Raw genomic sequence first — 57,671 nt, forward strand, 5'->3', positions numbered from 1 at the left:
CAACACCTTCCTCCCCGCTGAAAGTACTTTACAACCCGAAGGCCTTCTTCATACACGCGGCATGGCTGCATCAGGCTTGCGCCCATTGTGCAATATTCCCCACTGCTGCCTCCCGTAGGAGTCTGGACCGTGTCTCAGTTCCAGTGTGGCTGGTCATCCTCTCAGACCAGCTAGGGATCGTCGCCTTGGTGAGCCGTTACCTCACCAACCAGCTAATCCCATCTGGGCACATCTGATGGCAAGAGGCCCGAAGGTCCCCCTCTTTGGTCTTGCGACGTTATGCGGTATTAGCCACCGTTTCCAGTAGTTATCCCCCTCCATCAGGCAGTTTCCCAGACATTACTCACCCGTCCGCCACTCGTCAGCGAAGCAGCAAGCTGCTTCCTGTTACCGTTCGACTTGCATGTGTTAGGCCTGCCGCCAGCGTTCAATCTGAGCCATGATCAAACTCTTCAATTTAAAAGTTTGATGCTCATGAATTAAACTTCGTAATGAATTACGTGTTCACTCTTGAGACTTGGTATTCATTTTTCGTCCGAGGACGTTAAGAATCCGTATCTTCGAGTGCCCACACAGATTGTCTGATAAATTGTTAAAGAGCAGTGCCGCTTCGCTTTTTCTCAGCGGCGCGGGGTGTGCATATTACGCTTTCCCGCTTCAGAGTCAAGCGTTTATTTTCGCTTTTCTCCGTGAGGTTCTGGTCTGAACCCCACTGACCCGGCGGCCTGTGTGCCGTTGTTCCGTGTCAGTGGTGGCGCATTATAGGGAGTTATTTCTGCCTGACAAGAGGAAATTTAAAATAATTTTCTGAGTGCGCACTTTTTATTCTTTGCGTTTATTTTGCCGACGATTTGTTGGTTAAATGGGCTATTTCACGGGCAAAGTGCGCAACTTGCTCCCAGTCGGTGTACACCACTTCTTTACTGGTATCCGTTTCGCCGCCCGACATCTTCATAATAAGCTTGATCATCAGACGGTCATACCAGCGATAGCGGGGATAGCGAAGCGCGCCTGCAATGACGGCACAGTAGTCAGGTCGCCACGGAGAACTCATTAAAAACTTACGCGCGTAGCTGTTAGTCTGCGGCGTCCGTTTTTCAGCTTTACGCGCCACCAGGTTAACGGAATAAAAGGCGCTCGGCATTCCGTTCAACCGCGTGGCATATTTCTTAACAAACTCCTGAAAGGCGCTGTGGTAATGACCATAACGAATAGACGCGCCAATCACTACGCGATCATAGCTATCCCAGTCAGGCTCTTCTGCGCGATGCAGATTAACGACATCGGCCCAGATCCCCATCTCTTTGAGTTCAGAAGCCAGATAAGAGGCAATTTCGCGCGTTTGTCCGTCCCGGGTAGAGAAAAGAATCAATGTTTTCACGTGTTACTCCATTATTCACGCCAGAAAGTCGGGGTAAAAAGTACCAGCAAAGTGAATACTTCCAGACGACCAAATAGCATGTTGGCGATGAGTATCCATTTCGCAACCGGATTCATACTGGCGAAGTTATCAGCAACCACCCCCAGCCCCGGTCCCAGGTTATTAAGCGTAGCCACTACCGAGGCGAAAGCCGAGAAATCATCTACGCCTGTAGCGATAATGGCCAGCATACTGACGATAAATACCAGCGCGTAGGCAGAAAAGAATCCCCAGACGGCTTCCAGAATACGTTCTGGCAGCGCCCGGTTCCCCAGCTTAATACTGTAAACGGCATTCGGATGCACCAGACGTTTGAGTTCGCGGTTCCCCTGTTTAAATAACAACAGAATACGGATGACCTTTAACCCCCCGCCCGTTGACCCGGCGCAACCGCCAATAAACGCGGAACATAGCAGCAAGACAGGCAAAAACAGCGGCCAGCGCGCAATGCTGTCCGTGGTAAACCCTGCCGTTGTCGCCATCGACACAACCTGGAAGAATGCCTGATTTAGCGTTGTCAGCGCCGAGTCGTAGATATTATGGAACCACAGTACCAACGTGCAGATCACCACCAGCGTCAACTGTACGCCGATGAACATGCGGAATTCCGGATCGCGCCAGTATACTTTCAGGCTACGCCCGCTTAGTAAAGAGAAATGCAGGCCATAGTTACAACCGGAGATCAGCAGGAAAATAGCGATGATGGTATTAATAGTGGGACTATCAAAATAGCCTACGCTGGCGTCATGCGTTGAGAAGCCGCCGATAGCGATAGTGGAGAAGCTGTGTCCGATAGCGTCAAACGCGGGCATCCCTGCAAACCATAGCGCCAGCGCGCAGGCTACCGTTAGCAAGACATAGATAAGCCACAGCGTTTTCGCCGTCTCGGCAATACGCGGGCGCATTTTGTTATCTTTGAGCGGCCCCGGCATTTCTGCCCGATAGAGCTGCATCCCCCCGACGCCGAGGATAGGGAGAATCGCCACCGCCAGCACAATGATCCCCATACCGCCAAACCATTGCAGCATCTGACGATAAAAGAGAATGGCGTGCGGTAATGAATCCAGCCCCACCAGCGTAGTGGCGCCCGTGGTGGTTAACCCGGAGAACGATTCAAAAAAAGCATCTGTAATGGTGAGGTTTGGGCTTTCCGAGAAAATAAACGGTAGCGCACCCACGCTGCCCAGCACGGTCCAGAACAGCACCACGATAAGAAATCCTTCGCGGGATTTCAGCTCGCCCTTTTCCCTACGATTTGGCCACCACAGTATGGAACCGATCGCCAGCGCGACAAAAAAGGTCTGCGTGAACGCTCTTCCTGCGCCATCACGATATATTAGCGCTACCAGTCCCGGGAGAATCATTGTCCCCGAAAATAAGATAACCAGTAGTCCAACGATTCGGGTAATGGCGCGAAAATGCATCTCTGCCGCTTCCTTTATTCTTAAAAATGAGGTGGGGATTATTCTTCAATCGCTAACAATTGCAATGAACCACGGCTAAAATCCGCCAGTTTTGTGGAAAATGCATTCACATGAGCAAAAGGAAGCGCCACCCTGAGCCGAACAGACGCCTGATAATCGCTGGAAACGATCTTCCCGGCAAACTGTCCTAATAATGCTTCGATTCCGGCCAACTGACCGTACTCACACTGCAAAGTATATTCGGTTAATGGCGTCTTGCGTTGTGTGGCAAGCTGACGTAATGCCTGATTCACACCGCCGCCATAGGCTTTTACCAGCCCGCCCGTACCCAGCAGAATACCACCATAGTAGCGCACGACGACGGCAGTAATCTCTCCGACGCCGCTGCCCATCAATTGCGCAAGCATCGGCTTGCCTGCCGTTCCCGCCGGTTCGCCGTCGTCTGAAAAGCCCAGTTGCTGTGAGTCGTCCGGCGCACCCGCCACCCACGCCACACAATGGTGGCGCGCATCAGGGTGCTCAGCTCTGACTGACTCAACAAACGCTTTCGCCGCGTCTACGCCATCGGTATGCGCCAATAGCGTAATAAAGCGGCTTTTTTTGATCTCTTCAACAACGGTGACCGGCGCTGCAGGGATTAACCAACTGTCCATTACGCCAGTTTTAAATCCCGCGTCATGTTTTCCACGCCGTTTTCGTGGATGACCACGTTATCTTCAATGCGAATACCGCCGAAAGGCTTGAGCGCTTCAATTTTCTGCCAGTTGAAGTGCTTGCTGAACGGCCCTTCGCGCCACGGCGCTAACAGCGATTCGATGAAGTAAATCCCCGGTTCGATGGTCAACACCATTCGCGGCTGTAACACACGCGTGCAGCGCAGATACGGGTATTTGGACGGCGCGGCGAGATGCGTACCGGAATCATCCTGCATAAACCCGGCCACATCGTGTACCTGCAGACCCAACGGATGACCAATACCGTGCGGCATAAACGGCCCGGTGAGATCATTTTCCACCATCGCCTCTTCACTCATGTCGGTAATGATTTGATGTTTACGCAGCAGCTTCGCGATGCGCTGATGGAACTGAATATGATAATCCACATAGCTGACGCCCGCCTTCATGGTAGCGATCAGCGCCAACTGTTCGTCGTTAACATCTTTCACCAGGTGGGCGTAGTCGTTATCGCTTTTCGCCGACCAGGTTCGCGTCAGATCCGCCGCGTAGCCGTTGTATTCCGCGCCCGCATCCAGCAGGAAACTGCGCATTTCAGACGGTGCCTGATGATCCAGTTTCGTGTAATGCAGCACGGCGGCATGTTCGTTCAGCGCCACAATGTTGCTGTATGGAACATCGGTATCGCGATGTCCCGTGGCGGTCAGGTACGCCAGGTTGATGTCGAACTCGCTCATGCCGGAACGGAAGGCCTCTTCCGCCGCACGATGACCGCTCACCGCCATTTTCTGCGCTTCGCGCATACAGGCCAGTTCATAATCCGTTTTATAGGCGCGGTAGTAATGCAGATAGTCGATAACACCTTTCGGGTTGATGTTGCTGGCGGCGATATCCAATTGTAGCGCGCGCTCAGGAACCGGGCCGATATAGCCGATATTGCCACGCGCGGCAGGCAGTTGGCTGCCGATGCCATCCGCTTTCGGTAAGGCGACGACCTCGACTTCTTCTGTCCAGAAGGACGTTGGCAGCGGTTCAACGTTATGCCAGTAATCGACCGGCAGATAAAACCACAATTTGGGTTTGTTGACGCCATCGACCAACAGCCAGCAATTTGGAACCTGAGTTACCGGCACCCAGGCTTTAAACTGCGGATTGACCTTAAACGGATAAGGGTGATCGTCGAGAAAGACGTTGAAAAGCTCGCCGGAATGAATAAGTAACGCATCCAGCTTAAAGCGCGCCAGAACATCGCGCGTCCGTTCTTGTAAGGTAACAATATGATTTTTATAGAGCGCGGCCAGTGATTCCATTTTTTACCCTTCTGTTTTTTTGACCTCAAGTTTCCGCATCTTAGCACATCGCCCCACGAGAGCGTGATCTCTGCCGAGCGTGATCACATCGGCATTTCTTTAATCATTTATTTGCATTTTTTTAACACAAAATACACACTTCGCTTCATCTGGTACGACCAGATCACCTTGTGGATTCAGGAGACTGACATGCTTTATAAAGGCGACACCCTGTACCTCGACTGGCTGGAAGATGGCATCGCCGAACTGGTGTTCGATGCTCCAGGCTCGGTCAATAAACTCGACACCGCAACCGTCGCCAGCCTCGGCCAGGCGCTTGAGGTGTTGGAAAAGCAACACGATTTAAAAGGGCTGCTGCTGCGCTCTAATAAAGCGGCCTTTATTGTCGGCGCGGACATCACCGAATTTCTTTCACTGTTCCTCGTCCCCGAAGAGCAGTTAAGCCAATGGCTGCATTTCGCTAACAGCGTCTTTAACCGTCTGGAAGATTTACCCGTACCGACCCTTGCCGCCGTAAACGGCTATGCGCTGGGCGGCGGGTGCGAATGCGTGCTGGCCACCGATTACCGTCTGGCGACGCCAGACCTCCGTATCGGCCTGCCGGAAACTAAACTGGGCATCATGCCGGGTTTCGGCGGCTCCGTTCGTCTGCCGCGTATGCTGGGCGCAGACAGCGCGCTGGAGATTATCGCGGCAGGTAAGGATGTCGGTGCTGAACACGCGCTGAAAATCGGCCTTGTGGACGGCGTGGTCAAACAAGAGAAGCTAATTGAAGGCGCGATAGCGGTATTACGTCAGGCGATTAACGGCGACCTCGACTGGAAGGCCAAACGTCAGCCGAAGCTGGAGCCGTTGAAACTCAGCAAAATTGAAGCAGCGATGAGCTTTACCATCGCTAAAGGCATGGTCGCACAAACGGCCGGTAAACATTATCCGGCGCCGATGACCGCAGTGAAAACCATTGAAGCCGCCGCGCGTTTTGGTCGTGAAGAAGCGCTGAATCTGGAAAATAAAAGCTTTGTTCCGCTGGCGCATACCAATGAGGCTCGTGCGCTGGTCGGTATCTTCCTCAACGATCAATATGTAAAAGGTAAAGCCAAAAAGCTGACCAAAGATATTGAGACGCCGAAACAGGCAGCCGTACTGGGCGCGGGCATTATGGGCGGCGGTATCGCTTACCAGTCGGCCTGGAAAGGCGTACCGGTCATCATGAAAGATATCAACGATAAATCGTTGAACCTCGGCATGACCGAAGCGGCCAAGCTACTGAACAAACAGCTGGAGCGCGGCAAGATCGACGGTCTGAAGCTGGCGGGCGTCATTTCGACCATCCACCCGACTCTCGATTATGCCGGTTTCGATCGCGTAGATGTTGTTGTCGAAGCGGTAGTCGAAAATCCGAAAGTCAAAAAAGCGGTACTGGCGGAAACCGAGCAGAAAGTGCGCCCGGAAACCGTGCTGGCCTCAAATACCTCCACCATCCCGATTGGCGAACTGGCAAGCGCCCTGGAACGTCCGGAAAACTTTTGCGGTATGCACTTCTTTAACCCGGTACACCGGATGCCGCTGGTTGAAATCATTCGCGGCGAGAAGAGTTCAGACGAAACTATTGCCAAAGTCGTCGCCTGGGCAAGCAAAATGGGCAAGACGCCGATTGTAGTCAACGACTGCCCCGGCTTCTTTGTTAACCGCGTGCTGTTCCCCTATTTCGCCGGTTTCAGTCAACTGCTGCGCGACGGCGCGGATTTCCGCAAAGTCGATAAAGTGATGGAAAAACAGTTCGGCTGGCCGATGGGCCCGGCCTATTTGCTGGATGTTGTCGGCATTGATACCGCGCATCACGCGCAGGCGGTAATGGCGGCAGGCTTCCCGCAACGGATGCAGAAAGAGTATCGCGACGCTATCGACGCGCTGTTTGAAGCAAGCCGCTACGGTCAGAAGAACGGTCTGGGCTTCTGGTGCTATAAAGAAGACAGCAAGGGTAAGCCGAAGAAAGCAGAAGATGCCGCGGTGGATGACCTGCTGGCAAGCGTCAGTCAGCCGAAACGCGACTTCAGCGACGACGAGATAATCGCCCGTATGATGATCCCGATGATTAACGAAGTGGTTCGCTGTCTGGAAGAAGGCATTATCGCCAGCCCGGCGGAAGCCGATATGGCGCTGGTCTACGGCCTGGGCTTCCCTCCGTTCCACGGCGGCGCATTCCGCTGGCTGGATACACAGGGCAGCGCGAAGTATCTCGATATGGCCCAGCAGTATCAGCACCTCGGCCCGCTGTATGAGGTGCCGGAAGGGCTGCGTAATAAAGCGCGCCATAACGAACCGTATTATCCCCCGGTTGAACCAGCCCGTCCGGTTGGTTCTCTGAAAACGGCTTAAGGAGTCACAATGGAACAGGTTGTCATTGTCGATGCTATTCGCACCCCGATGGGCCGTTCGAAGGGCGGCGCGTTTCGCAACGTGCGGGCAGAAGATCTCTCCGCCCACTTAATGCGTAGCCTGCTGGCGCGTAATCCGTCGCTTACAGCGGCGGCCCTCGATGATATTTACTGGGGCTGCGTACAACAAACGCTGGAGCAAGGCTTCAATATTGCCCGTAACGCCGCGCTGCTGGCAGAAATTCCCCATTCGGTACCGGCGGTCACCGTCAACCGTCTGTGTGGTTCCTCGATGCAGGCGTTACACGATGCAGCGCGAATGATCATGACCGGCGATGCGCAGGTTTGTCTGGTTGGCGGCGTGGAGCATATGGGGCACGTGCCGATGAGTCACGGCGTGGATTTTCACCCGGGTCTGAGTCGCAACGTCGCCAAAGCGGCAGGGATGATGGGGCTAACGGCGGAAATGCTCTCCCGCCTGCACGGCATTAGCCGGGAAATGCAGGACCAGTTCGCCGCGCGTTCTCACGCTCGCGCCTGGGCCGCCACCCAGTCTGGCGCATTCAAAACGGAGATTATCCCGACTGGCGGTCATGATGCAGACGGCGTGTTGAAGCAGTTTAACTACGATGAAGTGATCCGCCCGGAAACCACGGTCGAAGCGCTATCAACGCTGCGTCCGGCATTTGATCCGGTTAGTGGCACGGTCACGGCGGGCACCTCATCCGCGCTTTCTGATGGCGCAGCCGCCATGCTGGTAATGAGCGAAAGTCGTGCCCGTGAGCTGGGTCTGAAACCTCGCGCCCGTATTCGTTCAATGGCAGTGGTTGGTTGTGATCCGTCAATTATGGGTTACGGGCCGGTTCCGGCGTCAAAACTGGCGTTGAAAAAAGCGGGACTGTCGGCCAGCGATATCGATGTGTTTGAGATGAACGAAGCGTTTGCCGCACAGATCCTGCCATGCATTAAGGATCTGGGATTGATGGAGCAGATAGACGAGAAGATCAACCTCAACGGCGGCGCGATCGCGCTTGGTCATCCGCTCGGCTGCTCCGGAGCACGTATCAGCACCACGCTTATCAACCTGATGGAGCGCAAAGACGCGCAGTTTGGTCTGGCGACGATGTGTATTGGTCTGGGTCAGGGCATCGCCACGGTGTTTGAGCGGGTTTAATCAAAGATAATATCCCCTAAATAACTCGCATTGCAGCGCAGCGGCAACTGAGCGAATCCCCGGGAACATAGATAACTATGTGCCCGGGGTGAGCAAAGGCAGCCAACAAAGAGGCTGCGCGAATTATGACGGGAAACAGTTTAGTTGCCGTTTTTCCCGCCCGTCAGGGGCGGGTTTTTTCACCGTATGGCCCGCTCTACTCAGTAAGCGCTTTGGTCAGGCTAAATGGCATAGCCTGATATCCACGCGCACCATGTATTTGCATTTCGACCACAGGCTCTTTTTCTCCCCATTTGAACTCTTCCAGATACGGATTAGGCAAGCTGGTAAATGCGCCTACCGACAAATCAAACGCACCACCTGCTGTTGCGGAATACACGAACACAGAATTCTTGTCAGTCTGGTACTCGGTGATAGAGGTTACCGGGCTAAACCACTCGTTCCCGCGCTCTTTACCGTATTGCCAGATCTGTTGGACTGTCTTGTTTTTCTGGTCGATTTTGTAAATCACGGAGCGACTGTATTTCATACTCTGCATAGCAGGCTGTTCTAAGCCGCGGCCATCGCCATTGTCGAAAGCGGAAAGGTATAAGATATCGCCTTTACTCTTACTATCAATTTTAAAGGCCGTATGTTGCGTCCATGTCCAGTCGAAGTCACCCTCGCAGCCACTGTCCTGGCAAGCAATTTTTTGGCCTTTGCTATCCACTGGCGTCAGAATTGCGGCATTAAATGGCGCTTTCCAGCCAGCAGGCGTACCCAGTATCCACTTCACTTTCTTATCGCGGCCGATTTTGATAATCGCACTCTGGTGGCGGGAGCTGATGATGATGGAATCATCTTCACTGTCATAGTCGACGCTGTTGACATGCGCCCAGTTGCGGCCAGCCCCACTACCCACGATATCCCCGAATTTGTCGGAGGAGTCCAGCGCCGCCAGATCTTCTTCGCTCAACGTATGGCCGGACTGGCTGGCGTCGATATTCAGGCACACAGCGCCCTGATCGAGGGTTTTCATTATCACATCACGATAAGGATCGAGGATATCAAACAGACGCCATTCATCCACTACCACGCCGTTCTGATCAACTTCGGCAATCACATCACGCACGGTACGAACATTTTTTCCATCAGGACGTTTATAGTTAGAGCTGGCTACACGCAGGAAGTAGTGACCGTTGGCCGCGTTATCCATTGAGTGTGAAAAATCGTTATAATTATCCGGCAGGCGGCGGTTAAAGATTTCACGCCCCATGATATCGTATTTCACATAACGCTGACCGTAGCCCCACGATAATGCGCCATCCTGGTTTTGTTTAAAGCCCATCATAACGCCAGCACGATAAATTGACTTTAAATCATAAATTGAACTTGGATTCATAAACCAACGAATATCACCGGAGGTGTCGATAATAGCGTTAGCTGTAGTGAAGTTCCATTCTAATGCACCACCAGTAGGGTTGTTCCAGACAGTACGCGTTCCATTTCCAGACTTATCTTTCGTATTATTCAAAAGATACAAGCGATCTTTAAATTCTGGCGAAACCTTTTTAACATCGATAGTAAAGAGTGCTGATTGTTCTTCTTTTGTACCCGCTGATTCAATATAGGCAGGCGGTGCATACATTTTATAGCTTTCTTTGATATTTTCGGTTTTACTACCCTGGATTCTTGTATATTCAACTTCAACGGTATTGACATAATCTGGGTAAAGACCAAAGACGGGAATACCGCCATACGTTAAAAGGTATTTATTATTAACTTTATACGCGATCTCCTGGCCATTTTCTTTAGGTACAATCCGTACATGCACGTCACGTAACTGGTAACCGCCATTACGAATAACGGCGGTTAGCGGCGCGATATCATAGGGGTTCATAACAACTTCGCCAATTTTTCCCTGGACCTGATAGTCCACTTTAGCGCCGCTGGCGCCGCCGATGGCGAAAGCAGTAGAAGGTACTGATGACAAAATTGCAACAGATAATGCGAGAGAAGTTAAAGCATATTTAAATTTCATAACACTCTCCATTTTATAAATAAATAACTAATTTTCCTTTTTATGTTTCTTTTATAAGAATAAAAGAAGCATATATAATTAACTGTTTTTATTGATAGCCTCAGGACATAATATTACTTAATTTATTACACGCAATAAAAAGCCTGTAGATATTCAATATCATAACGTTTTATAGTTGACGATTAATTAATATTTAAGAAGGCTTTTAGGTAGGCTAACGTAAAAAGGGACGCTACTGCGTCCCATAAAATAGTTAAATAAATGCGAATGCATCGCCAAACAGACGATCTTCCCGCGCGTTACGCTCATGACAGAACAGATCGCGGGCGATTTTCGCCATCTCAAATCGTCCGGCAATATAAATATCGTGCCCCGCCAGCGTACCATAATCCTGCAATACCGCCGTAAGTACCGTTCCTGTACGTCCACGCCAGCCTTCTTCCGGCTGCTCGACAACAGGTTCAATACGCAAATTCGGATGGTTAACAGAGAGTGCTTCCAGCTCAGAAAGATCATAGAGGTGCTTTTCTTCGCGACCGCCCCAGTAAATGGTAACATCGCGGTTCGGGTTGCGCGCTAACGCCGTCAACAGGATGGAGTGCACATAAGAAAAGCCCGTACCGCCCGCGATCAGAATCAACGGACGCTCTTCATCATCACGTAGCCAGGCGTCGCCATGCGGAATATCGACGACGATTTCCCGGTCTTTCAGAATCCGATCCATGACCGCCATCGCATACAGATTGAGCTCGGAAGCGCCAATGTGTAATTCAATAAACCCTTTCTCGTCCGGCGTTGAGGCCATCGAAAACGGGCGTTTGTCACGCTCGTCCATGACGACCATCAAATACTGACCAGCGCGGAATGTAAACGCCGCGTCCGGCACTAAACGAACCCGATATACGGTATCGGTGATAGCTTCTACCGAGGTCACTTTACAGCTTAAGGTTGTCATGCGCTCCCTCTGTCGGGTGTCGGGTCAATACCGACATTTTTCAAGCCGAGTCGCCGCAGCCTGAAATGTCGATGTCCGCTTTCAGTTATTTAAAGATAGCCAGCTCATCCCAAATCGCATCAATGCGCGCGGTAACTTCAGGATCTTTAACAATAGGACGACCCCACTCGCGTTGGGTTTCGCCCGGCCATTTGTTTGTGGCATCCAGCCCCATTTTTGAACCCAGCCCGGAGACCGGCGAGGCAAAATCCAGGTAATCAATCGGCGTATTTTCAACCAGCACCGTATCCCGCGCAGGGTCCATACGGGTGGTAATCGCCCAGATCACATCATTCCAGTCGCGTGCGTTAACGTCATCATCGCAAACGATAACAAATTTCGTATACATAAACTGGCGCAAAAACGACCAAACGCCCATCATGACGCGTTTCGCATGACCAGCGTACTGCTTTTTCATCGTCACTACCGCCAGGCGATAAGAACACCCTTCCGGCGGCAGATAAAAGTCGACAATTTCCGGAAACTGTTTTTGCAGAATAGGCACGAAGACTTCATTGAGCGCCACCCCTAATACCGCAGGCTCATCGGGCGGACGCCCGGTATAGGTGGAGTGATAGATGGCATCCTCACGCTGCGTAATATGCGTGACGGTAAAGACCGGAAAGTTATCCACTTCATTATAATAGCCCGTATGATCGCCATACGGTCCTTCCGGCGCCATCTCTCCCGGCTCAATGTAACCTTCAAGGATAATCTCGGCGCTGGCAGGCACTTCCAGATCGTTAGAAAGGCATTTAACCACTTCAGTTTTCGTGCCGCGCAGCAAGCCCGCAAAGGCATACTCCGACAGAGTATCGGGAACTGGAGTCACGGCGCCAAGTATCGTCGCCGGATCGGCACCCAATGCGACGGAGACCGGGAAACGTTCACCCGGACGCGCGGCTAACCACTCCTGAAAATCCAGCGCGCCGCCGCGGTGAGACAACCAGCGCATAATCAGCTTATTTTTACCTATCAACTGCTGACGATAAATGCCCAGGTTTTGCCGTTCTTTGTGCGGGCCACGCGTTACCGTCAGTCCCCAGGTAATCAGCGGCGCGGCGTCGTCCGGCCAACAGGTCATGACTGGAAGACGCGTTAAATCGACATCATCGCCAGACGCGATTTTCTGCTGGCAAGGCGCGCCGCGTAACCGTTTCGTCGGCATATTCAGCACTTGCTTAAACTGCGGCAGCTTGTCAAACAGATCGCGAAAGCCTTTCGGCGGCTCAGGTTCTTTCAGAAACGCTAATAATTTACCCACTTCCCGTAATGCGGAAACATCATCCTGCCCCATGCCCATCGCCACGCGTTTTGGCGTGCCAAAAAGGTTGCACAGCACCGGCATGGCGTAGCCTTTAGGATTTTCAAACAGCAACGCAGGTCCACCGGCACGCAGCGTGCGGTCAGCGATTTCCGTGATTTCCAGATGAGGATCCACAGGTAACGTGATGCGTTTTAGTTCCCCCTGCTGCTCAAGTAGCGTCAGGAAGTCGCGTAAATCGTGATATTTCATGGCGTCCATTGTAGCCTCTTGGTAAGCGCATCATTATACGGCGTTCATCATCGGGATGCTGTATTTTTGTTAAATTAGCGTGAACTCTGGCAACCAACGCTAATCCAGATACGGCTTAAAGGATGAAGTGTATAATTAACTTCGCGCATGGCTTTTGCTATGCTTGCGCCCCGAACAAGCGGATAAGAGTCATTATGCAATCCTGGTATTTACTGTACTGCAAACGCGGGCAACTTCAGCGTGCTCAGGAACACCTCGAAAGACAAGCGGTAAGTTGCCTGACACCGATGATCACCCTGGAAAAAATGGTACGCGGAAAACGTACCTCCGTCAGCGAACCGCTCTTTCCTAATTATCTGTTCGTTGAATTTGATCCGGAAGTGATACATACCACTACAATCAACGCCACGCGCGGCGTCAGCCATTTTGTGCGCTTTGGTGCGCATCCTGCGATCGTGCCTTCCAGCGTTATTCATCAGCTTTCTATCTACAAGCCCGAAGGCGTTGTCGATCCTGAAACCCCCTATCCCGGCGATAGCGTCATCATCACGGAAGGCGCATTTGAAGGGCTGAAAGCGATTTTTACCGAACCGGATGGCGAAACGCGTTCGATGTTACTGCTTAATTTACTCAATAAAGAAGTGAAGCAGAGCGTAAAAAACACCGGTTTTCGCAAGATTTAGCGATCGTTCAGAATACGACCTCAAATAAGGTTCTGGCGTTGGCATCTGTCATCGCCGCTAACCATTGCGGATCTTCACCACGCCATAGCGCAATGCGCTCCAGGATGTGAGGCAGATACGCGGGCTCGTTGCGTCGTGACGTTGGTTTCGGCGTAAGATCGCGAGGCAACAGATACGGCGCGTCGGTTTCTATCAGTAGCTTTTCCGCTGAAATAAACGGTAAGAGTTCACGTAGCTCAAGCCCGCGTCGTTCGTCGCAAACCCACCCGGTAATACCGATATAGAGCCCTCTGTCCACACAGGCCTGCATTTGCTGGCGTGAACCGGTAAAGCAGTGCAGTATTGCACCAGGAAGACTATCCAGCCAGGGATCAAGCAATGCCAGAAATCGCTCATGCGCGTCCCGGCAGTGCATAAAGATTGGCATCTGTAATTCGGCGGCAATTTGTAGCTGCGCCTGAAAGGCACGCTCCTGTTCCTGCGGCGTGGAAAAATTGCGATTGAAATCCAGCCCGCACTCACCGATAGCGACGACTTCCGGCTGGTTCGCCAGCGCAATAATGGCGTCTTCAGACGCGGATGACCACTGACTGCTGTCATGGGGATGGACGCCAGCCGTCGACCAACAATGGGGGTAGCGCCGCGCCAGTTTTAACGCCTGCTGACTTTCATGGATGTTCGTTCCGGTCAGTAGCATACCTTTTACTCCCGCCGCAAACGCACGGGCGACCACATCATCACGATCTTTTGCAAACTGGCTACTGGTTAAATTAACGCCAATATCAAACATGCTTGCCCCCATATGACAACCGCCCTGACGGGCGGTTGTGTTTAGTCTTCAGTGTGCTCGGCCTTTTCGGTTTCGGCCTCGTTATCTTCGTCGCGCGTCCGTCGCTTACCGACATAAAAGCGTGAGCAGAAAACGCCAATTTCAAACAGGCAGTACATCGGTATCGCCAGCAACGTTTGCGAGAAAACATCTGGCGGCGTAAGCAGCATTCCCACAATGAATGCCCCGACCAGGATATAAGGCCGTTTTTTACGCAAATCTTCTGGCGTGGTGATGCCCATCCAGCACAGCAACACAATCGCCACCGGCACTTCAAAGGCTACGCCAAAGGCCATAAAAAGCGCCATGACAAAGCTAAGATAGCTGGCGATATCTGTCGAAACCTGTACCCCTTCCGGCGCCGTATGCGTCAGGAAACCAAAGGCCAAAGGGAATACGACAAAATAGGCGAAGGCCATACCAATGTAGAAAAGCAGCGAGCTGGATACCAGCAGCGGTACGACCAGACGACGCTCATGCTTATACAGCGCCGGGGCGATAAAGGCCCAAACCTGGTACAAAATGACAGGCGCGGATAAGATCAAAGACACCATGAAGGTGAGTTTGATAGGCGTAAAAAACGGCGACGCCACATCCGTCGCAATCATTGTCGCCCCTTGCGGCATCTGTTTAATCAGCGGTGCGGCGACTAAATGATAAATATCATTGGCGAAATAAATTAACGCCAAAAAAATCAGAAGTACTGCGACGATGCAGTTTAGCAGGCGCTTACGCAACTCGATCAGATGCGTGATAAGCGGTTGAGTATCTTCTACAGCCATGTTTACGGTTTATCACTCGACGAGGGGGAAGATTCGACAACAGGCGCAGCGGATTTCTTCTCGGCGTCTATCGTGGCTACGGAAGCGGTTTCCGTCGACTCAGGCACGTTAGCTTTAACGGGCTCCGGCTTTTGTTCCGGCGCGCTCGCCTGTGTTTCAGCGGCGGCAGGGGTGACGCCCTCATGCTGCGTTTCGTTCCCTTTTACCACCGGATTATGGATGGTATGCGCTTCATCGCTCGCTTGTTCGGGATCGTTAGCGCTGTAGGTGCGTTTCATCGACTCCGCGGCCTGACGCAGTTCATCCATAGATGCTTTCAGTTCGGGAGTCAGATTTTCCAGGCTCGCCTTTTCGACTTTTTTCAGACTGTCCTGGAACTCCTGAAGTTTCAGTTCCTGAGTCAGTTCATTCTGAACCGTTGTCGCAAGGGACCGCAACGCGCGAATCCAGCCCGCTACCGTTTTTACCGCTACTGGCAATCGTTGCGGCCCCAACACAATGAGGCCGATAACGAACACTAACAGCAGTTCGCTAAAACCGATATCAAACACGGATTATACCTGCTCTTTATCTTGGCTTTTAGCGTCTTCCTTTTTCGCTTCGCCTTGCTTATCCGCGATAGATTTAGCGGTAAAATCAGCGTCCTGACTGGTTTTATCCTGTTTGGCATCATCATCGCTCATGGCCTTTTTAAAGCCTTTGATAGACGCGCCAAGATCGGAACCGATGGAACCGAGTTTTTTGGTGCCGAACAGCAGTACGACGATGACGGCAACAATCAACAACTGCCAAATACTGATACCACCCATACATGTTCCTCTGTGATAGATGATGAATTATTAGGGCCGCATTATACACATTATCCTTCGCGCTGCCTCTTTGTTAGCCGCTTTCGCCCGCCCTATTCACATATTTTTACATACGACCGGGACGACATTGACTTGCGGCCTGAGTACTGCCTCGAGTGATAATATGTACCTGCGTGACACAACCGATGTTGAGCGATAAAAAAATCTCAACGAGTTTTACGCCAGCCAACCAGCCAAACAACTACGCCGCCGACCATGAGCCAGCCAGGCATCAATCCCCATTCAGGGCGGTTGACGAGTAAGAATGACCCGCTCAGTAACAGCGTTGCGCCAATTCCCAATAAATAACGAGACTGACTTTGGCGCACATGGTTTACCTGTAACTCGCGCGCAATCTTATCAACACTGTGCTGTAAATATTTGCCCTGGCGCAAACTGTCGTACACCAGTTCAGGTATTTCTGGCATTTTTTCGACCCAGAACGGCGCTTTTTCTTTAAGAGCCCGCGTGAGAGCCGGAATACCCACCTGATCTTTGATCCAGGACTCAAGAAACGGCTTCGCCGTTTTCCACAAATCAAGCTGAGGATAAAGTTGCCGCCCAACACCTTCAACATACAATAATGTTTTCTGCAACAACACCAGTTGCGGCTGGACTTCCATGTTAAATCGACGCGCTGTATTGAAAAGGTTTAACAACACATGACCAAACGAGATTTCCGCGAGCGGCTTTTCAAAGATAGGTTCACAGACGGTGCGGATGGCAAACTCAAAATCTTCAACGTTGGTATCTGGCGGAACCCAGCCTGAATCGACATGCAGCTCCGCCACCTTTCGGTAATCGCGGTTAAAAAACGCGATAAAGTTTTCTGCCAGATAGCGCTTATCTTCTTTGTTTAGCGACCCGACGATACCGCAGTCAATGCCGATATATTGCGGGTTTTCAGGGTGTTCATGGCTGACAAAAATATTTCCCGGATGCATGTCCGCATGGAAAAAGCTGTCGCGGAAAACCTGGGTGAAGAAAACTTTAACCCCGCGTTCCGCCAGCAGTTTCATGTTGGTGCCGTTCTTTTCCAGCGCCGCCACATCCGAAACCGGAATGCCGTATATCCGCTCCATCACCATCATGTTCTGGCTACAGTAATCGGAGTACACCTCCGGGATATACAGCATGGGACTATTTTCAAAATTGCGGCGTAACTGAATCGCGTTGGCTGATTCCCGCAGCAGATTCAGCTCATCGATCAGCGTTTTCTCATACTCACGCACCACTTCCGTCGGGCGCAGACGACGCCCATCCGGCAACAGGCGTGGTACCCAGCGAGCAAGGCGATAAATCAGTTTCAGGTCTGCCTGAATTACCGGCAAAATATCCGGGCGAATGACCTTAATAACCACTTCTTTACCGTTTGATTTCAATCGCGCGGTATGTACCTGGGCGATTGACGCCGACGCTAAAGGCTGGATATCAAAGTCGTCAAACCAGGCTTCGACAGGTAGCCCTCCCATCGCCTCTTCAATCTGGGCTTTCGCCAACCGACCATCGAATGGCGCGACTTTATCCTGGAGCAAAGCGAGCTGATCGGCGATTTGCGGCGGGAACAGGTCACGGCGTGTGGAGAGCATCTGACCAAATTTGATCCAGACCGGTCCCAGCTCTTGCAACGCCAGTCTTAATCGTTCACCCAGCAATTTATCTTTATGCCGGTTTGGCATCCAGAACAGCGAATAGCGCCATAATCGGAGTGGCAGTGTAAGACGCATTCGGGGGATAAGTTCATCAAGGCCGTAGCTTAAAAACGTGCGGATGATGAAATATAGGCGCCGTACTTCACCTGGCGTCATTTGGCCTCCAGTTTTTCCAGCCGTGTGGTCAGAGCATCTACGGCGCGCTCAACAGCCGCGGTTTCTTCGGCAAACCATGCGACTTCCAGCGGGCCAGGCGCCATACGCCACTCTTCAGTGATCGCTTCAGCGGCATAACGCTGCTGACGTTGAAACCCGTGGCGCAGGAATTTAGCCCCGCCACGCACGACCTTACCGATACTTTCCGCCGCAATATCACCCGTGTATGGCGCCAACAGCTCCGCAGGATCGAATTCGGCAAGATCGGCGAGCGCCACAAAATTTTGCACGACCTGAATATCGCCCTGCACTTCCAGTTCGCCGCTGCGAATAAGCGCGGCCAACTGCTGACGATCGCGTAGTTTTGGCAAAACGCTAGCTTGAGTGATTACCGTACAGTCCGCTTCGCCTTCCCATGCCCCCAGCACATCAATCTGGCGTTCACTGAATACCAGGACTAATGGCGTCGAAAATCCCTTTAGTTTCACACACAGTACTTTTCCCTGTAAGCGCGTTCTGGCTGATTTCAGCGCTGGCGAACGATACAGAAACGTATTGAGGAGACCTTCAATTCCTGCGGTCACTAAGGGTTTAAAAGGCATTCCACCCTCCTAAAATTTATAACCACGGTGCAATGCCACAACGCCCGCCGTCAGATTGTAATAATCCACGCTCTCAAATCCGGCGTCCTGCATCATGGCTTTTAAGGTATCCTGATCGGGATGCATACGGATGGATTCCGCGAGATACCGATAGCTATCCGCATCGTTCGCGACCATCGAGCCAATACGCGGTAAAATATGGAAAGAATAGGCGTCATACGCTTTACTCAGCGGCTCAATAATAGGCTTGGAAAATTCAAGCACCAGTAAACGTCCGCCGGGTTTCAACACACGGAACATTGACCGCAGCGCTTTTTCTTTCTCCGTTACATTGCGCAAACCAAACGAAATGGTAATGCAATCAAACGTGTTATCAGGGAAAGGCAGAGCTTCGGCATTCGCCTGCACATACTCTACGTTGCCGATCACGCCGATATTACGCAGCTTCTCACGCCCCATTTTGAGCATAGAATCATTAATATCCGCCAGGATAACTTTGCCAGTTTCCCCGACCATACGTGAAAATTTCGCGGTAAGATCGCCCGTACCGCCCGCTAAATCGAGAACGGTTTGTCCACGACGCACGCCACTGCAATCAATGGTGAAGCGCTTCCACAAACGATGAATGCCAAATGACATTAAGTCATTCATCACATCGTACTTTGACGCCACAGAATGAAAAACGTGGGCCACCATGTCAGCTTTCTGCTCTTTAGCGACGGTCTGAAAGCCAAAGTGCGTCGTTTCTTGTGAATCTTCCACCATCTCAGTGCCTGCTTATCGATAAAAATGTTCAAGAAGTGTAACAGATTGGGCCAATTTGCCCTACTCTGCGCCAGGACTAAACTACTCCGTATGGGTTAACTTAACTGCTGCTTCACCCGTTCATCATTGGGATAATGTTCATCCTGCCGCCCTTCAGGGATCGATCGTAAACGATATTCTTCATCTTGCGTAACGGCCTGTTCCGCTAAATCCGGATTAATCTCGCGTTTGATTTCCACGCCTAGCCCCCGGAAGGCCTCCGCCTGCGCCAAAACGTTGCCACGCCCCGACGCAAGTTTTTTCATCGCCTGGCGGTAGTTATCCTGCGCTTTATCCAGACTCTGACCGATCGCTGACATATCATCAACGAACAACCGCATTTTATCGTAGAGCTTACTGGCTCTGTCCGCGATGTGCTGCGCATTGCGGCTCTGGTGTTCATAGCGCCACAGGTTGGCGATCGTCCGTAATGCCACCAGTAGCGTCGTGGGGCTTACCAGCATAATGTTATTTTTCAGCGCCTCGGTTATCAGTTCGGGCTGTTTATCTAACGCCAGCAGGAAAGCGGGTTCTACGGGGATAAACATCAGAACATAGTCCAGCGAGCGGAGGCCGGGAAGCTGCTGGTAGTCTTTACGCCCCAGTAAGCGAATATGATTGCGCACCGAGGCGATGTGCTCTTGTAAAGCGGCCTCGCGCGTGTAGTCATCTTCAGCGTTAAAGTAACGCTCGTAGGCGACCAACGTCATTTTAGCGTCGATGACCACATCTTTGCCCTGCGGCAAGCGGACGATGACATCCGGCTGCATCCGCGAGCGCGCATCGTTCTCAATACTAACCTGGGTTTCGTATTCGTAGCCTTCACGCAGTCCGGATGCCTCCAGCACCCGCGCCAGCACAACTTCGCCCCAGTTTCCTTGCGCCTTATTGTCCCCTTTCAGGGCGCGCGTCAGGTTGATCGCTTCCTGCGCCATTTGCGCGTTAAGCTGCTGCAAATTACGAATTTCGTGCGCCAGCGTATGCCGCTCCTGCGCTTCTTTGCCAAAACTCTCCTGAACCTGGCGGCGAAAACCGTCCAGTTGCTCACGCAGCGGCGTCAGCAGGCTATTCAGGCTTTGTCGGTTTTGTTCGTCTACGCGACGATTACTGTGTTCAAAGATACGGTTCGCCAGATTTTCAAACTGCTCGCTTAAACGCTGTTCGCTGTTGATCATCTGACGGATTTTGTCTTCCGCGTGTTGTTGAGTCGCTTCCAGACGGGTCGTGACTTCACGCAGATCGGCTTCCAGAGAGGTATTAATACTGTGCAGGCTGCGCAGTTCGTTATTAAGTAACTCGCATTCACTGCGCCAGTGCGCTTCTTGCGCTAATTGCTGCCGGGCCGCGCTAAGTTCGATATCCAGCTCACGCCGTTCTTCGATAAGATCGGCGCGGATTTGATCGGCGTGCGCTTTCGTCGCCAGCCAGCCAATCACCGCCCCAGCCGCCAGCGCCACGACGGCGCTTATCATAAGAGTAATAACCACAACACCTCTCCTGGAACCACACTGTCCTGCACAAAATAGAATTGTGCTGTATAAACGTCCAGTTTAAAAGGGATTTCCTGCGAGGCGCCACGCAAAAAGAAAAGGCCGAACGCGTCGGCCTTTGCAAAAGAGAGGAGAATTACAGCAGACGACGGGCCGCTTCCACGACGATTTTCACCGCGTGGCTTTCAGTTTGTTTCATCGTTTCCGCATTCGGAATCTCTTGTTGGGTACGGTTGACGATAACGCCCGCCACCATACCTGCGCGTAACCCCTGGCTTGCGCACATGGTTAACAGCGTAGCGGATTCCATTTCGTAGTTCATCACGCCCATCGCCTGCCACTCTTCCATAGAACCTTTGAAGCGGCGAACAACGCGGCCAGAATAGGTGTCGTAACGTTCCTGACCCGGATAGAAAGTGTCGGAAGAGGCGGTTACGCCAACGTGAGTCGTGGCGCCAATCGATTTCGCGGCTTCAACCAGCGCAGTGGTGCAGGCAAAGTCGGCAACCGCCGGGAATTCCATCGGCGCAAAATGCAGGCTCGCCCCATCCAGACGTACGGATGCGGTCGTGACCAGAACGTCGCCGACGTTGATGTGCGGCTGAATAGCCCCCGTGGTGCCGATACGCAAGAAGGTACGAATACCCAGTTGCGCCAGTTCTTCCACGGCAATAGAGGTAGACGGGCCGCCGATACCGGTAGAGCAAACGATAACTGCTTTGCCATCCAGCTCAGCGCGCCAGGAGGTGAATTCGCGGTGAGATGCCAGCTTAACCGGCTTATCCATCAGCGCGGCGATCTTTTCCACACGCTCAGGATCGCCAGGGACGATGGCGAGCTGGGCCCCTTGTAAATCGTTTTTGGTGAGGCCGAGATGAAAAACATCAGACTTGGACATATAAAACTCCTCTGTGAATCGGGTTTGTCAGAAGAAGCAAAAAGACACTTTACCTAAGACATAAAGATATTTTCGTGACAACCATCACTATGGCGTAAAACAATTGCACTCGATTACCATTAAAGAGTGATGCTCATCACAATAAATAATCAATATCGCCAGGCATTGCACAAAAGATAGCCGCTTTAAGGCAATGTGGTTTGTTACACACTGTCTATAGTTAAGATTGCGCTATTTTTTAAGGGTACGGAGAATACCATGACAACGACACATCCATCCGGCTTTGCACCTGCAGCCTCCCCGCTTGCCCCTACGATGATTCATACGCCTGATGGGGCCATTAGCGCGGGGATAACGTCGATCCCCTCTCAGGGCGACGATATGCCAGCCTATTACGCCAGACCAAAAGCGAGCGACGGCGCGCTGCCTGTGGTCATTGTGGTACAGGAAATTTTTGGCGTACATGAACACATTCGCGATATTTGCCGACGACTGGCGCTGGAAGGCTATCTCGCTATCGCGCCTGAGCTCTATTTCCGCGAAGGCGACCCCAATAATTTCGCCGATATACCCACATTATTGAGCGGGCTGGTGGCTAAAGTACCGGATTCGCAAGTCCTTGCCGACCTGGATCACGTCGCCAGTTGGGCTTCGCGCAACGGCGGGGATGCGCATCGGCTGATGATCACCGGTTTTTGTTGGGGAGGCCGGATTACCTGGCTATACGCCGCGCACAACCCACAGTTAAAAGCGGCGGTAGCCTGGTACGGCAAGCTGGTGGGCGACACGTCACTCAATTCGCCGAAGCATCCCGTTGACATCACCACCGATCTTAACGCGCCGGTACTGGGTTTATACGGCGGGCAGGATACCAGTATTCCACAGGAGAGCGTGGAAACCATGCGTCAGGCGCTACGCGCCGCTAATGCGAAGGCGGAAATCGTGGTCTATCCCGATGCCGGGCACGCGTTTAATGCCGATTATCGTCCGGGCTACCACGAAGCCTCAGCGAAAGACGGCTGGCAAAGAATGCTGGAATGGTTCGCGCAATACGGTGGCAAAAAAGGTTAACCACAGCGCATTACGATATTTGTTGGGCCTACCAGACCGGAGTCGGTGTAGGCTCAACAAATCGTCATCGCCACGTTAGCTATGCTTTACCACAGCATTTTTTATATTTTTTGCCGCTGCCGCAGGGACAGGGATGGTTACGACTGACGGCTCCTGTGTCTTTACGCGCGTCCTGCGCCAGCCAGCGCATGATCGATGCCATCGGATAGCCTTGCGCCAGCAGCTCCCGCCAGACATTCATATACGGCGTAACATGCTGGAAAAAATGCTTATAGCCCGCACACAAGTAATTATGCGCAGGATGACCGGACGGCGAGACGGCAAAGCGATGCTTCGGACAGCCGCCATGACACGCGAAGCGGTAGTCACAGCGACGACAATCGGCGGTCAGGGTCTCCCGCTTGGCCTCGCCAAAGGCAATAGCCCGCTCGCTATTATTTAAGGCTTTGATGCTGTGCTGGTGGATATTTCCCAGCAGATGCTCCGGGTAGACAAAGTGGTCGCAGTTGTAGAGATCGCCGTTCGACTCCAGCGCGAAGGCATGTCCACAAGTCTCGGAATGTACACACAGTACCGGCTGCTGCGCCGTCCAGGCGGCTAACGCCACGTCAAACATCTGCACATAGACGCGGTCTACGTCGCGACGAACCCAGATATCAAAGATCTGGTTGAGAAATTCGCCATATTGCCACGACGGTACCGTCCATGGCGCCAGCTTTGCCGCGCTTTCGCCGGGCATCACCAGATTAAGTACCGATGAGTTATCGGTGCTCATTCGCTCTACCAGCGGGATAAACTGCATGTATCGCGAGCCTGCCGCCAGCAGAAAATCATACACTTCGCGGGCATGCCCAACGTTGTGCTTGCCCACCACGGTAAGCGTGTTGAACTCGACGTGGTAGGCCTTCAGCAGTGCAATCGCCTCCATCACTTTCTCGTGCGTACCTTTACCAGCGCGATTAACGCGATACTGGTTATGCAGATGGGCCGGGCCGTCAATCGAGACGCCAATCAGAAAGCGGTGCTCGGCAAAAAAGCGCGCCCATTCTTCATCGATCAGGATGCCATTGGTTTGCAGAGCATGTTTTATCTTTTTCCCATGGCCGTATTGTGCGCACAGTTCCACCACTCGGCGGAAAAAGGCAACCCCCATCATCGTGGGTTCACCGCCTTGCCAGGCAAAGGTGACGGCATCCCCGGACTGTGCTTCAATATGCTGGCGAATATAGCTTTCGAGCGTCTCATCCGACATGCGCCAGTTTTTATTACGCTCCGGGTACAGCGCCTCTTTTTCCAGGTAGAAACAGTAGGAACAATCAATATTGCACACCGAACCCGTGGGTTTCGCCATGACGTGACAGCTGGCTAATGCCATCTCAACATACTCCTTCGGGTAAAAGACTTAGCGCGGCTGGCAGTATCAGCGAGACGGCCTCCAGCCCGAGAATAATGCTCAGCAACCGCTTAGTCAGGACGGAGGCCGGGGTGGTTAATTCACCGTCAGCAATGACCTGCTGCTGACGATAATGGGTAACAATCATCAGCACGATCGCCAGCCCAACAGCAAGGCTACCCACCCAGCCGGAGGCTAAAGAGCCACGGGCAAAACCAACGCGCGCAGTGACCAGCGCCAGGACGAATACGGAGAACGTCGTGCGGAGCCAGGCCAGCGCGGTACGCTGAGGCTGCAGGCCGGGATCACAAGGGCGGAGATCAACGATCATCGCAGTAGTAAAACGGCTAACGTTGTGATGATGACGACCATCAGACCTGCGCTGAGCCAGATCAGAAGCTGGGGATAAGTCAACGCAGCATCGTGGCGCATCGCGCGTTCATTACCGGACCAGCGTCGATAAGCGTACCAAGCGAGAGCGGCCGCGGTGATCCCCAGCACGCATACCAGCAACGCGCGCACGCCGGAGGACGCCAGATTTTCCGCCAGTTGATCAATTCCGATTGCGGCGGCCATAAAGGCCAGCGCCGTACGAATCCAAGCCAGGTAAGTTCGTTCATTGGCCAGCGAAAAACGGTAGTCGGGAGCCTTTCCCTGAGTCAGCCAGCTCATCGACTATTCTCAACAATATACTGATAACAGCTGGCGATGTGTTTGGCAATGCTGAATTCCACCAGCTCCCCGCGGTCATTATAGCCTTTACGCGTTTTCACCAGCAGCGGTTCCAACGAGGGAATTTGCAAAATGTGGCAGTCTTCTTCTGTCGGCAACTCGGCGGTAATCACGTCCTGGAAGCTATCGATATTTTCGTCATTCTCCTCCAGCATTCTGTACAGGCCGCCGCTCAGCGTATCAAGAGTGAGCTGATGTAGACGCGGCGTCAGCCAGATATAGTTCACCTGGGCGGGCTGCTCGTTTTGCCGGTAAATGGTGCGGGTTAATAGCGACAGCGCCGTTTTGCCATCAACCTCAAACGCCTGGGCCACGGCTTCAGGGGGTTGCAGTTGCTCAAGCTTCAGATTATTACGTTCAATCGGATGTTGCTGCTGCCCATCCACCAGCCGCACGCGGGCTTTGACTTCCTGTTTCTCGGAAGTGCTGATCACCATCGTGCCAATCCCCGCCTGGCGTTTTACCAGCCCTTTCGCGGCCAGTTCCGCCAGCGCGCGGCGGGCCGTAATGCGGCTGACGCCGAAGATCTCTTCAAACTCCGCTTCGGTAGGCAGTACGTCATTCTTTTTGTATTCGCCGGTTTTCAACTTCTCCAGCAGAATGTCGTGTAGCTGGGCATATAATGGTTTAGCGCCGCGTGAATAGTCCAGTTCTTCTTTCATTAACTCCGTACTCCTTTTCCCCGGCCAAAGCCGGGGAGACTACTTAATCAAGTCGCATTTCTAACGCCATCTTATAATACACGCTCTGATGCTGCTCCTCGGGAACCTCATTCTGTACGAATGCCCACAAATTTTCTTTCGTCCAGTCTGCCCGGCAGGCGGACTGAAGCCGAGTAGCCAACTCAACCTGCCCGCTTCCTTCGAGGTGCTGCAGCAGTGCAAAGAGGCCATAGCGAACCTGTGGCGTGAAGGCCGCCAGCTCCGGCAGAAGGTGCGGGTCCAGCCCCAGTAACGGCGCGTGGGCATCGTTTAGCGCATAGCGCGGATAGAGCTCGGCAGGCGCGTCGCTTTGCACCATCATCGCCTTCATGCGCTCGCACAGCTTCCGCGCGACGTTTTCATCGTGACACTGCGTTTGCTGCGTCGGGTCGTCGGTCAGATCGTATAAGCGGTGACCAAAACGGTCGGCATCACGTGTCATCACCGACTCGGCGGGCACCTGCAGCACCTGGCAGCCTTTGGTAAAACTGAACGGCGGATGCAGCATCATGCCCTGAAGCTCCTGCGGCGTGAAGCGGCGGTTAATGCGCGTCGGCATTAGCGTATATTCATACAGGCCGTCAACGCCCTGCTCAACCGGCGCGCGCATATAAACATAGCGGCCATCGGTAATGTTGATATGGCAGCCATGATAGCCAAACAGCACATGGTCGCGTACTGGCGTATCGTCACGCAGCACCGGCAGCAGCGATACACCCTGCATATCTTGCGGCTTGTCGAGACCAAAGCTGTCGAGCAGCGTTGCCGGGATATCGATCGTCTGCGCCAGCGCCTGGCGCGATTCGCCCGCACAGCCATACTGCGGATGCCAGATAAAGCAGGGAGTATTCGCCACTTCGTTATACAGCGGCATAATATTTTTGCCCCACCATTCGTGCTCGCCGAGCAGAAAACCGTGATCCGTATTGACAATAAGCATCGTGTCGCGCCACAGATCGTAGCGATCCATGTAATCAAGCACCTTGCCCACGTAGGCATCCACCATGGTCAGCAGCGCCATGTAGTACTTCTGGATCACGCTCTTGCGCTCCGCGCTTTCAGTCACGAAGTAGTACGGCGGCCAGCCATCAAACTGCGACGGGTCGTCGATACCGTACATTTTCAGGTACTTTTCCGGCACAAAAAACGGTTCATGCGGATCAAAGCACTCCAGTTGTAGGAACCAGTTATCGCTGGCGTAGTTAATATCAATAAATTCCAGACCTTTGTTGATCGTCCGCGCCAGATGGTGATCGTCCTCATTTTGCATAAACTGCACGTTGATCTGGTGCTGCACCCGACTGGCGATCCGCCGCTGTTTGATCTCCTCCGGTTCGCCGGATTCATAGCGATATTCCGGCTTATCGACCACGCCTTTCCACGCGTCACCTTCCTGCCCACGAATAAACTCATAGGTGCTATAACGCGAGTGGTAGGTCGCGCCACCGTCACGCCAATAGTGTTTATGGTCAGTCACCAGATGCGTATGAATTCCGTTTTTCTTGAGGATTTCCGGCACGGAGTCATCGAACGGCTCCAGCGGCGACCAGCCGCGATGGAGAAAGTTATAGCGTCCGGTATGCAACTCACGGCGGGCGGGCATGCAGGGCATACTGCCGACATAAAAATTATCGAACCGTACGGTGCGCTCCTTTAAGCGCTGGAAATTCGGCGTAATGGCGCGATCGCTCCCGTAAGCTGACAACAGACGTTTGTTGAGAGAATCAAACATCAACATAATTGCTTTCATGTGCTATTCCTTTTATTCACGCCATTTCTTTATCGTAACCACGGACCTTGCCGACCACATACGTCAGCGCAAAGGCCGCCGCACAGCCCACCAGCCATGCCAGGATGTATTGCAGATATTTGCCGTCGGCAATCAGCGGTAGCGCCGAAAGCCCCGCCGCGCCGACGCCGTTGGTGGAGACCCCCAGCAGTACCACCATCACGCCGCCAAACCCCGCGCCGATCGACCCCGTGATGAAGGCAAACCCCGCCGGAATATTGACGCCGAAAATCGTCGGTTCCCCCACCGCCAGAATCGACGTTGGGATCGCACCCTTGGCGATTTTTTTCATCACCGGGTCGCGGGTCAGCAGCAGTACCGCCGTCGCCGCTCCTACCATGCCAGCGTTAGACATAATCTGGATAGCAAATAGCGGCGCGTGACCGGTGGCGTTGATCATCTCAAGGTGAATCGGGAACAGACCGTGATGCAGGCCCAGCGAAATCAGGAACGGGAATAGCGCCGAAAGCACAAAACCTGCCGCAATGCCGCCGTGTTCCAGTAAGCCGTTAAGTGCGTGCAGAATACCGTTGGAGACCACACCCGCCGCGGGCATGATGATAAACAGCTGCGCAGCAGCCATCACCAGCAGCACGACCGTTGGCGTCACCACCACGTCGACGATATCCGGCACGAATCGGCGCACCTGTTTTTCCAGCAGACACATCAACCAGACGGCAAAAATCACGCCGATCAGCCCGCCCTGCCCGGGGATCAGCCCCAGCGTCGTCACCTGCGGCATAATGGTAATCGCGCCGAGCAGACCGCCCAGAATCAGATTACCTTCAAATTCACGCGCCGAGGTGATGCCCGCATAAATAGCCAGAAAGCCAAACAGCGCTTTCGAGACGATGTCCAGGAACTGGCTGACGCCGAGCAGATGCCGCTGGTCGAGCACCACCTGGGTGGGCGAAAGGTCGCCGACGGCGGCAATATGATGGCTCATTGCCCATGAAGCCGCCGAGTTGACCACCACGTTGTTCAGCCCCATCAGAATCCCGGCCGCAATGAGCGCTGGCAGAATGGGGACAAAGATGTTCGCAATATGTTTGAGAATAGCTTTGGTACGCGTCTGCTTCTTCGCTTTTTCGCGCGCCAGTTTCGCCTTTTGCTCGACACCGCTCAATGTGGTATCCACAGCAGGCGCGCCTTTTAGCCGTTCGTTGATCACCGTCGCCACCTTCGATGATTTTCCCGGCCCGACTATCACCTGCAGCGTGTCATCTTCCACCACGCCCAGTACGCCTTCGATACCTTTGAGCGCGGGCATGTCGACCAACGACGGATCGGCAATGGTCATCCGCACGCGGGTCATACAGTTGGTCACATGAATAAAATTCTCCAGCCCGCCACAATGCTTAACGATGGCGTCACCCACCATGTTGTAGTTCATACAGAGGTCCTTTTTTTGTTTTCATCCCCATTTGTTATAACAATATAATGTTATTATGTTTGTGATGGTCATCATAAAGATCGCTTTTCAACCACCAGGCGCGAGCGCAAAAAAAAGAGGAGGCCGAAGCCTCCTCTGGTGCCTATGTTTTCTTACGCCTGACGCAGATTGTGCGCCGCTTTGACCATGTTCGCTAACGCCGCGCGGGTTTCCGGCCAACCGCGAGTTTTCAGACCGCAGTCCGGATTCACCCACAGGCGTTGTGCCGGAATACGCTGTGCCGCCTTCTTCAGCAGGGCTTCAATCCACTCGACGCTCGGCACGTTCGGCGAGTGAATATCGTACACGCCCGGCCCGATTTCGTTCGGGTAGTCGAACGCTTCGAACGACTCCAGCAACTCCATATCCGAGCGGGAGGTCTCAATGGTGATCACATCCGCGTCCAGCGCGGCGATCGAATCCATAATGTCGTTGAACTCGCAGTAACACATGTGGGTGTGGATCTGGGTTTCATCCTTCGCCACCGCCGCGTTGATGCGGAAGGCTTCCACACCCCATTCCAGATAGGCGTCCCAGTCGCTGCGACGCAGCGGTAGACCTTCGCGCAGCGCCGGTTCATCAATCTGAATAATCCCGATCCCCGCCGCCTCCAGATCCGCGACTTCATCACGCAGCGCCAGCGCAATCTGTTTCGCAATCGTTTCGCGGGTCACGTCTTCGCGGGGGAATGACCAGCAAAGAATAGTCACCGGGCCGGTCAACATCCCTTTTACCGGTTTGTCGGTCAGCGACTGGGCATATTTCGCCCACTCCACGGTAATCGGTGCCGGACGGCTGATATCGCCAATCACTACCGGCGGTTTCACACAGCGGGAGCCATAGCTTTGCACCCAACCATTCTGGGTAAAGACGAAGCCGTCCAGATGCTCGCCGAAGTATTCCACCATGTCGTTTCGCTCGGCTTCGCCGTGTACCAGCACATCCAGCCCTAAACGCTCCTGCTCGATGATAGCCTGCCTGATGTGTTCGGCGATGCCGGTGCGGTAGTTATTCGCGTCGAGATTGCCCTTTTTGAAGTCCAGACGCAGGCCGCGAATTTCCGTGGTTTGCGGAAACGAACCGATAGTCGTCGTCGGCCAGGCGGGAAGTTTAAAGCGGGCGCGTTGCGCCTCAGCACGCACCTCATACGGGTTCTCACGCTGGCTGTCCTGCGCGGTGATCGCCGCCAGGCGTTTTTCTACCGCGGCATTATGTACGCGGCGGGAGTGACGACGAGCCTGAATCGGTGCGCTCCATTTCTCAAGCGCCGCCGTTTCGCCGCTGTTCAGCGCATCGCGCAGCAACGCCAGTTCACCGCATTTTTGCAGCGCAAAGGCAAACCAGCTTTTTACTTCCGTATCCAGACGCGTTTCGACGCTAAGATCGATCGGGCTGTGCAGCAAAGAGCAGGAGGATGCTACCCACAGCGCGCGTTTGCCCACAATGGCATTAATCTGCGCGTATTTTTCGGTCAAATCGGCGCGCCAGACATTACGCCCGTTAATCAAGCCTGCGGAGAGCAGCCAGTCGACCGGCAGACGTTGATGCAGTTCCGCTACATCATCTTTGCCATGAATGAGGTCAACATGTAGCCCCTGTACCGGTAGCGCGATAATAGTGTCCAGGTTTGGCGTCACGCCTTCAAAATAGGTCGTCAGCAACAGCTTCACCTGGCCGGCGAGCGCGTCGTAAGCCGGTTTGAAGGCATCCAGCCACGCCTGCGGCAGTTCCAGCACCAGCGCTGGCTCATCAATTTGGACCCACTCAATACCACGTTTTGCCAGTTCAGCCAGTACGTGCTGATACACCGGCAAAATGTCTTTCAGCAACGTCAGGCGGTCAAACGGCTCGCCTTTCACTTTACCCAGCCACAGATACGTGACAGGCCCCAGCAGGACGGGTTTGATCTTATGCCCCAGCGCCAGCGCTTCGTCCACTTCCTCCAGCAACTGTGTCCAGGTGAGTCTGAACTGCTGGCCTTTGCTGAACTCCGGTACTATGTAGTGATAGTTAGTATTAAACCATTTGGTCATTTCCGCTGCCGCCGCCGGTTCGCCGGTTGGCGCGCGACCGCGGCCAATGCGGAACAGAGTGTCGATGTCCACGGAACCGTCGTTGTTCTGATGACGAGCCGGCACATTGCCTAACAGCAGGCTGGTGGTCAGAACATGGTCGTACCAGGCAAAGTCGCCTACCGGTAACAGGTCAATACCCGCTTGTTTCTGCTGCTCCCAGTGACGCGCGCGCAGTTCGCGGCCCACCGCCAGTAACGCTTCACGCGTTGAGTTCCCCGCCCAGTAACTCTCTTGCGCTTTTTTCAACTCGCGACGCAGGCCAACGCGAGGAAAACCGAGGGTATGAGTCAATATTGTCATTTTACTTCCTCTAATTATATGTAAATCCTAAGTATTTTAAATTCAGGGAAGGCGGCAAATTTGCTCATCCCCGGGAGCTTACATCAGTAAGTGACCGGGGTGAGGAAACGCAGCCAACGCACCATCAATTTAAAAGACGACGGATTTTAGACGTCTGGATGTTTACACATCCATAATGTAAAGGTACTGTATATTCCTCAAGCGCAATTTGTTCATGGCGAAGTGAAGGACTTTCATGATCGAAATTAAACATCTGAAAACACTCCAGGCATTGCGGAATAGTGGATCGCTGGCTGCCGCGGCGGCGGTGCTGCACCAGACCCAATCCGCTCTGTCTCATCAGTTCAGCGATCTGGAACAACGCCTTGGTTTCCGCCTGTTCGTGCGTAAAAGCCAGCCGCTGCGCTTTACGCCGCAGGGGGAAGTTCTGCTGCAACTGGCAAACCAGGTGCTGCCGCAAATCAGCCGTGCGCTGCAGGCGTGCAACGAACCGCAGCAAACTCGTCTGCGCATCGCTATTGAATGTCATAGTTGTATTCAGTGGCTGACCCCGGCGCTGGAAAACTTCCGTGCAAACTGGCCGCAGGTAGAAATGGATTTCACATCCGGCGTCACTTTTGATCCGCAACCGGCCTTGCAACAAGGCGAGCTGGATTTGGTGATGACGTCGGATATTTTGCCGCGCAGCGGGCTGCATTATTCGCCGATGTTTGATTTTGAAGTCCGACTGGTGCTGGCGCCCGACCATCCGCTAGCCAGCAAAACGCAGATTACGCCGGAAGATTTAGCCAGCGAAACGCTGTTGATTTACCCGGTGCAGCGCAGCCGACTGGATGTCTGGCGACATTTCCTGCAACCGGCGGGTATCAGTCCGCTGCTGAAAAGCGTGGATAATACGCTACTGCTGATTCAGATGGTGGCGGCCAGAATGGGTATTGCCGCCCTGCCGCACTGGGTGGTGGAAAGTGTTGAGCGCCAGGGTCTGGTGGTGACCAAAACCCTGGGCGATGGTCTGTGGAGCCGCCTGTATGCCGCCGTGCGCGACGGCGACCAGCGTCAGGCGGTGATCGAGGCGTTTATTCGCTCGACGCGGGATCACGCCTGCGATCATCTGCCGTTTGTGCGGAGCGCGGAGCGACCCATTTTCGATGCACCCACAGCGAAGCCAGGATCACAGCCGCGCCTGTAATAAAGCTTGGCCAGTGGGGCTGCTGATGCCAGATGGCAAGATTAACCAGCAGTCCTGCGGGAACATGCATATTATTCATGATACCCAGCGTCCCGGCGTCTACCTGGGTAGCGCCATAGTTCCACATAAAGTAGCCAATGCCGGACGCCACCACGCCGAGAAACACCAGAATGCTCCATTGCAGCGTGGTTTCCGGCAGCTTTTGCGCGTTCCCCAACAGCGACCACGCCACCGCCGCCACCAAAAACGCCCCCAGATAGAACCACGCAAAGGCGTTGTGCTGCGGCATGGGACGGGTCTCCATCAGACGTTTATACCCCACCATTCCGATAGCGAAACTGATATTAGAAAGCTGCACCAGGAGCAAACCGACCCAAAAATGGTCGGTCACGCGATCGTAGCGAATAATCCCGGCGCCAATCACCGCCAGCAACGCGCTAAATGCATAGCCCCAGCGCAAACGACGCTGACTCATCACATCGTAAATCAGCGTGATATAGAGCGGCGTCAGAACGGTAAACAGCAGCAGTTCGGATACGGTCAGGTAGAGGTAAGCATGGAAGCTCAACATATACATGATGCCAAGCTGCATCGCCCCCACCAGCATATACAGGCTGATGGTTTTTAAGTTGTGCCCGCGAGTACGCAAAAACGGCAGAAAAACGAGCGCCGCCAGCCCAACGCGTATCAGCACCGCGAAATAGCTATCGACATGCCCGGCAAGATACTCGCCAAATAGACTAAAGGAGAAAGCCCACAGGATAGTGGTAATGATGAGTAGCGCCACAATGGATGTCTCTTAAAACAGGGAACACCCATTGTAGCGGAGAGTGAAGTTGACAACTGGTCAACTAACAAACAATTACATCAGCGTAAGAAAAGATCGCGCAGGTAATGCGGCACGGCGTTATCCGCGTTGATGCCGATCACCTCAAGTTCGGGATACAGGTCTTTCAGACGCTGGTGCGCATTGCCCATGATGCAGCCTTTGCCCGCCATCGTGAGCATTTCAGCGTCGTTCATTCCGTCGCCAAAGGCGATACACTCTTTCAGGCTGTACCCCATCGCCTGAGCGACCGCTTCCAGCGCATGACCTTTCGACACTCCGCCCGCCATCACTTCCAGACAGGTTAGCGTAGAGAAGCTCACGTTTACCCGATCGCCCCAGCGCGCGTTAATCGCCTGCTCCAGCGGCAACAACTTTTCATGAGTGTCGCTGGTGAAAAACACTTTGCTGACGCCCTCCGGCTCCAGCAGCGCAGGCTCAAACAGCGAATAGTTAAATACCGCCTCTTTGAAAAAACGCATTTCATCGGGGCGATGACGATTCATAAACCATTCGTCGTCGCGATAAACGTTAGTCACGATATCCGGGTTCGCATTCACCACCCCGAACAGGTCGCTGGCAATGTCGCTGTCCAGATTATGCGTAAAAACCAAATTCCCGTCGGTATCGTGCACTCGCGCGCCGTTGGAGGTGATCATGTAAGACTTGATTTCAAGATTATCGCGGATTTGCCCTACATCGACATGATGACGACCAGTGGCAAAGACAAAATGGATGCCGCGTGCGGTCAACAGCTTCAGAGTCTCTTTGGCATAAGGGGACAACGTATGGTCGGGGGAGAGCAGCGTGCCATCTAAATCAGACGCAACAACCTGATACATAATAAAATTTAACCTCTAAGCAAAGCGATTTCCGCTGGATAAATTAGGCTTGTTGAAAAATTCAACAATGGCGTTAAGCGCGACTGAGCGCATGGCGTCCTTTTCAAAAAGGATCTCATGGTACGCGCCTTTGATAACCAGCGGTTTTCCCCCTTCACAAGGGTATCCCGCCGCGGCGCGAATTTCACAAAAACGATCGTGGGTGCGGTTATCCACTACCCGCTCTTCTTCCGCCTGAATCAGTAGCGTAGGCGTCGTGTCATCGCTCGCCCCAGCCAGAACCTGCTCACCCGCCAGAATGCCTTCGCGTACCCAATGCCAGGTGGGGCCGCCAACGCGCAGCTGCGGCTCGTCGGCATAAAATCGTAAGTTGCGCTGATAACGCTGGCGGCTGTGGGTCAGCGCATTCATCCCAAACGGCAACGCCCGCCACTGACCGGTACCAATAGCGTAATCTTCACGGATACGCTGGTGCCCTTCGGCCCAGTCGAGAATATGGCGCACCATAAAGGAAGGCAAGCGTATCACAATACCAAACATCGGCGCGGTGAGCGCAATAGCGTCGCACCGCACACGATGGCGTTGCAGGAACAGAGTGGCTATCGCGCCCCCCATTGAGTGCGCCAGGATATAACGCTTACGCCACGGCCCCGGCTCAATTTCCTGCTGCCAGAACGCCGCTAAGTCCTCAACATAATCGTTAAAATGATCAACATGACCCCGATGCGGGTCCGATAACATCCGCCCGGAGCGCCCTTGACCACGGTGGTCGATGATGAAGATATCAAAACCGAGATGAAAAAGGTCATACGCCAGTTCAGCGTATTTTACATAACTCTCAATGCGGCCAGGACAAATGACGATCGTCCGATCGTTGGAATCATTCCGAAAACGGACAAAGCGCACCGGAATGTTACCCACGCCGATAAACTCCGCCTCTTCCCGCTGACGCCAGAAATCGGTCAGCGGCCCCATAGCAAAAGCGGCAAACGCATTTTCTCTTGTTTCCCAGTCATTTTGCTGCTGAAACATCGGGTTTTCGGCCTCGTTTACCAGGTAAAATCGTTTTTTGCGTCGTGCCTGACACAACACAGCGGCAGTAGCGTATTGTGGCACAAAAACAGACAACCAGGGAGTTTCGCATGACCTTTGAATGGTGGTTCGCCTATCTACTGACCTCAACTCTGCTGAGTCTTTCTCCGGGTTCAGGCGCCATCAATACCATGACGACGTCTATCAACCATGGATATCGTGGCGCAGCGGCTTCTATCGCCGGACTCCAGACCGGACTGGGGATACATATCGTACTGGTGGGCGTCGGACTGGGTACGCTCTTTTCGCGCTCTCTCCTCGCTTTTGAAATCCTGAAATGGGCTGGCGCGGCTTATCTTATCTGGCTGGGTATCCAGCAGTGGCGCGCCGCAGGCGCTATCGATCTGCATACTCTCGCCCAGACGCAATCACGGGGTCGGCTGTTCAAACGGGCGATATTTGTCAATCTAACCAATCCCAAAAGCATTGTCTTTCTTGCCGCCCTGTTTCCGCAATTCATCATGCCGCAGCAACCGCAACTGGCGCAGTACCTCATTCTCGGCGTCACCACGATTGTGGTGGATATGATTGTGATGACCGGTTACGCCACGCTGGCGCAACGCATTGCCGCCTGGATTAAAGGACCAAAGCAGATGAAGGCGCTAAATAAAGCGTTTGGTTCGTTGTTTATGCTGGTAGGCGCGCTTCTGGCGTCGGCAAGACACGCGTGATAGTCGTGCCGGATGATGTTTATCCGGCCCGGAGGTAAATTAGCGCGAAATAATCAGGTGAATACCAAAGCCCGCAAACAGAGCGCCGGCAAAGCCATCAATCCATTTCGCCAGACGCTGATAGCCGCGGCGCATTTTCGGCAGCGCGAACAGGCTGGCGACTACGGTAAACCAGGCCAGCGTTTCCAGGGTAATTAACGCGAAAATACCCCAGCGCGCCGCAGCGCCGACGTTATCGCCGACAAACAGTGAAAAAACGGAACCAAAATAGATAATCGCTTTCGGATTCGACAGATTGGTCAGCAGCCCTTTGAGAAAACTGCGCCCGCTCTGCGCCAGTTCAATGTGCGGAGAAGACGCCGCCGCATCCTGTTTTTTCAGCGCGCCGCGCAGCATCTGATAGCCCATCCAGCACAGGTACAGGCCGCCGCCTACCATAATGATCGTATGCAGCCAGGCCATTTTTTCGATGATGAGATGCAGGCCAAGCAGCGCCACGCCCGCCCATACCATCACGCCGCAGGTAATGCCCAGTACGCCCATCATCGCTTCTTTACGCGAACGGCTGACAGCAGTTTGAGACACGAAGAAAAAGTCGGGGCCGGGGCTCATTAGCGCAACGATGTGCACCATTGCCACGGTGAAAAATAGCATCATCATAAAAATGGCTCGCGGGGAAATAGTTCAGTGAGTCACCATCCTGGCACTTTTTTGCCGGGCTGACTACTCTTCGTCATCACCATCGACATGCGCGCGGATGAGCGCCATGAATTCTTTCCCGAAGCGCTCCAGTTTGCGCATCCCAACCCCGTTAACGCTTAACATCTCGCTGGCGGAAACCGGCATCTGTTCCGCCATCTCTATCAGCGTGGCGTCGTTAAAGACCACATACGGCGGGATATTCTCTTCATCAGCGATAGCTTTACGCAGCTTGCGCAACTTAGCGAACAATTTGCGATCGTAATTACCGCCGAACGATTTCTGCATCACGCGGGGTTTGAGGGCGACGATGCGCGGCACCGCAAGCTTTAGCGGAACGTCTCCACGGAGTACCGGACGCGCGGCATCCGTCAACTGTAATGCGGAGTGCTGCGCAATATTTTGCATTACCAGCCCCAGATGAATGAGCTGGCGAATCACGCTCACCCAGTGCTCATGGCTCTTTTCGCGTCCCATGCCATAAACCTTGAGTTTGTCATGACCGAAATCGCGGATGCGTTGGTTATTCGCGCCGCGGATCACCTCGACAACGTAGCCCATGCCAAAACGCTGGTTAACCCGACCAATGGTAGAAAGCGCAATCTGGGCATCGTTTAAGCCATCATATTGTTTGGGCGGATCGAGACAGATATCGCAGTTGCCGCACGGTTCTTGTCGGCCTTCGCCAAAGTAATTAAGCAATACCAGGCGACGGCAGGTTTGCGCTTCGGCAAAAGCGCCCATCGCATTCAGTTTATGCCGTTCAATATCCTGAAGCTGTCCGGCTGGTTTCTCTTCCAGACAACGACGTAGCCAGGCCATGTCAGCCGGATCGTAAAATAGCATGGCTTCCGCAGGCAGTCCGTCGCGCCCGGCGCGGCCCGTTTCCTGATAGTAGGATTCAATATTGCGCGGGATATCGAAATGCACGACGAAACGTACGTTAGGTTTGTTTATGCCCATTCCAAAAGCGACGGTCGCCACCACGATTTGCAGATCGTCGCGCTGAAATTTTTCCTGCACATCGGCGCGAATAGCGTTTTCCAGCCCCGCATGATAGGCCGCCGCGCTAATGCCGCGACTTTGCAAGCGCGCGGCGGTATCTTCCACTTTCGCCCGGCTGTTGCAGTAGATGATACCCGATTTGCCGCGTTGCTCCTGAACATAGCGCATTAGCTGGTCGAGCGGCTTAAACTTCTCCATCAGCATGTAGCGGATATTCGGTCGGTCAAAGCTACTGATCTGGATTAACGGATCGTTAAGCCCAAGCAGACGAATAATATCCTGGCGCGTGGTGTCGTCGGCGGTGGCGGTCAATGCCATGAACGGCAAAGCGGGAAAACGCTGGCGAAGCTGACCGAGAGCCGCATATTCCGGACGGAAATCATGCCCCCATTGCGAGATACAGTGCGCCTCATCCACCGCCAGCAATACCGGATTCCAGTGCGCCAGATGATCAAGAAAGTTGTCCAGCATCAGGCGTTCCGGCGCAATATACAGCAGACGAATCTGTCCGGTACGGCACCCCGCCATCACCTCAAGCTGCTGCTCGCGGCTTTGAGTGGAGTTCAGACAGGCCGCCGCCACACCGTTCGCCAGTAGCTGATCGACCTGGTCTTTCATCAACGAGATCAGAGGCGAAACGACGACGGTCAATCCATCCAGCAACAACGCGGGGATTTGATAGCACAGAGATTTGCCGCCGCCGGTGGGCATGACGACCAGACAGTCGCGACCGGAGAGCGCAGTATCAATAATCGCTTCCTGGCCCGGGCGAAACTGTTGGTAGCCAAAGGTTTCCTGCAAAACCTGTTTGGCCCCTGATTCCAGATTCAACACTTCCGCCTGCGCCACATTAACCCCGTTCACCATAAATCAAAACAGGCGCTATTTTCAGCGCCTGCGAGAGAAACTGCAATGTTTAAAACACAATCCAATCAGAAGATATCGTTAAGCATCACGCCGACGCCGACACGTGTCTGATTAAAATTATAGTCGATCAGCGATTCGCCATAGCCGCTGTACACCTGGGTATAAAGCCGGACATGTTTGGTGACCGGATAGCTTAACCCAACTTCCGCGCCGCCGTAGCCTGTATTCCAGTTGTACTGGCCTTTGGCGCTTAATACCGCCTCGCCCAGGTGATAACCGATTTTAAGCTGGTAATAACCCATATATTTGGTGATGTCCGGATTATCGTCGGTACTGCCAATCACGTACCACGGTTTGACCTCTACCAGCCAGTTACCGTTTTCGGCCATCAGACGGGTATACAGACGGTTCCAGCTACGCGAGGTGGGGTCCGAACGTCCGTTAGAGTCATGGTTGTAGCCCATCTCTACGTCGCGCAGCGTCCAGCCGGCAAAGCGATAATCGGTAGCAAAACCAAGAAAAAGCTGCGGTTCGTAGTTGGTTTCGCGAAACGGCGAAGACTCTTTACTGTTGGAAAGCTGCCACCAGGATTTCTGCGTATAGGAAGCACCCAGTACCGAGTTCGGCCCCAGTATTCCGCGCCACAGCGGAAACGCCAGACTCAACTGAAATTTCACTTCATCTTTACGTGCGTTTTCAGACCAGTTGTAGGTACTTATGGCCTCTTTGTTCAGATCGCTGGTGTTCGTGTAGATCAAGTAGTTGGTGTCATAAGGGTAAAGCGTAAAAGGGTTATCATGCTCCTGTAGCATGTTAGCGATGATACTTCCCCGTACTGCAGGCGCATCATGAACCTCTTTTATCGTAGCTTCTTGTGCATATGCCGCTAATGGCAGTAGCGTGGCTGGCAACAACCCTCTCAAAATTGCCCGCATTCTTGACGTTCTCCTGACGAAGTATTTTCAGCTTGAATCATTCTCTGCCAACCATTTTTACATATTTACACACATAGCCGTTAGTTATCCCTTCTTAAAGTAGAAAACAACAATTAAGAAGCATAATATCAACATTTCATTAACCAATGAGGTATCAGGAATCTATGTCCGCTGTACTTACCGCTGAACAAGCTCTGAAATTAGTGGGTGAAATGTTTGTCTACCACATGCCGTTTAATCGGGCGTTAGGGCTGGAGCTGGAACGCTATGAAAAAGCGTTCGCCCAACTGGCCTTTAACAACCAGCCGATGATGGTCGGCAACTGGGCGCAAAGCATTTTACACGGCGGCGTGATCGCCTCTGCGCTGGATGTCGCCGCCGGACTGGTATGCGTCGGCAGCACGCTAACTCGCCACGAAACCATCAGCGAAGATGAACTACGCCAGCGCCTGTCGCGGATGGGAACGATTGACCTGCGCGTCGATTACCTGCGTCCGGGCAGAGGCAACCGCTTTACGGCCACCAGTAGCCTGCTGCGCGCAGGGAATAAAGTGGCCGTCGCCCGCGTGGAATTACACAATGAAGATCAGCTGTACATCGCCAGCGCCACCGCTACTTATATGGTGGGATAAAAGCAGGTAAACTGTTGTTACACTTCAGATACGAGTTTTCCGGATGGACGCAAAACAAACACGGCAGGGCGTATTACTCGCTCTTGCCGCCTATTTTATTTGGGGGATCGCCCCCGCGTATTTCAAGCTGATCTATTACGTTCCCGCAGATGAGATCCTGACGCACCGCGTGATTTGGTCATTTTTCTTTATGGTGGCGCTGCTTAGCGTCAGCCGGCAGTGGCGACAGGTTAAGCGCTTACTGAAAACGCCAAAGAAGATTTTTCTGCTGGCCCTGTCCGCCGTACTGGTCGGCGGTAACTGGCTATTGTTCATTTGGGCGGTAAATAATCACCATATGCTGGAGGCCAGCCTGGGTTATTTCATTAATCCGCTGGTTAACATCTTGCTGGGGATGATTTTTCTTGGCGAACGCTTCCGTCGAATGCAGTGGCTGGCGGTGATTCTGGCGGTGTGCGGCGTGCTGGTGCAACTCTGGACCTTTGGCTCGCTGCCGATTATCGCGCTGGGGCTGGCGTTTAGTTTTGCGTTTTACGGCCTGGTGCGTAAGAAGATCGCCGTTGAAGCGCAGACGGGTATGCTGGTCGAAACGCTATGGCTGTTGCCGGTCGCCGCGATTTATCTGTTTGGCATCGCCGATAGCCCTACCAGCCATATGGGGCAAAACGCACTATCGTTGAACTTACTGTTAATGGCGGCGGGTGTGGTCACTACGATTCCGCTGCTGTGCTTCACCGGAGCGGCTACGCGTCTGCGTCTTTCTACACTGGGCTTTTTCCAGTATATCGGCCCAACGCTGATGTTTTTACTGGCGGTGACGTTTTATGGCGAAGTGCCGGGTGCGGATAAGATGGTGACATTTGCGTTTATCTGGGTCGCGCTGGCGATTTTCGTGATGGATGCGATTTATACGCAACGGCGTAAGCATTAAATAATAAAATGGCAGCTATTATCTGGCTGCCATTTTATGTTATTTCTTTTTAGTAAATAGCAATACAATAAATAATATAATATTTGTTACTGGAAACACGCCCAACACACCAATAAACTTATTCCAACCAACAAACGTTAAATAACGGGCATGGATCTGGCAAAAGCCGAATCCCAACGCTATTCCAATCCCCCTCAAATTTAATGAAGTACAAATCGACAGTACAACGAGCAGGACAATAGCAATCACCCACCATCCAATCCAGGCTTTAATGAATTCGGCTTTAGAAAAAGGGTCTTTACCAAAATAAACTTGCCAGAAATTTTTCTCTTGCATTTTATGAAATCCATTCATTGAAATTGTTAATTACCAGATAATATATTTAATTATTATCTATTGCTGTGCAACGTAATTATCATGCCATTATTTACCATTACTGTCATTAGAAAATTCAGTGTGATATATTTACATGTGAGACCTGAAGTTGGTTATCAATATGGAAAAAATAATATGATTAGGATTATTAAAGATATTTTTCACCCTTCCCCCAAGGATACATTGAAGCGAGCAAAGTTTGTTATTTATACATTATCATCATGGATAATATTATTTACTATAATGCCTAAAAACCAATATCTTGATTTAATATTTATTATTGTCAATACCTATATCCATATTAATATTGGCGCGAAGAGAATCAGAGATTCAGGTTGCAGGGCACTTTATTTCATCGCATTGTCTATAGGTGTAAATGTCTTCTGTACAGTCAGTGTCGCACTCAATGGGGCTGATTGCGATAATATTGGTATACAACTCAATATTGCCTGGGTAATACTCACAACACTACTGCTATCTTTCATCGCTTCTTCAAAACAAGAACTCTCCTCATGATGAAGAACTTCCAACGGACTGGCGGTTAAATCGCCAGTCCGTTGATTTTACAACCAGTTCTTGCGCTTAAAGTACAGATACGGCGCAAGCCCCGCCAGAATCATAAAGATAATCGCGCCTGGATAACCAAAGCTCCACTTCAGTTCCGGCATAAACTCGAAGTTCATCCCATAGCTGGAAGCGACCAGCGTCGGCGGCAGGAACACCACGGAAACCACCGAGAAGATTTTGATAATGCGGTTCTGCTCAATGTTGATGAAACCCATCGCCGCCTGCATCAGGAAGTTCACCTTCTGGAACAGCGATTCATTGTGCGGCAGCAGAGATTCGATATCGCGTAGAATCTCGCGTGCCTGCTCCAGCTGTCCGCCCGGTAAGCGCGCCTTGCGCACCAGGAAGTTCAGCGCGCGCTGGGTATCCATCAGACACAGGCGTACCTTCCAGCCGATATCTTCCAGTTCCGCCAGCGTGGAGAGCGCTTCGTCGTATTCATCGCCCTGATGCCCTTCCATAATGACGCGGCTCAGTTTTTCCAGATCGCTGTAGATGTTTTCGATCTCATCCGCCAACTGTTCAATTTTAGTTTCGAACAGATCGAGCAGTAATTCATAAGCATTACCGTCGACCATCGCCTGGCTGCGGGCGCGCATACGATACAAACGGAAGGCGGGCAGTTCGCGTTCACGCAGCGTAAACAGACGGCCATCGCGAATAGTGAATGCCACCGTAGAGTTACCGGCATGATCTTCCGCATCTTCGAAGAAGAAGAAGGAGTGGATATGCAGTCCGTCTTCGTCTTCAAAGAAGCGCGCGGATGCTTCGATATCTTCCAGTTCAGGACGCGTCGCCAGACTCTGGCCCAGCTCAGATTGTACGCGCAATCGCTCGTCGTCGTCCGGTTCGACCAAATCGACCCATACGGCATCAATCAGGCTTTGTGACTCCTCGACTTCCAGCCGGGTCAGTCGGTTTTTTTCCAGTTGAAATGCGCTCAGCATGACCGGGACTCCCAATGCGTAAAAATATCGGACAGTTCAGATGGGCACACAGAAACAAATTGGGTTTCAGACCATTAAACAGCCTGACTCAACGCGACGGGAAAAAATGAAAGGTCGCTGACAACCGCTAAGGCTATCAGCAAAAAGGGATAGCCTTAGGAGTTGATCCTGGATGACAGGATAATGAGCCAGTATCTACTGGGTGTGTCCAAGGCGAATGTCCTCTTAGCGTAATCGTGGGCGCATGTTACGCCAGCAAAAATTTGCCGTCAACACGCAACGAAACGCGAAAAAGCAATAATTTCCCCTTATGCAGAAAGGTTAGCAGAGTGAGAGTATTTATCTATGATTTCAGAATATTAACATCACTATATAGCCGGATGGCGGCTTCGCCTTATCCGGCCTACAAATCAAAATGTTAGCCAGCGCGTAGGCCGGATAAGAGGCGTCATCCGGCACTATGAGAGTCGGTCAAACCGTTTCCAGCTTCGCATACGCGGCAACCAGCCATTTGATCCCTTGCCCCTGAAAAGCCACCTGCAGCCGGCTATGCTCGCCGCTGCCCTCCAGGTTGACAATAGTTCCCTCGCCGAACTTCGCATGGCGCACGCGTTGGCCGAGTTTATAGCCTGTGTCGTTTTCCGCCAGCGGCGTTCCCATTCGTTGATGGCTCACTGGACGACTGACGGTGGCGCGCAGACGGACCTCTTCCACGCACTCCTCCGGCAGTTCGCCGATAAAACGCGACGGGCGATGGTAGACCTCTTTACCGTACAGACGACGCGTTTCCGCATAGGTTAACGTTAGTTTCTGCATGGCACGGGTAACGCCGACGTAGGCCAGACGACGCTCCTCTTCCAAACGCCCGCCCTCATCCAGCGACATCTGGCTGGGGAACATGCCCTCTTCCATGCCGACGATAAACACCTGCGGAAACTCCAGCCCTTTGGCCGAGTGCAGCGTCATCAGCTGCACCGCATCCTGCCAGGTATCTGCCTGCCCCTCGCCCGCTTCCAGCGCCGCGTGAGAGAGGAAGGCCTGCAACGGCATCAAATCTTCATCTTCGTCGTTGTAGCTGAACTGCCGCGTCGCCGTCACCAGTTCCTCTAAGTTTTCGATGCGCGTCTGGCCTTTCTCGCCTTTTTCTTGCTCATACATGGTGCGCAGGCCGGAATCTTTGATCACCCGGTCAGTCTGCACATGCAGCGGCATGTCGGCAGTTTCCTGCGCCAGAGCGTCGATCAGTTCCATAAAGCGTTGTAGCGCGCTGGCCGCACGCCCGGCCAGCGCTTTTTCCTGTAACAATTCACGGCACGCCTGCCACAATGTTAGCTGGCGATCGCGCGAGGTCTGGCGCACCACGTCCAGCGTGCGATCGCCGATGCCGCGCGTTGGGGTATTCACCACGCGTTCAAAGGCGGCATCATCGTTGCGATTGGCAATCAAACGCAGATAAGAGAGCGCATCTTTGATCTCCTGGCGTTCGAAGAAGCGCATACCGCCGTAAATCCGGTACGGCATACTGGCCTGTAATAACGCTTCTTCCAGCACGCGCGACTGGGCGTTGCTGCGATAAAGGATGGCGCATTGCGCAAGCGCGCCGCCGTTGTCCTGCCAGGTTTTGATACGGTTAACCACAAAGCGCGCTTCATCCAGTTCGTTGAAAGCGCAGTACAGAGATATCGGTTCGCCATCAACGCCGTCAGTCCACAGCTTTTTACCCAAACGCCCATTGTTATTCTCAATCAGAGCGTTCGCCGCGCTAAGGATGTTGCTGGTCGAACGGTAATTCTGCTCCAGACGAATGGTCTGCGCGCCGGGGAAATCATTGAGGAAGCGCTGGATGTTCTCTACCTGGGCCCCGCGCCAGCCGTAGATCGACTGGTCATCGTCGCCGACAATCATCACCTTACCGGTATCGCCCGCCAGCAGGCGAACCCAGGCGTACTGAATATTGTTGGTATCCTGGAATTCGTCCACCAGAATGTTAGTAAACCGCTCGCGATAGTGTTGCAGGATGTGCGGCTTGTTCAGCCATAGTTCATGAGCGCGCAGCAGTAGCTCGGCAAAATCCACCAGACCAGCGCGATCGCACGCTTCCTGATAGGCCTGATACACCTTCTGCCAGGTCTGCTCCACCGGGTTGCCATAGCTTTGGATATGGTGCGGGCGTAGCCCTTCGTCTTTCTGGCTATTGATGTACCACATCGCCTGACGCGGCGGCCACTGCTTCTCATCAAGATTCATCGCCTTAATCAGGCGTTTAAGCAAACGCATCTGATCTTCGCTGTCGAGAATCTGGAAATCCTGCGGCAAATTAGCGTCCATATGATGCGCGCGCAGCAGGCGGTGCGCCAGACCGTGGAACGTCCCTACCCACATTCCGCCCTGGCTGGTCCCCATCAACTGGCCAATACGATGGCGCATTTCCGCCGCCGCTTTGTTGGTAAAGGTCACCGCCATGATGGAGTATGGCGAGTTGTTTTCTACGCTCAGTAACCAGGCGATACGGTGCACCAGCACGCGGGTTTTCCCGCTTCCCGCGCCCGCCAACACCAGCATGTTGCTACGTGGCGCGGCCACCGCTTCGCGCTGTTTATCATTAAGGCTGTCGAGCAGGTAAGAAACGTCCATTGGCACCGCCGCGTAAAAACATGAAAACTAAAAACGCCCGGTGGCGCTTCGCTTACCGGGGCTACTTATCGTAGGGCGGATAAGCATAGCGCCATCCGCCAGAATAACTGGGAATTTATACAGAACTACTGGTGATTATATCAGCGAGGTGAGAGATGCCAACCGCGAAATTTCGATATGCGGCAGTAAACGGCTGTCCTGCGTCCGCATCAGGTCGGCATTTTCAGGTTTAATCCAGCAGGCCTGCATCCCACAGCGAATAGCGCCAGCCACATCGGTAGTCAGATCGTCGCCGACATGCAGGATCTCGCCGATCGGCACATGCAGTTTTTCCGCCGCCAGGAAATACATGTCGCTAAACGGCTTGGAACGTCCATCCGGGCCGGCGCGCAGTACAAACTTAAAGTAATCGCCGAGGCCAAACAGTTCCGGCTGGGCGTTGCCGTTAGTGATCGCCACCAGCGGCCATTTTTTCGCAAGCTGCTGTAACGTCTCATGGGTAGCCTGCGGAACCTCAATCTGGCTGCGCCATTTGGCAAAATGCATCATCGCCGCATTCGCGCCGGCAATGGCCTCCTGCGCCGATAATCCCGCATCCCGCATGGCCTGCTCTATCGCGCGATGGCGCCAGCGGGTAACGTCATGATAGATTTCCGGCTCCGCTTCACGCACCGCCTGCCGTATCCGCTGTAAATCGACGTTTTGAAACGAACGTAGCGACGGGTGATAATTTTGCATAAAAGCGAGCGCTTCCTGCTCAGTACGCAAAATCACCGGACGGTTATCATAAAGGGTATCATCCAGGTCAAAGGTGAGCGCGGCAATACGCCCCAAAGGCCGGTAAAAACGCATTATTTCCCCCGTTTAGCGCGCGGATGCGCCGCGTCGTACACTGAAGCAAGGTGTTGAAAATCAAGATGAGTATAAATTTGGGTGGTGGAAAGGTTGGCATGACCCAGCAGCTCTTGCACGCCGCGCAGATCGCCGCTCGATTCCAGCATATGGGTCGCGAACGAATGGCGCAGCTTATGTGGATGCACGTGGCTGTTTAGCCCCTGCTTTATGCCCCATTCGGCGAACCGTTTTTGGACATTGCGCGCGGAGATACGCTTGCCGAGCTTCGACAGGAATAACGCCTCTTCATCGCTGGCGAACAGTCCGCGCAGATCCAGCCAGTGCTCAATCCACGTCACCGCGTTACGGCCAATCGGCAGGCGTCGCTCTTTGCTGCCTTTACCCATTACCCACACTTCGCCGGTATCAAGATCGAGGTGCTTTATATCCAGGCCAACCAGTTCGGATAAACGCAGTCCCGCGCCGTACATGACCTCCAGCATCGCCCGGTCACGTACGGCGAGCGGATCGTTAAGATCGATGTCCAGCAGGCGGTTAACGTCGTCGACATCAATATTTTTCGGCAGATGACGCGGCGCTTTCGGTGCGGAGACGCCCTTCGCCGGGTTAGCTTTCAATTCGCCCTGACTGACTAACCAGTCAAAAAAGCTTCGCAATGCCGAGAGACGTAGCGCCAGACTGGCAGGGCCAAGCCCTTTGCGCCGACTGCGCACCGCAAAACTGCGCACAGTCGCAGCGTCACATTGTTGCCAGCTTTTCAGCCCGGTTTCTCCGGCTAAAGCGATAATGGCATCAAGCTGACGCTGGTAATTCAGCAGGGTAATGGGGCTAAGCTGGCGCTCCACGCCTAAATAGCGCAGGAACCGCGAGACATCCTGAGAAAGCGCGACATCCGTCATACGCGTTTAATCCAGCGTTCCAGCAGTTCCGGCAGCATCAGCGCGATCTCCTGTAAAAGCTGCGTCCCCTGTCCCGGCTGATAGTGGTGCGGGTCACGGCTGCTGAAGAGAATCACCCCGAGGTCGCCATCGCTGCCCATCATCGACATGGCTACCGAGCCTACAGCCTTCGCCTCCGGCAAGACCACCAGCAGTTCCGGGCCGTTTAGCGGGCCAAGATAATGCTGCGACTGCCCCAGCCGTTGAATACGCAGCGGCTCGAAGGCCTGACGGTTTAAAGCCAGATGCGTATAGCGCGATGGCGCGCCAAGACGCCACCGATCCGGGAACAAACGCAGCGTCGCGCCGGCAAGCCCCAAATCGCGCGCCCAGCGGTGAAACCGCACCAGCATCTCATCCAGACTATCCGCGGCGACCAGACGGCTTTGCAGATGCAGCAAGCGATAAAACAGGCTTTCATTGGCATGAGCCTGTTCCATCAGCAGCGTCATATTTTCTTCAAGCACATTGATGTGATTACGCGCGCGGGCCATATGCCACTCAACGAGCGAAACCGTTCCCCGCACGGGATGTGGAACACGCATCGCTTCCACGGCATGGGCGTTACGGATAAAAAACTCAGGGTGGTGGCGCAGATAATCGACGACCGCTCGATCGTCCAGTTCCGTGAGCGTTTCCTGTAGTTCTTCCTCTGGTTGCTTCATAAATGGATAAATCCGTCGTAGATATGTGCCGCCGGACCAGTCATGTATAACGGATGACCCGGACCTTTCCAGGCGATATCCAGCCGACCGCCCGGTAATTCCACGCGTACTTCTTCAGCCAGCAGCCCCTGCTGAATCCCCACGGCAACGGCAGCGCACGCGCCGCTGCCGCACGCGCGGGTCTCCCCTGCGCCGCGTTCATAGACTCGCAGCCGGATATGCTCGCGTCTTACAACCTGCATAAAACCGATGTTGGCGCGTTCCGGAAAACGCTCATGGCTTTCCAGAACCGGCCCCAGTGTTTCAACGGCCGCCGTGTCGACGTTATCAACCTGAATGACACAGTGCGGATTGCCCATTGAAACCACGCCGCACAGTATGGTCTGTTCCGCCGCTCGCATAATATACGTCTTTTCCGCTTTGTTGGCGCGAAAAGGCACCTGCGCGGGTTCAAAGTTTGGCTCCCCCATATTCACCCGCACCAGTTCATCTTCCGTGACGCTCAGTACCATCCGGCCATTCGCGGTACTGACCCGAATATCGCGTTTATTGGTTAGCCCTTTCAGGCGAACAAATCGCGCGAAACAGCGCGCGCCATTGCCGCACTGCGAGACTTCACTGCCGTCGGCGTTGAAGATGCGGTAATGAAAGTCCAACTCAGGATCATAGGGCGGCTCAACTACCAGCAGCTGATCGAACCCTACGCCCAGGTGTCTGTCGGATAGCCGACGAATCAGTTCCGGCGAAAAAAAGACATTCTGCGTTACCGCGTCAACGACCATAAAATCGTTGCCAAGGCCATGCATTTTAGAGAATTGCATCATTCACTCCGTTCACGCGGGGACAGAAAACTATCCTCAGTAATTGACCTGGGACGGGCCATCTCCCGTTGCGCGATCGTTCTTATCGGGCATCGTGGACTGCGTTTGCGAATCGACTTTTTTCGTCGGCGGCGGCGCATTTTTATCGGCTGGCGGGAAATAAAGCGGCCCTTTCAAACCGCAGCCCGTCAGGCTGAACAGAGTCAGAAGTACAGCGAGTGTCTTAAACACGTTTTTCATTATGGATTGCCTGTAAGTTCATGCTTTCTATTTTCTATCATCGCAGGAGAAGGCGTAAAAGCAAGCGTTTGGCGGTAAACTGCAACGCCTTTTGTTCCAGGTTATACTGCCGCCATCACGAAAAAACGGGAAACGACAATGAACGACAGTGAATTTCATCGCCTGGCTGACGCCCTGTGGCTCACCATTGAAGAACACCTCGATAACTGGGACGGCGATAGCGATATCGACTGCGAAATCAACGGTGGCGTGCTGACCCTCAGCTTTGAGAACGGCAGTAAGATCATTATTAACCGTCAGGAGCCGCTGCACCAGGTGTGGCTGGCGACCAAACAGGGCGGCTATCACTTTGACCTGAAAGGCGACGAGTGGGTTTGCGATCGCAGCGGCGAAACCTTCTGGGATCTGCTGGAGCAGGCGGCGACGCAGCAGGCGGGTGAAAAGGTGAGTTTTCGTTGATTTATTTGCCGGATGCGCTTTGCTTATCCGGCTTACTGTAGGCCCGGTAAGGCGTAGCCGCCACCGGGCGAAAATCCTCAGGAGAAATACTGCTGCAATAGCGGCGCGTCATGATCCTGGTTTGCTGGCGGCACGGTGTTGATAGGCTGCGTACGGAATGGGATCACCTGCGCGCGGCCATCGGTTTTCACTATCTGGTAGAACTGCGGCAGGTTAAAGTTGATAAAGCTGGAGCCATACGTGAAGCGATCGTGCGATGACGAATAGAAGCGACTGACGTCGCGCACCAGTTCTTCCTTGCTACCTTCGCAGTGGTGATACACTTCCGCCCGGTTACTTTCATCCAGAATATAAATATTAAAGCCTTTCTCATCACCCGTTTCTTCAAAGAAGAACTGGATAATCCCTTCGCTGGCGAAGCCATCCACCACTGACGGCAATTTCACCTGGTTGGTTTCCACCTGTACCGACAGCCCGTGCAGCTTGTTATGCGAAATCGCGCCGTAGAATTCGATAGCGTTCTCCAGCTTCTGCACCGAGACATTCAAGCGTTCGAAGAATAGTCCCCACGTCTGCCCGGAAACCCGCAGCGCCTTGAATCGACCGGTCTCCTGACGGGTGCTGGAAAGACGTAGCTCGATACATTCGGAGACCAGTTGCTGCACGCGGGTGCGAATCAGACCGCGAAGATGCTGACTGTAGCAGAACACCTCCACGCTATCCGGCGGCGCAGCATCCTGGTGCATTTTCCCCAGAATCGTTTTCAGCGCTTCGATCATCGCCTGCTCGCCGTTAAAGTGCAGAGTACGCACTTCGTTCCACGAGTTGCGATATAACAAGTCGATACTGCCTATCAGACAGTTTTGCTCTTCGCCAAAGCTGAAAACGTCCAGCTTACGGAAGTCAAAATGGACCACTTTATTGCGAAACGCCGCCGTCGGGTCATATTCGAGGTTAACGATAATCGCCAGATGGCGAATTTCACAGGGGCTGTAGAGCGCTTTCGGCGTTGGAGCAGGCAAGCGCAGCGGGAAATGGTGCGAAACATCGGCGACCATCTCCTGCAACTTAGGCAGGTCGACAATACCGTTGCCCTTAATAAACAGATGCGTTCGCGACGTCAGCAGGCCGTTGAACCACGCCCACGCGACCAGCTTATTAAGATAACGGTTATATTCCAGCGGCTGATGGCTGATGATGGAATCCATGTTCGGCGCGCGGTTGTAGAGATACCAGCCTGAACGGTTGGCGCGTCCCGGCGGCACATGGATAAAGGTTAAATTCGGCTCGGACAGATCCGGCGATATCTGCGGGTTCACCAGCGTGACTTTACCCGGCAACGCTTCAAACGCCGCGTACAGCTTACGCGTCAGTACGCCGATATCCTGCGGGCTGGCACTCACGCTGAGGTTGTTGCGCCGCGCAAAGCGAATCAGATTACGATAGCTTTGCATCATGGCGTCGAGCAATTCGTTGTGGGCTTCGCGCACCTGATCGATTTTCCAGTTTGCGCGATTATCGAGCATGGTCAGACGCGCGTCGTCCCATCCCCACTCGCTGACTAACTGGCTTAATACTTCCCGACGCCAGCCTACGCAGGCGCGCTCGCGACTTAATTTCTCGCACACTTTCAGGTAAAAGCAGCGGCGGACTAAATCCAGCCGCGTCGGATCTTCAATCGCCGTCAGGTATTCAGTGACCCGTTCCAGCATCATGCAGTAGGGATCGAGTCCAAACGATACGATTTCACCGTCATGCAGACGTTGTTTAATATCTTTCGCCAGCAGACGTGGGTTGGGATATTCCCATGAGTAGGCTTCCAGCAGCAGCGTTTTCAGCACCGCTTTGTACGGCGAGTCAATACTCTTGTATAGCTGCCACAGGCTGGCGCCAAAGTACTCTTCGGCGGAGAGCGAGCTTAAGCCCCCCAGATCCAGCCATTCGTTTGGCGTTAATACGCCCTGCGCGTAGAGCGTCATGACATAGTCGTCGTAATGCTCTTCTTCGTCGCACGGCACCATACTCCACAGGATACGCTTCCCGGCCAGGCGCACAGCGGTACGATAAAACTCATCAAGCAACAGGATATGCTGCGTAGAACCACAGTCTTCCCCGCCCAGACTGCCGCTTTCGTTATGGCGGAAACGGTTCTCGTCGATCAGGAAGAAGCTCACCTCAACGCCAAGCGAGGCGGCCCAGCTTTCCAGCAGGCTACACTTACGTTGCAGCAACTGACGCTCTTCGCCGTCGAGCCAGGACTGATGGCACACCCAGATATCCAGGTCGGACGAGCAGCTCTGCCCGACCGAGGAGGTGCTGCCCATGGTGTAAACACCGGTAATCGGCAGCTCGCCCTTCGGCGGATCCTGCGGCGTCATACCGCGGTACAGCTCAAGTTCGTTCAGATAGTGGCGTTGGGTTTCATCAGGCGTGTAGAAGCAAATACCGCTGGGAACGTTACCATCAAGGTAACCCGGCATCAGTGGATGGTGATAGTGCAATAATGTCGGCAGAAGACTGTAAACCTGCTGAAAAGCAGGTCCCATGGCAGCAAGCGCGCGATCCACACGCAGTTGATTTATGGCATCCAGTCTCTGTTTCAGAGTCTCAATATAGAGGTACAAGACGTATCGCCTGATGTTGCTACCCGTCATGGTGCAGGTCAGTACTTGACCGTCGCCATTCGGGATAAACCGTATGTCAAAAATAACCGTTACCCTTTCTCGCCTGCATATTTTTATCTAATACCGACGAAAAAATGGTCTAAAACGTGATCAATTTAACACCTTGCTCATTGACCGTAAAGAAAGATGCGCTACATACAAGTGTAGCACCGTTCGCTGCGTGTAAATTCTTAAATACGGGCTGGCGGTTTCTCGTCATTATTCACTGTCATTGACGACACTGCGCCTTATCCTCTCACTCACGGTGACCGGAAAACTAACATACTCTCTATAAGGATGTTAGGATGGTCAATGATTGATAATGACGGTAACAAGCATGTTAGACAATGTTTTAAGAATTGCCACACGCCAAAGTCCCCTTGCGCTTTGGCAGGCACATTATGTCAAAGACGCATTGATGGCAACCCATCCGGGACTGACGGTAGAACTGGTGCCGATGGTCACACGCGGCGACGTGATTCTCGATACTCCCCTGGCGAAAGTGGGCGGTAAGGGACTGTTTGTTAAAGAGCTTGAAATCGCGCTGCTGGAAAAACGCGCTGATATCGCCGTGCACTCTATGAAAGACGTTCCGGTGGCCTTCCCGGACGGTCTCGGTCTGGTGACCATTTGCGAGCGCGAAGATCCGCGCGACGCGTTTGTCTCGAATAAATATCACAGTCTGGACGATCTGCCCGCGGGTAGTATCGTCGGGACGTCCAGTTTGCGTCGCCAGTGTCAACTGGCGGAACGCCGTCCGGACCTCATTATCCGTTCGTTGCGCGGCAACGTCGGCACACGTCTCGGCAAGCTGGACAACGGCGACTATGACGCCATTATCCTGGCCGTGGCCGGTCTGAAACGCTTAGGTCTGGAGTCGCGCATTCGCACAGCCTTGCCGCCCGACGTTTCGCTTCCTGCCGTAGGCCAGGGTGCCGTCGGGATTGAGTGTCGTCTTGACGACGCGCGAACACAGGCGCTGCTCGCACCGTTGAATCACCCGCAAACCGCGCTGCGCGTAACGGCGGAACGCGCTATGAACACCCGCCTGGAAGGCGGTTGTCAGGTGCCGATTGGCAGCTATGCAGAAATCATCAACGGTGAAATTTGGTTACGCGCGCTGGTTGGCGCGCCGGACGGTTCGGTGATGGTGCGCGGCGAACGTCGTGGTTCTCCCGAGCAGGCGGAGCAAATGGGCATCTCGCTTGCAGAGGAACTGCTGGAAAACGGCGCGCGCGCGATTCTGACGGAAGTTTATAACGGCGAGACGCCCGCATGAGTATTCTGATCACCCGCCCCTCTCCCGCAGGGGAAGCGTTAGTGAGCCGTCTGCGCGCACTGGGGCAGGTGGCCTGGAGTTTTCCACTGATTGAATTTGTCGCCGGTCGGGAGCTACCCACCCTGGCCGACCGCCTGGCGACGCTCGCGGAAAACGATCTGGTTTTTGCCCTTTCACAGCACGCCGTCGCCTTTGCTCACGCCCAGCTCCAGCGGGATGGCCGAAACTGGCCTGCGTCGCCGCGCTATTTCGCGATTGGCCGCACCACGGCGCTCGCCCTTCATACCGTTAGCGGGTTCGATATTCGTTATCCATTGGATCGGGAAATCAGCGAAGCCTTGCTACAATTACCTGAATTACAAAATATTGCGGGCAAACGCGCGCTGATTTTGCGTGGCAATGGCGGCCGCGAACTGCTGGGCGAAACCCTGACAGCTCGCGGAGCCGAAGTCAGTTTTTGTGAATGTTATCAACGATGTGCGAAACATTACGATGGCGCGGAAGAAGCGATGCGCTGGCATACTCGCGGCGTAACAACGCTTGTTGTTACCAGCGGCGAGATGTTGCAACAGCTCTGGTCGCTGACTCCCGAGTGGTATCGTGAGCACTGGTTACTACGCTGTCGGCTATTGGTCGTCAGTGAACGTCTGGCGCACCTCGCCCGGGAACTGGGCTGGCAAGATATTAAGGTCGCTGATAACGCCGACAACGATGCGCTGTTGCGCGCATTACAATAACTCTCATAATGGGATGCCATAATGACGGAACAAGAAAAATCCTCCGCCGTGGTTGATGAGACCAGGGAGAGCGTGGAAACCACGCCACAGCCAGTTAATACCGAGAAAAAAAGTAAGAACGGCGCCGCGCTGGTATTAAGCGCGGTGGCGATCGCGATTGCCGTGGCGGCAGGTATTGGGCTTTATGGCTGGGGGAAACAGCAAGCAACCGCGCAAACGGAAACCAGCGATGCGCTGGCGACGCAACTGACCGCCTTGCAAAAGGCGCAGGAGAGCCAAAAAGCGGAGCTGGAAGGGATTATCAAAAAACAAGCGGCGCAGTTAGATGACGCGAATCGCCAACAGGCAGCGCTGGCGAAACAGCTTGATGAAGTACAACAAAAAGTCGCCACTATTTCCGGCAGCGATGCTAAAACCTGGCTGCTGGCGCAGGCTGATTTCCTGGTGAAACTCGCCGGACGCAAGCTGTGGAGCGATCAGGACGTCACTACCGCCGCTGCGCTGCTCAAAAGCGCTGACGCCAGTCTGGCGGACATGAATGACCCCAGCCTGATTACCGCACGACGCGCGATTACTGACGATATCGCCAGCCTGTCATCCGTTGCGCAGATCGACTACGACGGCATTATTCTCAAGCTCAATCAGCTCTCTAACCAAATCGATAACCTGCGTCTGGCGGATAACGATACCGATGGTTCGCCGATGGATTCAGACAGCAGCGAGCTGTCCAGCTCGCTAAGCGAATGGCGCGTTAACCTGCAAAAAAGCTGGCAGAACTTTATGGACAGCTTTATTACCATTCGCCGCCGCGATGATACCGCTGTACCGCTGTTGGCGCCCAACCAGGACGTCTATTTACGCGAAAATATTCGCTCTCGCCTGTTAGTCGCCGCGCAGGCCGTGCCACGCCATCAGGAAGAAACATACCGTCAGGCGCTGGATAACGTTTCGACCTGGGTTCGCGCTTATTACGATACTGACGACGCCGCGACAAAAGCCTTCCTGGAGGAGGTCGATAAATTAAGCCAGCAAAATATCACGATGGATCTGCCGGAAACCCTGGAAAGCCAGGCGATTCTTGAAAAACTGATGCAAACCCGCGTGCGTAATCTGCTGGCGCAACCGACAGTCTCTACGGCAGCGCCTGCCACGCAGACAGACGCTCCGGCAGCCGCGCCGCAAGGAGAATAATGATGCTAAAAGTATTATTGCTCTTTGTGTTGTTGCTCGCGGGTATCGTGGTCGGCCCGATGATAGCCGGTCACCAGGGCTATGTGTTAATCCAGACCGATAACTACAACATTGAAACCAGCGTCACCGGACTGGCGATCATTCTCATCGTCGCTATGGTGGTGCTATTCGCCATTGAGTGGTTGCTACGCCGTCTGTTTCGTACCGGCGCGCACACCCGCGGTTGGTTTGCCGGCCGTAAACGCCGTCGCGCCCGCAAGCAGACCGAACAGGCGCTGCTGAAGCTGGCGGAGGGCGACTATCAGCAGGTTGAAAAGCTGATGTCAAAAAATGCCGACCATGCTGAACAACCGGTGGTAAATTATCTGCTGGCGGCAGAAGCGGCGCAGCAGCGCGGTGATGAAGCGCGCGCTAATCAGCACCTTGAACGTGCGGCAGAGCTGGCGGGGAACGACACCATCCCGGTCGAGATCACGCGCGTGCGCTTACAGCTGGCGCGCAATGAAAATCACGCGGCGCGTCACGGCGTGGACAAACTGCTGGAGGTCACGCCGCGTCACCCGGAAGTTCTGCGTCTGGCGGAACAGGCCTATATTCGCACCAGCGCATGGAGTTCTTTACTGGATATCATCCCATCCATGGCGAAAGCGCACGTCGGCGATGAAGCGCATCGTGCCATGCTCGAACAACAGGCGTGGATAGGACTCATGGATCAGGCGCGCGCCGAGCAGGGCAGCGAAGGATTACGCACCTGGTGGAAAAACCAAAGCCGTAAAACCCGCCATCAGGTGGCGCTGCAGGTCGCAATGGCCGAGCATCTGATCGAATGTGACGATCATGATATGGCGCAGCAGATTATCATCGACGGTCTGAAACGCCAGTATGACGATCGGCTGGTGCTGCCCATTCCTCGCCTCAGAACCAATAATCCGGAACAACTGGAGAAAGTGCTGCGCCAGCAAATCAAGACGGTAGGCGATCGCCCGCTGTTATGGAGCACGCTCGGCCAGTCGCTAATGAAACACGGTGAATGGCAGGAGGCGACTCTGGCTTTCCGCGCCGCGCTGAAACAACGCCCGGACGCGTATGATTATGCCTGGCTTGCCGATGCGCTTGATCGACTGCATCAACCGGAAGAGGCCGCCGCCATGCGGCGCGACGGCCTGATGCTGACATTACAGAACAATCCCCCGCAGTAATTCCCTCTTGCCCGGTGGCGCTTCGCTTACCGGGCTTACCGCCTACACAAAATCATTCGGGATGCATAAAAAAACGCCTGCCCGGTTAAGGGGCAGGCGTCAAAACAGGTCTGTATGACAACATAAAGGGGTGCTTCACTCAACGTTGTGTCCAGGGTGTTTGATGAGGCGTAAGCGACATCTGTCAGTGGACGATAAGCACCGTAAACGGCTCTGCATCATTCCTGAGTTTATGAGGCCAGAAGGCGAACATAAGAGATGGAATGAGCATCTACCCGTACATTATTGCACATAACGTGCCATCTTTGCACCGCTAAAAAACAGGCGCAGGCGTTAAAAAAACGTAGAGAATTCACGCGATTGACATCCCCCCGCCGCTGGCGAGGTTTTAGCGTGTCGCCCGGCGGAGACAGAACAGGATGCTTTTTATAAAGTGATTATAAATCAATAGATTATTCGTCACCGAATAGCGACAAATGAAGCCTGGGATATCGCCAATAAACCATAATGGCAACACGTGCGGGATAAGTAGTTGAAAATGGACAGAAAACAAAAAACCCCGCCGAAGCGGGGTTCAAAATTGGTCGGCGAGAGAGGATTCGAACCTCCGACCCACTGGTCCCAAACCAGTTGCGCTACCAAGCTGCGCTACTCGCCGAAATACTGCTTTTTTGAATTTTTAGTTCAATTCATTGAGTCGTGGTGCGAGGGGGGGGACTTGAACCCCCACGTCCGTAAGGACACTAACACCTGAAGCTAGCGCGTCTACCAATTCCGCCACCTTCGCGTTTCACAACTCTATATTAATGGGGTGGCTAATGGGATTCGAACCCACGACAACTGGAATCACAATCCAGGGCTCTACCAACTGAGCTATAGCCACCACTGAAACTTTTTACGCGGTATTAAACCACCGCAGCTCAAGCACCTAAATAAATGGTACGCCCGACAGGATTCGAACCTGAGACCTCTGCCTCCGGAGGGCAGCGCTCTATCCAGCTGAGCTACGGGCGCTTAGCGCCGTTGCGGGGGTGGATAATACGGACTTCACACCCCGCTGTCCAGTGCCTTTTTAAATAAAATGCGCGTTTGGTTATGCTTTGCGCATTTTGGCGCTTATTCCCCCACCTTGTGGGCGGTTCCGTGACGATTCAGACCGAAAACTTTGTAGACCAGCGTGACGGCCAGCAGGAAGATGACGCCGACAAACAGCGACATGCGCGTATCTTCATTAAAGTACATGCCGATTAAAACGCAAACCAGAA

General features: G+C 53.5%; 54 protein-coding genes, 4 tRNA genes and 1 rRNA gene (1 of these 59 running past the window's edge). 14 read left to right on the forward strand and 45 right to left on the reverse strand.

Annotation, left to right across the window (positions count from 1 at the left end):
• The 5 genes from ACLD4K_RS14115 to pepQ all read right to left on the reverse strand — a co-directional run.
• Positions 1-459: ribosomal RNA gene (locus tag ACLD4K_RS14115) — 16S ribosomal RNA — on the reverse strand; the annotation flags it as partial.
• 376 nt (positions 460-835) lie between these two features.
• On the reverse strand, positions 836-1,381 hold the full coding sequence (hemG, locus tag ACLD4K_RS14120; RefSeq protein ID WP_000853982.1) for a menaquinone-dependent protoporphyrinogen IX dehydrogenase: 546 nt from the start codon (positions 1,379-1,381) through the stop codon (positions 836-838).
• A gap of 11 nt (positions 1,382-1,392) precedes the next feature.
• The gene (trkH, locus tag ACLD4K_RS14125; protein WP_000545688.1) at positions 1,393-2,844 is read right to left on the reverse strand and encodes a Trk system potassium transporter TrkH; all 1,452 of its coding nucleotides are present in this window, start codon (positions 2,842-2,844) and stop codon (positions 1,393-1,395) included.
• 38 nt (positions 2,845-2,882) lie between these two features.
• A complete protein-coding gene (locus tag ACLD4K_RS14130; protein ID WP_000378897.1) occupies positions 2,883-3,497 on the reverse strand; it encodes an IMPACT family protein in 615 nt (204 codons plus the stop codon).
• Entirely contained in the window at positions 3,497-4,828 is a 1,332-nt protein-coding gene (gene pepQ / locus ACLD4K_RS14135; RefSeq protein WP_000444529.1) for a Xaa-Pro dipeptidase, read from the reverse strand. Before pepQ ends, ACLD4K_RS14130 begins: the two co-directional genes overlap by 1 nt.
• A 189-nt stretch (positions 4,829-5,017) precedes the next feature.
• Here pepQ and fadB point away from each other — a divergent pair, with 189 nt between their 5' ends.
• Together fadB and fadA are read left to right on the forward strand one after the other, a co-directional pair.
• Entirely contained in the window at positions 5,018-7,207 is a 2,190-nt protein-coding gene (gene fadB, locus ACLD4K_RS14140) for a fatty acid oxidation complex subunit alpha FadB (protein WP_411012033.1), read from the forward strand.
• Positions 7,208-7,216: 9 nt separating this feature from the next.
• Positions 7,217-8,380 (forward strand): acetyl-CoA C-acyltransferase FadA, encoded by a 1,164-nt coding sequence (gene fadA, locus ACLD4K_RS14145; RefSeq protein ID WP_411012034.1) that lies wholly within the window; start codon positions 7,217-7,219, stop codon positions 8,378-8,380.
• Positions 8,381-8,576: 196 nt separating this feature from the next.
• Here fadA and ACLD4K_RS14150 read toward each other — a convergent pair whose 3' ends face one another.
• The 3 genes from ACLD4K_RS14150 to ubiD all read right to left on the reverse strand — a co-directional run bounded on the left by ACLD4K_RS14150 (position 8,577) and on the right by ubiD (position 12,919).
• Positions 8,577-10,400, reverse strand: a complete 1,824-nt coding sequence (locus ACLD4K_RS14150; protein WP_000669888.1) for an aryl-sulfate sulfotransferase — start codon at positions 10,398-10,400, stop codon at positions 8,577-8,579.
• A gap of 253 nt (positions 10,401-10,653) precedes the next feature.
• Positions 10,654-11,355, reverse strand: coding sequence for an NAD(P)H-flavin reductase (gene fre, locus ACLD4K_RS14155; RefSeq protein WP_183058909.1), 702 nt, complete (start codon positions 11,353-11,355; stop codon positions 10,654-10,656).
• 85 nt (positions 11,356-11,440) lie between these two features.
• Positions 11,441-12,919: a 4-hydroxy-3-polyprenylbenzoate decarboxylase gene (gene ubiD, locus ACLD4K_RS14160; protein WP_000339760.1), complete on the reverse strand. Its 1,479-nt coding sequence runs from the start codon at positions 12,917-12,919 to the stop codon at positions 11,441-11,443.
• Between the two features lie 185 nt (positions 12,920-13,104).
• Here ubiD and rfaH point away from each other — a divergent pair, with 185 nt between their 5' ends.
• Entirely contained in the window at positions 13,105-13,593 is a 489-nt protein-coding gene (rfaH, locus tag ACLD4K_RS14165) for a transcription/translation regulatory transformer protein RfaH (protein ID WP_001192410.1), read from the forward strand.
• Between the two features lie 7 nt (positions 13,594-13,600).
• On the opposite strand, the gene tatD is transcribed toward rfaH, so the two are convergent.
• From tatD to udp, 9 genes are all read right to left on the reverse strand, one after another.
• On the reverse strand, positions 13,601-14,383 hold the full coding sequence (tatD, locus tag ACLD4K_RS14170; RefSeq protein ID WP_411012035.1) for a 3'-5' ssDNA/RNA exonuclease TatD: 783 nt from the start codon (positions 14,381-14,383) through the stop codon (positions 13,601-13,603).
• 41 nt (positions 14,384-14,424) lie between these two features.
• Positions 14,425-15,204, reverse strand: coding sequence for a Sec-independent protein translocase subunit TatC (tatC, locus tag ACLD4K_RS14175; RefSeq protein WP_000257554.1), 780 nt, complete (start codon positions 15,202-15,204; stop codon positions 14,425-14,427).
• Between the two features lie 2 nt (positions 15,205-15,206).
• Positions 15,207-15,755: a Sec-independent protein translocase protein TatB gene (tatB, locus tag ACLD4K_RS14180; RefSeq protein ID WP_000459612.1), complete on the reverse strand. Its 549-nt coding sequence runs from the start codon at positions 15,753-15,755 to the stop codon at positions 15,207-15,209.
• A gap of 3 nt (positions 15,756-15,758) precedes the next feature.
• Positions 15,759-16,013, reverse strand: a complete 255-nt coding sequence (gene tatA / locus ACLD4K_RS14185; RefSeq protein ID WP_000508972.1) for a Sec-independent protein translocase subunit TatA — start codon at positions 16,011-16,013, stop codon at positions 15,759-15,761.
• Positions 16,014-16,219: 206 nt separating this feature from the next.
• Complete coding sequence (gene ubiB / locus ACLD4K_RS14190; protein WP_000187559.1) at positions 16,220-17,860, reverse strand: ubiquinone biosynthesis regulatory protein kinase UbiB; 1,641 nt, start codon at positions 17,858-17,860, stop codon at positions 16,220-16,222.
• The gene (ubiJ, locus tag ACLD4K_RS14195) at positions 17,857-18,462 is read right to left on the reverse strand and encodes a ubiquinone biosynthesis protein UbiJ (protein ID WP_183058911.1); all 606 of its coding nucleotides are present in this window, start codon (positions 18,460-18,462) and stop codon (positions 17,857-17,859) included. The genes ubiB and ubiJ overlap by 4 nt, the downstream gene beginning before the upstream one ends.
• Before the next feature lie 9 nt (positions 18,463-18,471).
• The gene (gene ubiE, locus ACLD4K_RS14200) at positions 18,472-19,227 is read right to left on the reverse strand and encodes a bifunctional demethylmenaquinone methyltransferase/2-methoxy-6-polyprenyl-1,4-benzoquinol methylase UbiE (protein WP_000229009.1); all 756 of its coding nucleotides are present in this window, start codon (positions 19,225-19,227) and stop codon (positions 18,472-18,474) included.
• A 95-nt stretch (positions 19,228-19,322) separates the two neighbouring features.
• Positions 19,323-20,753 (reverse strand): DNA recombination protein RmuC, encoded by a 1,431-nt coding sequence (gene rmuC / locus ACLD4K_RS14205; RefSeq protein WP_411012036.1) that lies wholly within the window; start codon positions 20,751-20,753, stop codon positions 19,323-19,325.
• A 139-nt stretch (positions 20,754-20,892) separates the two neighbouring features.
• Positions 20,893-21,654: a uridine phosphorylase gene (gene udp / locus ACLD4K_RS14210; protein WP_000045169.1), complete on the reverse strand. Its 762-nt coding sequence runs from the start codon at positions 21,652-21,654 to the stop codon at positions 20,893-20,895.
• A gap of 258 nt (positions 21,655-21,912) precedes the next feature.
• On the opposite strand from udp, the gene ACLD4K_RS14215 reads away from it, so the two are divergent.
• Entirely contained in the window at positions 21,913-22,725 is an 813-nt protein-coding gene (locus ACLD4K_RS14215; RefSeq protein ID WP_156010354.1) for a dienelactone hydrolase family protein, read from the forward strand.
• A 79-nt stretch (positions 22,726-22,804) separates the two neighbouring features.
• Here the strand turns inward: ACLD4K_RS14215 and ACLD4K_RS14220 are convergent, their stop codons facing one another.
• The 7 genes from ACLD4K_RS14220 to metE all read right to left on the reverse strand — a co-directional run bounded on the left by ACLD4K_RS14220 (position 22,805) and on the right by metE (position 31,147).
• A complete protein-coding gene (locus ACLD4K_RS14220) occupies positions 22,805-24,100 on the reverse strand; it encodes an anaerobic sulfatase maturase (RefSeq protein WP_411012037.1) in 1,296 nt (431 codons plus the stop codon).
• 1 nt (position 24,101) lies between these two features.
• On the reverse strand, positions 24,102-24,449 hold the full coding sequence (locus ACLD4K_RS14225; RefSeq protein WP_079981874.1) for a DUF202 domain-containing protein: 348 nt from the start codon (positions 24,447-24,449) through the stop codon (positions 24,102-24,104).
• Complete coding sequence (locus ACLD4K_RS14230; RefSeq protein ID WP_079981873.1) at positions 24,446-24,790, reverse strand: YidH family protein; 345 nt, start codon at positions 24,788-24,790, stop codon at positions 24,446-24,448. The genes ACLD4K_RS14225 and ACLD4K_RS14230 overlap by 4 nt, the downstream gene beginning before the upstream one ends.
• A complete protein-coding gene (locus tag ACLD4K_RS14235; protein ID WP_079790794.1) occupies positions 24,787-25,512 on the reverse strand; it encodes a GntR family transcriptional regulator in 726 nt (241 codons plus the stop codon). Before ACLD4K_RS14235 ends, ACLD4K_RS14230 begins: the two co-directional genes overlap by 4 nt.
• A gap of 43 nt (positions 25,513-25,555) precedes the next feature.
• Positions 25,556-27,301 carry a sulfatase gene (locus tag ACLD4K_RS14240; protein WP_183058913.1) on the reverse strand — a complete coding sequence of 582 codons (1,746 nt, stop codon included), beginning with the start codon at positions 27,299-27,301 and terminating at the stop codon, positions 25,556-25,558.
• 16 nt (positions 27,302-27,317) lie between these two features.
• Positions 27,318-28,733, reverse strand: a complete 1,416-nt coding sequence (locus tag ACLD4K_RS14245; RefSeq protein WP_080108865.1) for a PTS transporter subunit EIIC — start codon at positions 28,731-28,733, stop codon at positions 27,318-27,320.
• Between the two features lie 152 nt (positions 28,734-28,885).
• Positions 28,886-31,147 carry a 5-methyltetrahydropteroyltriglutamate--homocysteine S-methyltransferase gene (gene metE, locus ACLD4K_RS14250; protein WP_411012038.1) on the reverse strand — a complete coding sequence of 754 codons (2,262 nt, stop codon included), beginning with the start codon at positions 31,145-31,147 and terminating at the stop codon, positions 28,886-28,888.
• A gap of 235 nt (positions 31,148-31,382) precedes the next feature.
• Here metE and metR point away from each other — a divergent pair, with 235 nt between their 5' ends.
• Positions 31,383-32,336 carry an HTH-type transcriptional regulator MetR gene (metR, locus tag ACLD4K_RS14255; RefSeq protein ID WP_411012039.1) on the forward strand — a complete coding sequence of 318 codons (954 nt, stop codon included), beginning with the start codon at positions 31,383-31,385 and terminating at the stop codon, positions 32,334-32,336.
• Here metR and ACLD4K_RS14260 read toward each other — a convergent pair.
• From ACLD4K_RS14260 to pldB, 3 genes are all read right to left on the reverse strand, one after another.
• Positions 32,224-33,123, reverse strand: a complete 900-nt coding sequence (locus ACLD4K_RS14260; protein ID WP_001196257.1) for a carboxylate/amino acid/amine transporter — start codon at positions 33,121-33,123, stop codon at positions 32,224-32,226. The genes metR and ACLD4K_RS14260 overlap by 113 nt on opposite strands.
• 80 nt (positions 33,124-33,203) lie before the next feature.
• Positions 33,204-34,004 (reverse strand): sugar/pyridoxal phosphate phosphatase YigL, encoded by an 801-nt coding sequence (gene yigL / locus ACLD4K_RS14265; RefSeq protein ID WP_000285338.1) that lies wholly within the window; start codon positions 34,002-34,004, stop codon positions 33,204-33,206.
• 15 nt (positions 34,005-34,019) lie between these two features.
• Positions 34,020-35,036, reverse strand: coding sequence for a lysophospholipase L2 (gene pldB / locus ACLD4K_RS14270; protein WP_000487685.1), 1,017 nt, complete (start codon positions 35,034-35,036; stop codon positions 34,020-34,022).
• A gap of 110 nt (positions 35,037-35,146) precedes the next feature.
• On the opposite strand from pldB, the gene rhtB reads away from it, so the two are divergent.
• Positions 35,147-35,767, forward strand: a complete 621-nt coding sequence (gene rhtB / locus ACLD4K_RS14275; RefSeq protein ID WP_000142523.1) for a homoserine/homoserine lactone efflux protein — start codon at positions 35,147-35,149, stop codon at positions 35,765-35,767.
• A gap of 39 nt (positions 35,768-35,806) precedes the next feature.
• On the opposite strand, the gene rhtC is transcribed toward rhtB, so the two are convergent.
• The 3 genes from rhtC to pldA form a co-directional block, all read right to left on the reverse strand.
• Entirely contained in the window at positions 35,807-36,427 is a 621-nt protein-coding gene (rhtC, locus tag ACLD4K_RS14280) for a threonine export protein RhtC (RefSeq protein WP_000980080.1), read from the reverse strand.
• Between the two features lie 63 nt (positions 36,428-36,490).
• Positions 36,491-38,320, reverse strand: a complete 1,830-nt coding sequence (gene recQ, locus ACLD4K_RS14285; protein WP_001533487.1) for an ATP-dependent DNA helicase RecQ — start codon at positions 38,318-38,320, stop codon at positions 36,491-36,493.
• An 83-nt stretch (positions 38,321-38,403) separates the two neighbouring features.
• Positions 38,404-39,273, reverse strand: coding sequence for a phospholipase A (gene pldA / locus ACLD4K_RS14290; RefSeq protein WP_001201692.1), 870 nt, complete (start codon positions 39,271-39,273; stop codon positions 38,404-38,406).
• 164 nt (positions 39,274-39,437) lie between these two features.
• On the opposite strand from pldA, the gene yigI reads away from it, so the two are divergent.
• Positions 39,438-39,905: an acyl-CoA thioesterase YigI gene (yigI, locus tag ACLD4K_RS14295; RefSeq protein ID WP_001277136.1), complete on the forward strand. Its 468-nt coding sequence runs from the start codon at positions 39,438-39,440 to the stop codon at positions 39,903-39,905.
• A 43-nt stretch (positions 39,906-39,948) separates the two neighbouring features.
• Positions 39,949-40,836, forward strand: a complete 888-nt coding sequence (gene rarD, locus ACLD4K_RS14300; RefSeq protein ID WP_000339081.1) for an EamA family transporter RarD — start codon at positions 39,949-39,951, stop codon at positions 40,834-40,836.
• Between the two features lie 39 nt (positions 40,837-40,875).
• Here rarD and ACLD4K_RS14305 read toward each other — a convergent pair whose 3' ends face one another.
• Positions 40,876-41,172: a hypothetical protein gene (locus ACLD4K_RS14305; RefSeq protein ID WP_001156607.1), complete on the reverse strand. Its 297-nt coding sequence runs from the start codon at positions 41,170-41,172 to the stop codon at positions 40,876-40,878.
• 174 nt (positions 41,173-41,346) lie between these two features.
• Between ACLD4K_RS14305 and ACLD4K_RS14310 the strand changes: the two genes are divergently transcribed.
• Positions 41,347-41,727: a hypothetical protein gene (locus tag ACLD4K_RS14310; protein ID WP_023139942.1), complete on the forward strand. Its 381-nt coding sequence runs from the start codon at positions 41,347-41,349 to the stop codon at positions 41,725-41,727.
• A gap of 47 nt (positions 41,728-41,774) precedes the next feature.
• Here ACLD4K_RS14310 and corA read toward each other — a convergent pair whose 3' ends face one another.
• The 8 genes from corA to lptM form a co-directional block, all read right to left on the reverse strand.
• Complete coding sequence (gene corA, locus ACLD4K_RS14315; protein ID WP_000947139.1) at positions 41,775-42,725, reverse strand: magnesium/cobalt transporter CorA; 951 nt, start codon at positions 42,723-42,725, stop codon at positions 41,775-41,777.
• Between the two features lie 155 nt (positions 42,726-42,880).
• Positions 42,881-42,937: a YsgD/CorL family protein gene (gene ysgD, locus ACLD4K_RS14320; RefSeq protein ID WP_212723238.1), complete on the reverse strand. Its 57-nt coding sequence runs from the start codon at positions 42,935-42,937 to the stop codon at positions 42,881-42,883.
• Positions 42,938-43,196: 259 nt separating this feature from the next.
• The gene (uvrD, locus tag ACLD4K_RS14325) at positions 43,197-45,359 is read right to left on the reverse strand and encodes a DNA helicase II (RefSeq protein WP_000383436.1); all 2,163 of its coding nucleotides are present in this window, start codon (positions 45,357-45,359) and stop codon (positions 43,197-43,199) included.
• Positions 45,360-45,494: 135 nt separating this feature from the next.
• Complete coding sequence (gene yigB / locus ACLD4K_RS14330) at positions 45,495-46,211, reverse strand: 5-amino-6-(5-phospho-D-ribitylamino)uracil phosphatase YigB (RefSeq protein WP_001213560.1); 717 nt, start codon at positions 46,209-46,211, stop codon at positions 45,495-45,497.
• Positions 46,211-47,113, reverse strand: a complete 903-nt coding sequence (gene xerC, locus ACLD4K_RS14335; RefSeq protein ID WP_046094703.1) for a tyrosine recombinase XerC — start codon at positions 47,111-47,113, stop codon at positions 46,211-46,213. Before xerC ends, yigB begins: the two co-directional genes overlap by 1 nt.
• Positions 47,110-47,817 (reverse strand): DUF484 domain-containing protein, encoded by a 708-nt coding sequence (locus ACLD4K_RS14340; RefSeq protein ID WP_000812763.1) that lies wholly within the window; start codon positions 47,815-47,817, stop codon positions 47,110-47,112. Before ACLD4K_RS14340 ends, xerC begins: the two co-directional genes overlap by 4 nt.
• Positions 47,814-48,638: a diaminopimelate epimerase gene (gene dapF / locus ACLD4K_RS14345; protein ID WP_001160671.1), complete on the reverse strand. Its 825-nt coding sequence runs from the start codon at positions 48,636-48,638 to the stop codon at positions 47,814-47,816. Before dapF ends, ACLD4K_RS14340 begins: the two co-directional genes overlap by 4 nt.
• Positions 48,639-48,674: 36 nt before the next feature.
• Positions 48,675-48,878: an LPS translocon maturation chaperone LptM gene (gene lptM / locus ACLD4K_RS14350; protein WP_000799903.1), complete on the reverse strand. Its 204-nt coding sequence runs from the start codon at positions 48,876-48,878 to the stop codon at positions 48,675-48,677.
• Positions 48,879-49,016: 138 nt separating this feature from the next.
• Here lptM and cyaY point away from each other — a divergent pair, with 138 nt between their 5' ends.
• On the forward strand, positions 49,017-49,337 hold the full coding sequence (cyaY, locus tag ACLD4K_RS14355; protein WP_076727615.1) for an iron donor protein CyaY: 321 nt from the start codon (positions 49,017-49,019) through the stop codon (positions 49,335-49,337).
• 77 nt (positions 49,338-49,414) lie between these two features.
• On the opposite strand, the gene cyaA is transcribed toward cyaY, so the two are convergent.
• On the reverse strand, positions 49,415-51,961 hold the full coding sequence (gene cyaA, locus ACLD4K_RS14360; protein WP_000281718.1) for a class I adenylate cyclase: 2,547 nt from the start codon (positions 51,959-51,961) through the stop codon (positions 49,415-49,417).
• 376 nt (positions 51,962-52,337) lie between these two features.
• On the opposite strand from cyaA, the gene hemC reads away from it, so the two are divergent.
• From hemC to hemY, 4 genes are read left to right on the forward strand one after another with little or no spacing between them, the layout of a single operon-like run.
• A complete protein-coding gene (hemC, locus tag ACLD4K_RS14365) occupies positions 52,338-53,279 on the forward strand; it encodes a hydroxymethylbilane synthase (RefSeq protein WP_411012040.1) in 942 nt (313 codons plus the stop codon).
• The gene (gene hemD, locus ACLD4K_RS14370) at positions 53,276-54,016 is read left to right on the forward strand and encodes a uroporphyrinogen-III synthase (RefSeq protein ID WP_411012041.1); all 741 of its coding nucleotides are present in this window, start codon (positions 53,276-53,278) and stop codon (positions 54,014-54,016) included. Before hemC ends, hemD begins: the two co-directional genes overlap by 4 nt.
• Before the next feature lie 21 nt (positions 54,017-54,037).
• A complete protein-coding gene (hemX, locus tag ACLD4K_RS14375; RefSeq protein WP_411012042.1) occupies positions 54,038-55,207 on the forward strand; it encodes a uroporphyrinogen-III C-methyltransferase in 1,170 nt (389 codons plus the stop codon).
• Positions 55,208-55,209: 2 nt separating this feature from the next.
• The gene (gene hemY, locus ACLD4K_RS14380; RefSeq protein ID WP_001546072.1) at positions 55,210-56,406 is read left to right on the forward strand and encodes a protoheme IX biogenesis protein HemY; all 1,197 of its coding nucleotides are present in this window, start codon (positions 55,210-55,212) and stop codon (positions 56,404-56,406) included.
• A gap of 581 nt (positions 56,407-56,987) precedes the next feature.
• Here the strand turns inward: hemY and ACLD4K_RS14385 are convergent.
• The 5 genes from ACLD4K_RS14385 to thrP all read right to left on the reverse strand — a co-directional run.
• Positions 56,988-57,064, reverse strand: a tRNA-Pro gene (locus ACLD4K_RS14385).
• A gap of 42 nt (positions 57,065-57,106) precedes the next feature.
• Positions 57,107-57,193, reverse strand: a tRNA-Leu gene (locus ACLD4K_RS14390).
• A 20-nt stretch (positions 57,194-57,213) separates the two neighbouring features.
• Positions 57,214-57,289, reverse strand: a tRNA-His gene (locus ACLD4K_RS14395).
• A gap of 54 nt (positions 57,290-57,343) precedes the next feature.
• Positions 57,344-57,420: transfer RNA gene (locus ACLD4K_RS14400), tRNA-Arg, on the reverse strand.
• 102 nt (positions 57,421-57,522) lie between these two features.
• A protein-coding gene (gene thrP / locus ACLD4K_RS14405; protein WP_411012043.1) for a bifunctional threonine/serine APC transporter ThrP crosses the window boundary here: on the reverse strand, positions 57,523-57,671 show its 3' portion. It continues 1,237 nt past the right edge of the window; 149 of the gene's 1,386 nt are visible here — the last part of the coding sequence; its start codon lies off the right edge, out of view — the gene reads right to left on this strand; its stop codon occupies positions 57,523-57,525.

It is taken from the genome of Salmonella sp. 741265055_HSA (assembly GCF_046569525.1).
Classification (GTDB): domain Bacteria; phylum Pseudomonadota; class Gammaproteobacteria; order Enterobacterales; family Enterobacteriaceae; genus Salmonella; species Salmonella enterica.

Coding starts and splice junctions, on each gene's coding strand:
- trkH (WP_000545688.1), bottom strand. CDS start 2,844: ATGCATTTTCGCGCCATTACCCGAATCGTTGGACTACTGGTTATCTTA.
- ACLD4K_RS14130 (WP_000378897.1), bottom strand. CDS start 3,497: ATGGACAGTTGGTTAATCCCTGCAGCGCCGGTCACCGTTGTTGAAGAG.
- pepQ (WP_000444529.1), bottom strand. CDS start 4,828: ATGGAATCACTGGCCGCGCTCTATAAAAATCATATTGTTACCTTACAA.
- fadB (WP_411012033.1), top strand. CDS start 5,018: ATGCTTTATAAAGGCGACACCCTGTACCTCGACTGGCTGGAAGATGGC.
- fadA (WP_411012034.1), top strand. CDS start 7,217: ATGGAACAGGTTGTCATTGTCGATGCTATTCGCACCCCGATGGGCCGT.
- ACLD4K_RS14150 (WP_000669888.1), bottom strand. CDS start 10,400: ATGAAATTTAAATATGCTTTAACTTCTCTCGCATTATCTGTTGCAATT.
- fre (WP_183058909.1), bottom strand. CDS start 11,355: ATGACAACCTTAAGCTGTAAAGTGACCTCGGTAGAAGCTATCACCGAT.
- ubiD (WP_000339760.1), bottom strand. CDS start 12,919: ATGGACGCCATGAAATATCACGATTTACGCGACTTCCTGACGCTACTT.
- rfaH (WP_001192410.1), top strand. CDS start 13,105: ATGCAATCCTGGTATTTACTGTACTGCAAACGCGGGCAACTTCAGCGT.
- tatD (WP_411012035.1), bottom strand. CDS start 14,383: ATGTTTGATATTGGCGTTAATTTAACCAGTAGCCAGTTTGCAAAAGAT.
- tatC (WP_000257554.1), bottom strand. CDS start 15,204: ATGGCTGTAGAAGATACTCAACCGCTTATCACGCATCTGATCGAGTTG.
- tatA (WP_000508972.1), bottom strand. CDS start 16,013: ATGGGTGGTATCAGTATTTGGCAGTTGTTGATTGTTGCCGTCATCGTC.
- ubiB (WP_000187559.1), bottom strand. CDS start 17,860: ATGACGCCAGGTGAAGTACGGCGCCTATATTTCATCATCCGCACGTTT.
- ubiJ (WP_183058911.1), bottom strand. CDS start 18,462: ATGCCTTTTAAACCCTTAGTGACCGCAGGAATTGAAGGTCTCCTCAAT.
- ubiE (WP_000229009.1), bottom strand. CDS start 19,227: ATGGTGGAAGATTCACAAGAAACGACGCACTTTGGCTTTCAGACCGTC.
- udp (WP_000045169.1), bottom strand. CDS start 21,654: ATGTCCAAGTCTGATGTTTTTCATCTCGGCCTCACCAAAAACGATTTA.
- ACLD4K_RS14215 (WP_156010354.1), top strand. CDS start 21,913: ATGACAACGACACATCCATCCGGCTTTGCACCTGCAGCCTCCCCGCTT.
- ACLD4K_RS14220 (WP_411012037.1), bottom strand. CDS start 24,100: ATGGCATTAGCCAGCTGTCACGTCATGGCGAAACCCACGGGTTCGGTG.
- ACLD4K_RS14225 (WP_079981874.1), bottom strand. CDS start 24,449: ATGATCGTTGATCTCCGCCCTTGTGATCCCGGCCTGCAGCCTCAGCGT.
- ACLD4K_RS14230 (WP_079981873.1), bottom strand. CDS start 24,790: ATGAGCTGGCTGACTCAGGGAAAGGCTCCCGACTACCGTTTTTCGCTG.
- ACLD4K_RS14235 (WP_079790794.1), bottom strand. CDS start 25,512: ATGAAAGAAGAACTGGACTATTCACGCGGCGCTAAACCATTATATGCC.
- ACLD4K_RS14240 (WP_183058913.1), bottom strand. CDS start 27,301: ATGAAAGCAATTATGTTGATGTTTGATTCTCTCAACAAACGTCTGTTG.
- ACLD4K_RS14245 (WP_080108865.1), bottom strand. CDS start 28,733: ATGAACTACAACATGGTGGGTGACGCCATCGTTAAGCATTGTGGCGGG.
- metE (WP_411012038.1), bottom strand. CDS start 31,147: ATGACAATATTGACTCATACCCTCGGTTTTCCTCGCGTTGGCCTGCGT.
- metR (WP_411012039.1), top strand. CDS start 31,383: ATGATCGAAATTAAACATCTGAAAACACTCCAGGCATTGCGGAATAGT.
- yigL (WP_000285338.1), bottom strand. CDS start 34,004: ATGTATCAGGTTGTTGCGTCTGATTTAGATGGCACGCTGCTCTCCCCC.
- pldB (WP_000487685.1), bottom strand. CDS start 35,036: ATGTTTCAGCAGCAAAATGACTGGGAAACAAGAGAAAATGCGTTTGCC.
- rhtB (WP_000142523.1), top strand. CDS start 35,147: ATGACCTTTGAATGGTGGTTCGCCTATCTACTGACCTCAACTCTGCTG.
- rhtC (WP_000980080.1), bottom strand. CDS start 36,427: ATGATGATGCTATTTTTCACCGTGGCAATGGTGCACATCGTTGCGCTA.
- pldA (WP_001201692.1), bottom strand. CDS start 39,273: ATGCGGGCAATTTTGAGAGGGTTGTTGCCAGCCACGCTACTGCCATTA.
- yigI (WP_001277136.1), top strand. CDS start 39,438: ATGTCCGCTGTACTTACCGCTGAACAAGCTCTGAAATTAGTGGGTGAA.
- rarD (WP_000339081.1), top strand. CDS start 39,949: ATGGACGCAAAACAAACACGGCAGGGCGTATTACTCGCTCTTGCCGCC.
- ACLD4K_RS14305 (WP_001156607.1), bottom strand. CDS start 41,172: ATGCAAGAGAAAAATTTCTGGCAAGTTTATTTTGGTAAAGACCCTTTT.
- ACLD4K_RS14310 (WP_023139942.1), top strand. CDS start 41,347: ATGATTAGGATTATTAAAGATATTTTTCACCCTTCCCCCAAGGATACA.
- corA (WP_000947139.1), bottom strand. CDS start 42,725: ATGCTGAGCGCATTTCAACTGGAAAAAAACCGACTGACCCGGCTGGAA.
- uvrD (WP_000383436.1), bottom strand. CDS start 45,359: ATGGACGTTTCTTACCTGCTCGACAGCCTTAATGATAAACAGCGCGAA.
- yigB (WP_001213560.1), bottom strand. CDS start 46,211: ATGCGTTTTTACCGGCCTTTGGGGCGTATTGCCGCGCTCACCTTTGAC.
- xerC (WP_046094703.1), bottom strand. CDS start 47,113: ATGACGGATGTCGCGCTTTCTCAGGATGTCTCGCGGTTCCTGCGCTAT.
- ACLD4K_RS14340 (WP_000812763.1), bottom strand. CDS start 47,817: ATGAAGCAACCAGAGGAAGAACTACAGGAAACGCTCACGGAACTGGAC.
- dapF (WP_001160671.1), bottom strand. CDS start 48,638: ATGCAATTCTCTAAAATGCATGGCCTTGGCAACGATTTTATGGTCGTT.
- lptM (WP_000799903.1), bottom strand. CDS start 48,878: ATGAAAAACGTGTTTAAGACACTCGCTGTACTTCTGACTCTGTTCAGC.
- cyaY (WP_076727615.1), top strand. CDS start 49,017: ATGAACGACAGTGAATTTCATCGCCTGGCTGACGCCCTGTGGCTCACC.
- hemC (WP_411012040.1), top strand. CDS start 52,338: ATGTTAGACAATGTTTTAAGAATTGCCACACGCCAAAGTCCCCTTGCG.
- hemD (WP_411012041.1), top strand. CDS start 53,276: ATGAGTATTCTGATCACCCGCCCCTCTCCCGCAGGGGAAGCGTTAGTG.
- hemX (WP_411012042.1), top strand. CDS start 54,038: ATGACGGAACAAGAAAAATCCTCCGCCGTGGTTGATGAGACCAGGGAG.
- hemY (WP_001546072.1), top strand. CDS start 55,210: ATGCTAAAAGTATTATTGCTCTTTGTGTTGTTGCTCGCGGGTATCGTG.